The sequence below is a fragment of the Microbacterium sp. NPDC055599 genome (assembly GCF_053618975.1).
On sequence record NZ_JBSHIM010000014.1, the window covers coordinates 1 to 57,671 of the forward strand.

44 protein-coding genes and 1 tRNA gene are annotated in these 57,671 nt (G+C 71.5%); 27 read left to right on the forward strand and 18 right to left on the reverse strand.

Annotation, left to right across the window (positions count from 1 at the left end; genetic code table 11):
* Window positions 1–66: 66 nt before the first annotated feature.
* Genes ACWGQ1_RS14035 through ACWGQ1_RS14045 form a run of 3 tightly spaced genes read right to left on the reverse strand, consistent with a single transcriptional unit; the run spans window position 67 to window position 3,457 of the window.
* Entirely contained in the window at window positions 67–969 is a 903-nt protein-coding gene (locus ACWGQ1_RS14035) for a phosphotransferase (RefSeq protein ID WP_452313156.1), read from the reverse strand.
* A 7-nt stretch (window positions 970–976) separates the two neighbouring features.
* Window positions 977–2,398: an aminopeptidase P family protein gene (locus ACWGQ1_RS14040; protein ID WP_136029985.1), complete on the reverse strand. Its 1,422-nt coding sequence runs from the start codon at window positions 2,396–2,398 to the stop codon at window positions 977–979.
* 36 nt (window positions 2,399–2,434) lie between these two features.
* Window positions 2,435–3,457 (reverse strand): endonuclease/exonuclease/phosphatase family protein, encoded by a 1,023-nt coding sequence (locus ACWGQ1_RS14045; protein ID WP_136029982.1) that lies wholly within the window; start codon window positions 3,455–3,457, stop codon window positions 2,435–2,437.
* Between the two features lie 98 nt (window positions 3,458–3,555).
* Here ACWGQ1_RS14045 and ACWGQ1_RS14050 point away from each other — a divergent pair, with 98 nt between their 5' ends.
* Window positions 3,556–4,428 (forward strand): PHP domain-containing protein, encoded by an 873-nt coding sequence (locus ACWGQ1_RS14050; protein ID WP_452313157.1) that lies wholly within the window; start codon window positions 3,556–3,558, stop codon window positions 4,426–4,428.
* Window positions 4,429–4,533: 105 nt separating this feature from the next.
* Here the strand turns inward: ACWGQ1_RS14050 and ACWGQ1_RS14055 are convergent, their stop codons facing one another.
* The gene (locus ACWGQ1_RS14055) at window positions 4,534–6,057 is read right to left on the reverse strand and encodes a DEAD/DEAH box helicase (RefSeq protein ID WP_452313158.1); all 1,524 of its coding nucleotides are present in this window, start codon (window positions 6,055–6,057) and stop codon (window positions 4,534–4,536) included.
* Window positions 6,058–6,252: 195 nt separating this feature from the next.
* On the opposite strand from ACWGQ1_RS14055, the gene ACWGQ1_RS14060 reads away from it, so the two are divergent.
* Entirely contained in the window at window positions 6,253–6,966 is a 714-nt protein-coding gene (locus ACWGQ1_RS14060; RefSeq protein ID WP_136029975.1) for a ferritin-like fold-containing protein, read from the forward strand.
* An 18-nt stretch (window positions 6,967–6,984) separates the two neighbouring features.
* On the opposite strand, the gene ACWGQ1_RS14065 is transcribed toward ACWGQ1_RS14060, so the two are convergent.
* Entirely contained in the window at window positions 6,985–7,272 is a 288-nt protein-coding gene (locus ACWGQ1_RS14065) for a hypothetical protein (RefSeq protein ID WP_136029973.1), read from the reverse strand.
* 6 nt (window positions 7,273–7,278) lie between these two features.
* Window positions 7,279–7,503 (reverse strand): DUF3107 domain-containing protein, encoded by a 225-nt coding sequence (locus ACWGQ1_RS14070; protein WP_136029971.1) that lies wholly within the window; start codon window positions 7,501–7,503, stop codon window positions 7,279–7,281.
* A gap of 151 nt (window positions 7,504–7,654) precedes the next feature.
* Between ACWGQ1_RS14070 and ACWGQ1_RS14075 the strand changes: the two genes are divergently transcribed.
* Window positions 7,655–10,867: a PD-(D/E)XK nuclease family protein gene (locus ACWGQ1_RS14075; protein ID WP_452313159.1), complete on the forward strand. Its 3,213-nt coding sequence runs from the start codon at window positions 7,655–7,657 to the stop codon at window positions 10,865–10,867.
* Window positions 10,831–14,355 carry a UvrD-helicase domain-containing protein gene (locus ACWGQ1_RS14080; RefSeq protein ID WP_452313160.1) on the forward strand — a complete coding sequence of 1,175 codons (3,525 nt, stop codon included), beginning with the start codon at window positions 10,831–10,833 and terminating at the stop codon, window positions 14,353–14,355. Before ACWGQ1_RS14075 ends, ACWGQ1_RS14080 begins: the two co-directional genes overlap by 37 nt.
* On the opposite strand, the gene ACWGQ1_RS14085 is transcribed toward ACWGQ1_RS14080, so the two are convergent.
* Window positions 14,301–15,680: a hypothetical protein gene (locus tag ACWGQ1_RS14085; RefSeq protein WP_452313161.1), complete on the reverse strand. Its 1,380-nt coding sequence runs from the start codon at window positions 15,678–15,680 to the stop codon at window positions 14,301–14,303. The genes ACWGQ1_RS14080 and ACWGQ1_RS14085 overlap by 55 nt on opposite strands.
* A gap of 64 nt (window positions 15,681–15,744) precedes the next feature.
* Between ACWGQ1_RS14085 and nudC the strand changes: the two genes are divergently transcribed.
* Entirely contained in the window at window positions 15,745–16,626 is an 882-nt protein-coding gene (gene nudC / locus ACWGQ1_RS14090) for an NAD(+) diphosphatase (protein ID WP_452313162.1), read from the forward strand.
* On the forward strand, window positions 16,623–18,344 hold the full coding sequence (locus ACWGQ1_RS14095) for an ATP-dependent helicase (RefSeq protein WP_247981475.1): 1,722 nt from the start codon (window positions 16,623–16,625) through the stop codon (window positions 18,342–18,344). The genes nudC and ACWGQ1_RS14095 overlap by 4 nt, the downstream gene beginning before the upstream one ends.
* A gap of 822 nt (window positions 18,345–19,166) precedes the next feature.
* On the opposite strand, the gene ACWGQ1_RS14100 is transcribed toward ACWGQ1_RS14095, so the two are convergent.
* The gene (locus ACWGQ1_RS14100) at window positions 19,167–20,600 is read right to left on the reverse strand and encodes a zinc-dependent metalloprotease (RefSeq protein ID WP_136029963.1); all 1,434 of its coding nucleotides are present in this window, start codon (window positions 20,598–20,600) and stop codon (window positions 19,167–19,169) included.
* Window positions 20,601–20,718: 118 nt separating this feature from the next.
* On the opposite strand from ACWGQ1_RS14100, the gene ACWGQ1_RS14105 reads away from it, so the two are divergent.
* Complete coding sequence (locus ACWGQ1_RS14105; protein WP_136035596.1) at window positions 20,719–21,810, forward strand: YlbL family protein; 1,092 nt, start codon at window positions 20,719–20,721, stop codon at window positions 21,808–21,810.
* An 81-nt stretch (window positions 21,811–21,891) separates the two neighbouring features.
* Window positions 21,892–24,813: a UPF0182 family membrane protein gene (locus ACWGQ1_RS14110; RefSeq protein WP_136029959.1), complete on the forward strand. Its 2,922-nt coding sequence runs from the start codon at window positions 21,892–21,894 to the stop codon at window positions 24,811–24,813.
* 146 nt (window positions 24,814–24,959) lie between these two features.
* On the opposite strand, the gene ACWGQ1_RS14115 is transcribed toward ACWGQ1_RS14110, so the two are convergent.
* Window positions 24,960–25,033, reverse strand: a tRNA-Met gene (locus ACWGQ1_RS14115).
* 79 nt (window positions 25,034–25,112) lie between these two features.
* On the opposite strand from ACWGQ1_RS14115, the gene ACWGQ1_RS14120 reads away from it, so the two are divergent.
* Window positions 25,113–25,919, forward strand: a complete 807-nt coding sequence (locus ACWGQ1_RS14120; protein ID WP_136044825.1) for a carbon-nitrogen hydrolase family protein — start codon at window positions 25,113–25,115, stop codon at window positions 25,917–25,919.
* Between the two features lie 9 nt (window positions 25,920–25,928).
* On the opposite strand, the gene ACWGQ1_RS14125 is transcribed toward ACWGQ1_RS14120, so the two are convergent.
* Complete coding sequence (locus ACWGQ1_RS14125; protein WP_452313163.1) at window positions 25,929–27,125, reverse strand: aminotransferase class I/II-fold pyridoxal phosphate-dependent enzyme; 1,197 nt, start codon at window positions 27,123–27,125, stop codon at window positions 25,929–25,931.
* 97 nt (window positions 27,126–27,222) lie between these two features.
* On the opposite strand from ACWGQ1_RS14125, the gene ACWGQ1_RS14130 reads away from it, so the two are divergent.
* Genes ACWGQ1_RS14130 through ACWGQ1_RS14140 form a run of 3 tightly spaced genes read left to right on the forward strand, consistent with a single transcriptional unit; the run spans window position 27,223 to window position 31,502 of the window.
* Window positions 27,223–28,764, forward strand: a complete 1,542-nt coding sequence (locus ACWGQ1_RS14130) for a trypsin-like peptidase domain-containing protein (RefSeq protein ID WP_452313164.1) — start codon at window positions 27,223–27,225, stop codon at window positions 28,762–28,764.
* Between the two features lie 51 nt (window positions 28,765–28,815).
* A complete protein-coding gene (locus ACWGQ1_RS14135) occupies window positions 28,816–30,069 on the forward strand; it encodes a CDP-glycerol glycerophosphotransferase family protein (RefSeq protein ID WP_136035937.1) in 1,254 nt (417 codons plus the stop codon).
* Window positions 30,066–31,502, forward strand: coding sequence for a CDP-glycerol glycerophosphotransferase family protein (locus ACWGQ1_RS14140; protein ID WP_452313165.1), 1,437 nt, complete (start codon window positions 30,066–30,068; stop codon window positions 31,500–31,502). Before ACWGQ1_RS14135 ends, ACWGQ1_RS14140 begins: the two co-directional genes overlap by 4 nt.
* Before the next feature lie 12 nt (window positions 31,503–31,514).
* Here ACWGQ1_RS14140 and ACWGQ1_RS14145 read toward each other — a convergent pair whose 3' ends face one another.
* Entirely contained in the window at window positions 31,515–32,540 is a 1,026-nt protein-coding gene (locus tag ACWGQ1_RS14145) for a glycosyltransferase (protein WP_452313193.1), read from the reverse strand.
* A gap of 148 nt (window positions 32,541–32,688) precedes the next feature.
* On the opposite strand from ACWGQ1_RS14145, the gene ACWGQ1_RS14150 reads away from it, so the two are divergent.
* The 6 genes from ACWGQ1_RS14150 (at window position 32,689) to ACWGQ1_RS14175 (ending at window position 38,581) form a co-directional block, all read left to right on the forward strand.
* Entirely contained in the window at window positions 32,689–33,972 is a 1,284-nt protein-coding gene (locus ACWGQ1_RS14150; RefSeq protein WP_136035935.1) for a CDP-glycerol glycerophosphotransferase family protein, read from the forward strand.
* Window positions 33,969–34,739 (forward strand): biotin--[acetyl-CoA-carboxylase] ligase, encoded by a 771-nt coding sequence (locus ACWGQ1_RS14155; protein WP_241115289.1) that lies wholly within the window; start codon window positions 33,969–33,971, stop codon window positions 34,737–34,739. Before ACWGQ1_RS14150 ends, ACWGQ1_RS14155 begins: the two co-directional genes overlap by 4 nt.
* Window positions 34,740–34,797: 58 nt before the next feature.
* Window positions 34,798–35,352, forward strand: coding sequence for a PH domain-containing protein (locus ACWGQ1_RS14160; protein WP_168387224.1), 555 nt, complete (start codon window positions 34,798–34,800; stop codon window positions 35,350–35,352).
* 61 nt (window positions 35,353–35,413) lie between these two features.
* The gene (locus tag ACWGQ1_RS14165; RefSeq protein ID WP_136035339.1) at window positions 35,414–36,538 is read left to right on the forward strand and encodes a 5-(carboxyamino)imidazole ribonucleotide synthase; all 1,125 of its coding nucleotides are present in this window, start codon (window positions 35,414–35,416) and stop codon (window positions 36,536–36,538) included.
* 124 nt (window positions 36,539–36,662) lie between these two features.
* Window positions 36,663–37,130 (forward strand): 5-(carboxyamino)imidazole ribonucleotide mutase, encoded by a 468-nt coding sequence (gene purE / locus ACWGQ1_RS14170; protein WP_136029996.1) that lies wholly within the window; start codon window positions 36,663–36,665, stop codon window positions 37,128–37,130.
* Window positions 37,127–38,581: an LCP family glycopolymer transferase gene (locus tag ACWGQ1_RS14175; protein ID WP_452313166.1), complete on the forward strand. Its 1,455-nt coding sequence runs from the start codon at window positions 37,127–37,129 to the stop codon at window positions 38,579–38,581. The genes purE and ACWGQ1_RS14175 overlap by 4 nt, the downstream gene beginning before the upstream one ends.
* 166 nt (window positions 38,582–38,747) lie before the next feature.
* Here the strand turns inward: ACWGQ1_RS14175 and ACWGQ1_RS14180 are convergent, their stop codons facing one another.
* Window positions 38,748–39,332, reverse strand: a complete 585-nt coding sequence (locus tag ACWGQ1_RS14180) for a hypothetical protein (protein ID WP_136029937.1) — start codon at window positions 39,330–39,332, stop codon at window positions 38,748–38,750.
* Window positions 39,333–39,475: 143 nt separating this feature from the next.
* Window positions 39,476–41,239 (reverse strand): DUF4012 domain-containing protein, encoded by a 1,764-nt coding sequence (locus tag ACWGQ1_RS14185; RefSeq protein ID WP_452313167.1) that lies wholly within the window; start codon window positions 41,237–41,239, stop codon window positions 39,476–39,478.
* A 142-nt stretch (window positions 41,240–41,381) separates the two neighbouring features.
* Here ACWGQ1_RS14185 and ACWGQ1_RS14190 point away from each other — a divergent pair, with 142 nt between their 5' ends.
* The 5 genes from ACWGQ1_RS14190 (at window position 41,382) to ACWGQ1_RS14210 (ending at window position 48,674) form a co-directional block, all read left to right on the forward strand.
* On the forward strand, window positions 41,382–42,455 hold the full coding sequence (locus tag ACWGQ1_RS14190) for a glycosyltransferase (protein ID WP_136029933.1): 1,074 nt from the start codon (window positions 41,382–41,384) through the stop codon (window positions 42,453–42,455).
* Between the two features lie 101 nt (window positions 42,456–42,556).
* On the forward strand, window positions 42,557–44,998 hold the full coding sequence (locus tag ACWGQ1_RS14195; protein WP_136029931.1) for an FG-GAP repeat domain-containing protein: 2,442 nt from the start codon (window positions 42,557–42,559) through the stop codon (window positions 44,996–44,998).
* A gap of 87 nt (window positions 44,999–45,085) precedes the next feature.
* Window positions 45,086–45,988 (forward strand): ABC transporter permease, encoded by a 903-nt coding sequence (locus ACWGQ1_RS14200; protein ID WP_247981486.1) that lies wholly within the window; start codon window positions 45,086–45,088, stop codon window positions 45,986–45,988.
* The gene (locus tag ACWGQ1_RS14205; protein WP_136029927.1) at window positions 45,985–46,722 is read left to right on the forward strand and encodes an ABC transporter ATP-binding protein; all 738 of its coding nucleotides are present in this window, start codon (window positions 45,985–45,987) and stop codon (window positions 46,720–46,722) included. The genes ACWGQ1_RS14200 and ACWGQ1_RS14205 overlap by 4 nt, the downstream gene beginning before the upstream one ends.
* Entirely contained in the window at window positions 46,719–48,674 is a 1,956-nt protein-coding gene (locus ACWGQ1_RS14210) for a DUF6541 family protein (RefSeq protein ID WP_452313168.1), read from the forward strand. The genes ACWGQ1_RS14205 and ACWGQ1_RS14210 overlap by 4 nt, the downstream gene beginning before the upstream one ends.
* Here the strand turns inward: ACWGQ1_RS14210 and ACWGQ1_RS14215 are convergent.
* Both ACWGQ1_RS14215 and ACWGQ1_RS14220 read right to left on the reverse strand, forming a co-directional pair.
* Window positions 48,671–49,051: a DUF2304 domain-containing protein gene (locus tag ACWGQ1_RS14215; RefSeq protein WP_247981488.1), complete on the reverse strand. Its 381-nt coding sequence runs from the start codon at window positions 49,049–49,051 to the stop codon at window positions 48,671–48,673. The genes ACWGQ1_RS14210 and ACWGQ1_RS14215 overlap by 4 nt on opposite strands.
* 5 nt (window positions 49,052–49,056) lie before the next feature.
* Entirely contained in the window at window positions 49,057–49,743 is a 687-nt protein-coding gene (locus ACWGQ1_RS14220; protein WP_136029921.1) for a glycosyltransferase family 2 protein, read from the reverse strand.
* Between the two features lie 80 nt (window positions 49,744–49,823).
* On the opposite strand from ACWGQ1_RS14220, the gene ACWGQ1_RS14225 reads away from it, so the two are divergent.
* Genes ACWGQ1_RS14225 through ACWGQ1_RS14240 form a run of 4 tightly spaced genes read left to right on the forward strand, consistent with a single transcriptional unit; the run spans window position 49,824 to window position 54,331 of the window.
* Window positions 49,824–50,435: an acyltransferase gene (locus ACWGQ1_RS14225; RefSeq protein WP_136029919.1), complete on the forward strand. Its 612-nt coding sequence runs from the start codon at window positions 49,824–49,826 to the stop codon at window positions 50,433–50,435.
* The gene (locus ACWGQ1_RS14230; protein ID WP_136029917.1) at window positions 50,432–51,529 is read left to right on the forward strand and encodes a DegT/DnrJ/EryC1/StrS family aminotransferase; all 1,098 of its coding nucleotides are present in this window, start codon (window positions 50,432–50,434) and stop codon (window positions 51,527–51,529) included. The genes ACWGQ1_RS14225 and ACWGQ1_RS14230 overlap by 4 nt, the downstream gene beginning before the upstream one ends.
* Window positions 51,529–52,518 carry a Gfo/Idh/MocA family protein gene (locus tag ACWGQ1_RS14235; RefSeq protein WP_136029915.1) on the forward strand — a complete coding sequence of 330 codons (990 nt, stop codon included), beginning with the start codon at window positions 51,529–51,531 and terminating at the stop codon, window positions 52,516–52,518. The genes ACWGQ1_RS14230 and ACWGQ1_RS14235 overlap by 1 nt, the downstream gene beginning before the upstream one ends.
* 10 nt (window positions 52,519–52,528) lie before the next feature.
* On the forward strand, window positions 52,529–54,331 hold the full coding sequence (locus ACWGQ1_RS14240; RefSeq protein ID WP_136029914.1) for an ABC transporter ATP-binding protein: 1,803 nt from the start codon (window positions 52,529–52,531) through the stop codon (window positions 54,329–54,331).
* A gap of 22 nt (window positions 54,332–54,353) precedes the next feature.
* On the opposite strand, the gene ACWGQ1_RS14245 is transcribed toward ACWGQ1_RS14240, so the two are convergent.
* From ACWGQ1_RS14245 to ACWGQ1_RS14255, 3 genes are read right to left on the reverse strand one after another with little or no spacing between them, the layout of a single operon-like run.
* Complete coding sequence (locus tag ACWGQ1_RS14245) at window positions 54,354–55,439, reverse strand: glycosyltransferase (RefSeq protein WP_452313169.1); 1,086 nt, start codon at window positions 55,437–55,439, stop codon at window positions 54,354–54,356.
* Window positions 55,436–56,521: a glycosyltransferase gene (locus ACWGQ1_RS14250; RefSeq protein ID WP_452313170.1), complete on the reverse strand. Its 1,086-nt coding sequence runs from the start codon at window positions 56,519–56,521 to the stop codon at window positions 55,436–55,438. The genes ACWGQ1_RS14245 and ACWGQ1_RS14250 overlap by 4 nt, the downstream gene beginning before the upstream one ends.
* Window positions 56,522–56,546: 25 nt before the next feature.
* A complete protein-coding gene (locus ACWGQ1_RS14255) occupies window positions 56,547–57,602 on the reverse strand; it encodes a glycosyltransferase family 2 protein (RefSeq protein WP_136046079.1) in 1,056 nt (351 codons plus the stop codon).
* Window positions 57,603–57,671: the final 69 nt, after the last annotated feature.

Here is a 57,671-nt window from a genome sequence, read left to right on the forward strand (position 1 = left end):
ACGGGCCGCCGATCTGGGGAGAACGGCGGCCCACCACCCCTCACTCCGCCAGACCGGAGGCAGCGGCTAGATCAGGCGGCGCAGGTCCGCGTCGGCGAGCAGCCGGCGCATCGTGGTGCGGCCGAGCGCGCTCATCGCCGGATTCGAGCGCTCGTAGTACCAGCCGAGGCCCGCGGCCTGCTGGAAGGCCCAGGCCGCGCCGCGCAACCAGGTCGTCGTGCCCACGTCGACCGCGTCCCGCAGCACCTCGCGCACCGGCGCGTCGAACAGGTGCCACGCGCACACCAGGTCGAGGGCGGGGTCGGCCGGACCGAAGTCGCCCCCGTCGAGCACACCGACCAGGCGGGTGCCGCCGTCCTCGGCGATCAGCAGGTTGAACGGGGTGAGGTCGCGGTGGCTCATGACCACGTCCTCGGCGGACGGCAGCGACCGCAGCTCCGACCACAGGGCGGTGGCCGCGGCGACATCGAAGAGCGACCCGCTGCGCGCGAGGCACTCCGCGACCCACTCGTCGTGGTCGGCCAGCACTCCGCCGCGGCCCCGACCGTCGAACCCGCGCCCTGCGACGTCGACCGCGCGCAGCGCACGGATCAGCGCCCCGAGGTCACGCGCGAGGTCCGCGGCATCGGCGTGGGCCAGCGGGTCGGCCGGTCGTCCGGGCACCCACGTCTGCACCGACCACGCCGACGGGTAGTCGGTCGACGGCGGCACGACGCGCACGGGGACCGGGGCGGCGAACGGCGTCGCCTCGGCGAACTCGTGCAGGGCGGCCGCCTCCCTCCGCAGCTGCTGCTCGGTGGTGGGCAACAGCGGGAAGCGCGCCACGAGGTCGTCGCCGAGCCGCACGATGGTGTTGACCGTGCCCGCCGCGGGGACCCTGCGCAGCGGTCGACCGTGCAGGTCGGGTGCATCCCGGGCGAGCAGACGGTCGGTGAGGGTGTCGTCGACCGTCAGCTCACCGTCGTGCATCGCCGGGTCAGCCGCGGAGCCGGGCCATCCACGCCTCGACCTCGTCGGCCGTGCGCGGGATGTCGGCCGACAGGTTCACGGGGCCGTCCTCCGTCATCAGGATGTCATCCTCGATCCGGACCCCGATGCCGCGCAGCTCGGCGGGCACCGTGAGGTCGTCGATCTGGAAATACAGACCGGGCTCGATCGTGAAGACCATGCCGGGGGCGAGGATGCCGTCGTAGTACATCTCGCGGCGGGCCTGAGCGCAGTCGTGCACGTCGATACCCAGGTGGTGCGAGGTGCCGTGCACCATGTAGCGGCGGTGCTGACCGCCGGCGTCGGCGTCCAGCGCCTCCTCCGCCGTGACCGGCAGCAGGCCCCACTCGGCGGTGCGCTCGGCGATCACGGCCATCGCGGCGGCGTGCACGTCGCGGAACCGCACGCCCACCCGGGCTGCCGCGAACGCGGCGTCGGCCGCCTCACGGACCGTCTCGTACACGCGCCGCTGCACGTCGGTGAAGGTGCCCGAGACCGGCAGGGTGCGCGTGATGTCCGCCGTGTACAGGCTGTCCGCCTCCACCCCCGCATCCACCAGGATCAGGTCTCCGGGAGCGACCACACCGTCGTTGCGCGTCCAGTGCAGGTAGCAGGCGTGCGGGCCGGACGCGGCGATCGTGTCGTAGCCCTCGCCGTTGCCGTCCTCGCGCGCGCGGCGGTGGAACACGCCCTCGACCACCCGTTCGCCGCGGGCGTGCGCGATCGCGGCGGGAAGCTCGCGGATGATGTCGTCGAAGCCGTTCGCGGTGATCTCCACCGCACGCCGCATCTCGGCGATCTCGAACTCGTCCTTGATGAGGCGCAGCTCGGAGACGACGCGGCTGAGGGTCTCGTCCTCGTCGAGGACGAGCTCTCCCTCGCTCGGGCGGAACTCGTGCAGGTGTGCCGTGGCGATCTGCAGGTCGGCGGCGACGCCGTCCAGCGAGGGGCGCGGGCCGATCCAGAACTCGCCGATCGTCGCGTCGGCGTAGAACTCGGTGGTGGTGCGGTCCGCGCGCTCGCGGAAGTAGAGGGTGACGTCGTGGCCGCCGTCGGTCGGCTCGAACACCAGGACGGAGTCGGGTTCGGCGTCCGACGCCCACCCCGTGAGGTGCGCGAACGCCGAGTGGGCGCGGAACACGTAGTCGGTGTCGTTGCTGCGCTGCTTGAGAGAGCCCGCCGGGATCACGAGGCGCTGCCCGGGGAAGGCGGCCGAGACGGCGGCGCGGCGCTTCGCCGCGAACGGTGCCTGCGCGCGCGGAGCCGGAACCGTCTCCGGACGCTCGGCCCATCCGGTCGAGATGGTGTCGAGGAAGCCCTGCGGGAAGGGCTGCTTGCGATTGGTCGAGCTGTTCTCGACGGGGGCTTCGACGGTCTCGTCAGCGATCGTGTCGCGTTCTCCGGTGCTCATCGCTCCAGTCTCTCACCCCGGGGCGCACGCGCAGGGTCAGCCGGCCGGTTCCAGCTGCACCACGAGCGCGCGGTGATCGCTGCCACCGGCGTCGTCCAGGACGACGGACCCCGTCGGGCGCCAGTTCGGAGAGGCCATCACGTGGTCGATGGGGGCCCCGGCCAGCGCGGGCAGGGAGCTGGGCCACGTGCCGGACAGACCGTTGCCCGTGCGAGAGGCGACGTCGCGGCAATAGCCCATGTCGCCCCCCTCCACGCCGAGCGACGCCATGTGGTCGACCGTGGCGTTGAAGTCACCCGCGAGGATGAAGTCGCCCGCCGGGCACTGGTCGGCGATCCACTGCAGGTCGCTCTGCCACTGCTGCATCTCCTCCATGCGCGGAGCGACCGCGTGCACGGCCACGATCGTCGGCCCGTCGCCGTCCACCGGCATCAGCACGACGCTCGGCACGGACCCGGTGTTGCTGCTGCCGTCCCTGGCGGACTCGATCACGGAGTACTCGCCCAGCTCGGGAGCGACCAGCACGGTCGTCTGCCACGACTGCGGGCCGTTCGGCACGTCGGGCCGGAACTGCACGTGGTGCACCCACATCGGGTGCCCCTGCTCCCGCAGCATCAACGCGATGCGCTCGCCGACCGCCTCGGTGGTCTCCGGCAGAGCGACGACGTCGGCACCCTGCTCCAGGATCCGCCGTGCGATCTCCTCCGCGGGAACGGCCTCGCCCGCCGTGTTCCAGGTCAGCACCCGCAGGCTGCTGTCGGTCGCGGCGGGGAGGGTGGCGCCGGTGAAGCCGCGCGTCGCGCCGATCACGCCGGTGGCCCCGGCACCCAGCAGCGCCACGATCAGGATCGACGCCGCGAACCCTCGGAGCGGCCGGGCCAGCAGCAGCAGGAGCGCCAGCACCGCGACGACGAGGAGCGCGCCGAGCACCAGGCCGCGGGCGGCGACCAGCTGCGCGAACGGGTAGGTCTGCTCGAGGCGGAAGAACTGCGGCCACACCACGATGGCCGTCGCGATCGCGAACAGCACGGTGAACAGGATCCCCAGGAGACGAAACATCCCCTCCAGCCTAGAAGCGACGCCTGTGAAAGCCCTGCCGCGACGCCGATCAGCGCGGCTGCGGATCCGCGGGTCCCGGCGCTCGCTACGCTCGGAGGATGCCCGCCGCGTCACACAGGTTTGCCGGTCCCGCCGACCTGCACCTGCACTCCAACCACTCCGACGGCACGGAGTCGCCCGCCGAGGTGATGCGGCAGGTGTACGCGCACGGTGTCCGCACGGCCGCACTGACCGATCACGACCGCACCACCGGCTGGACCGAGGCGGGCGACGCGGCGGTCGTCCTCGGCATGACGTTCCTGCCCGGAATGGAGCTCTCCGCCAAGCACGAGTGGCGCAGCGTGCACGTGCTGGGCTACCTCTTCGACCCGGACGACGCCGCGCTGCGCGCCGAGACCAACCGCATCCGCGACGACCGGATCGGACGGGCCGAGCGCATCGTGCGCAACATCGGTCGCGACTACGACCTGCAGTGGGACGACGTCGTCGCCCAGACCACGCTCGACGCCACGGTCGGCCGACCGCATATCGCCGACGCCCTCGTCGCGCGCGGCATCGTGCGGGATCGCACCGAAGCGTTCGACGGCATCCTGCACCCGCGCGAGGGCTACTACGAACCCCACTACGCCCCCGATCCGCTCACCGCCGTGCGGCTCATCACCGCCGCGGGCGGGGTGGCCGTCATCGCCCATCCCGTCACGACCGGCCGCGATCGCATGATGCCCGTGGCGTACATCGAACGGCTGATCGACGCGGGGCTCGGCGGCTTCGAGGTGGACCACCGCGAGAACACCGCGCAGGGCAAGACGATGCTGCGCGAGCTCGCGGCACGGCACGACCTCATCGTCACGGGGTCGAGCGACTACCACGGCAGCGGCAAGCCGAACCGCCCGGGGGAGAACACGACGGCCGAGGACATGGTGCAGCGCCTCATCGAGCGGGCGTCGGGCTCCACACCGCGCTACCCCTGACGACGCGCTGCCGTCGAGTGGCCGTGGCGGCGGGACCCGTGAGGAACGACGAGGGGCGCCGCACGGATGACCGTGCGGCGCCCCTCGGACGATGATGCGGCCGGCTCAGGCGCCGGCGACGGGCGCGGCGCCGGCGGCACCGGAGCCCCCGCGACGACGGCGGCGGCGGCGGGCGGGAGCCGGCTTGCCGTCGTGGTGCTCCTTGCCCGCACCGTCGTGCGTGCCGGCGCCCTCGGCGCTGCGGTCAGCGGACGCAGCGGAGGAGCCTTCGGACGCGGTGCCGTCGGCGGCACCCTCGGCGAACGTCGAACCGACCTGGCTCGAGCCCGTGCGGCGGCGGCGACGACGACGCGTGCCCGCCTCGCCCGTGCCCTCGGCCGCGGCGTCGGCGGCGCGCTCCGGACGACGGGTGCGCTCGGTCTTGACCGGCTCCTTCTTCGGCGCGGAGACCAGACGGCCCTTGGTGCCCTCGGGGATGTCGAGGTCGGTGTACAGGTGCGGGCTCGACGAGTACGTCTCGATCGGCTCCGGCTGGCCGAACTCCAGCGCCCGGTTGATGAGGGCCCACTTGTGCAGGTCCTCCCAGTCGACGAACGTGACCGCGATACCCGTCTTGCCCGCCCGGCCCGTGCGACCCGCGCGGTGGAGGTATGTCTTCTCCTCATCGGGGATCGTGTGGTTGATCACGTGCGTAACGTCGTCCACGTCGATGCCGCGGGCGGCGACGTCGGTCGCGACCAGCACGTCCTTCTTGCCCGCCTTGAACGCCGCCATCGACCGCTCGCGCTGGTCCTGACCCATGTCGCCGTGCACGCCGCCCACGTTGAACCCGCGGTCGCTGAGTTCGTCGACGAGACGCTGCGCGGCCCGCTTGGTGCGGGTGAAGATGACGGTCTTGCCGCGGCCCTCGGCCTGCAGGATGCGGGCAATGACCTCGTCCTTGTCGAGCGAGTGCGCGCGGTAGACGAGGTGCTTGATGTTGGCCTGCGTGAGACCCTCGTCGGGGTCGTTCGCGCGGATGTGGATCGGGTTGGTCATGAACCGGCGGGCCAGTGCCACGATCGGTCCGGGCATGGTCGCCGAGAACAGCTGGGTGTGGCGCACGGCCGGGACCTTCTGGAAGATCTTCTCGATGTCGGCGAGGAAGCCCAGGTCGAGCATCTTGTCGGCCTCGTCGAGCACGACCTCGGTCGCGTTCGACAGGTCGAGCAGGCGCTGACCGGCCAGGTCGATCAGACGGCCGGGGGTGCCGACGACGATCTGCGCGCCCGCCTTGAGCTGGTCGATCTGACCCTCGTAGGCCTTGCCGCCGTAGATGGCGACGACGCTGGTCGAGCGGTTGCTGGTGAGCAGGTCGATGTCTTCGTACACCTGCACCGCGAGCTCGCGGGTGGGGACGACGATCAGCGCCTTGACGCCGTGCTCCGGGTCCTTCCCGAGCCGCTGCACGACGGGGATGCCGAAGCCGAAGGTCTTCCCGGTACCGGTCTTGGCCTGGCCGATGATGTCCTGGCCAGGCAGGCCGAGGGGGATGGTCTGCTCCTGGATCGGGAAGGCATCCACGATGCCCTTCGCGGCCAGTGCGTCGACGATGTCCTGATCGATGCCGAGATCGGCGAAAGTTGTCACTGTTTTCAGATTGCCTGTCCGGCGACCCGCGGGGATCGCCACGTAAACGGAGCCACGCCGTCTCTTGTGCCACAGGCGCGGGGCCCCGCTCCGACGGCGGGGACAGGGACAGCCTACCGGAGCCCCTCTCTCCGCCAGGAAGAAGCGCGGGCCCGAGTATTGTGAACGACGTGGTGGACTCGGGAGGACGGCCTCGTGGTTAAGTGGTTCTGGCAGCGCGACCGTGCGCCGCGGCGCGCCCTCGCACTGCGCAGTCGCGGCGAGCAGGGCGATGCGACCCGGGTCGATTTCGCCGAGCTGGCGCCCGAGCTTCCGCGCTTCCTCGGTCAGGCCGCCTACCTGCAGCTCGGCTACTTCGAGACGCTGACGCGACTCATCCGCGCGACACCCGAGCTGTCCGAGAAAGAGGCCCTGTCGCGCGCGGCGGGTGCCGCCCTCACCAAGCACCGCGGCATCGTCGACCTGATCGCCGAGCGCGGAGACGACCCCACGCAGCTGATGCTCCCCTTCCGCGAGCACCTCGACGCGTTCCGCCGCAAGACCATCGGCGCGCGCCCCCGGGAGACGCTCCTCGCCGTGTACATCACCGCGGGCATGCTCGACGACTTCTATCTCGCCCTCGCGTCCAGCTACGGAGAGCCGGGGCGGCGCGTCGCCGAGATCCTGCGCGAGGACGACGCCAGGCACGAGATCGTCGCGATCATCCAGGAGACGATCGAGAGCGACGAGGAGTGGCGGTCGCTGCTGTCGATGTGGGCGCGGCGCCTCGTGGGCGACACGATCCTCGTGTGCCGTGCCGCGCTGCGACCCGAACTGCTCGCCGTCGAGGAGGAGCGCATCGAGCCGGTCTACACCGAGCTCATGGGCGCGCATGCTCGACGCATGGACGCGATGGGCCTCGCCTCCTGAGCGGGCGGGCCCGCCGGGTCAGATCCCGAGCGCGGCCTTCGTCTCGGCGTCCGAGCGCCGGCGCAGGGCGGTGACCCCGACCGCGACCGCGGCCGAGACCACCACGGAGCCGAGGATGCTCGCGAGCCAGAGCCACGGGCTGTCCTCGCCGACGCCCGCCCACTGGAGCACGGTGTAGAGGAGCGCCGCCGTCGCGGTGGCGACGGCCGGAGCCAGGGCCACGCCCCGGAGCTCACGGCCGCCGACGACGTAGTGCACGGCGATGCCGAGCGCGCATGCCGCGATCAGGGCGAGGAGGATGTACATCGGCGGTCAGGCGACGAAGCCGACGCGGCGCGACTCCTCGGTGCCCAGCTCGATGAAGGCGAGGTTCGCGGTCGGCACGATGTAGGAGTTGCCCTTCACATCGGCGAAGCTCAGGTGGCTCGCGCTCTGCTCCAGCGCCGCGGAGACCTGGGTGCGGACCTCGTCCGCCGAGGCGGCGGTGTCGAAGCTCAGCTCGCGGCCGGTGTTGATGATGCCGATGCGGATTTCCACGCGTGCTCCTTGAAGTTCGTCGGACTCGGCAACTCTATCGCGCGGCACCGGGGCCGGATCGGCTGTCGCCGCCGGTTTCGCCAGCAGCGCACAGCGCGCCCGCGCGGGGCGGGCGACGCCCATGTCGGCCGCTCCCGTTAGCGTGGAGGACATGACTTCGGATGCCGCTCAACGTGCCGTGATCATGGCGCCGCCGACCGCGTCCGGCGTCATCATCGGTGCCCCGGGCACCGGCAAGACGACGGTGCTGGTCGACCGCATCGTGCGGCTCATCGACGAGGAGGGGCTGCGGCCGGAAGAGGTGCTCGCGCTCACCCCGAGTCGACAGGCCGCGACGGCGCTGCGCGATCACATCGGCGTGCGCGTGGGACAGGCGACCCCCGGCCCGCTCGCCCGCTCGCTCGGTTCGTTCGCCTTCCAGCTCGTCCGCGGGGCGATGGTGCGCGAGGGCGCCGAGCCGCCCGCGCTGCTGACGGGCGCCGACCAGGACCGCATCATCGCGGAGCTGCTCGCGGGAGACACGGAGGACGGCCGCATCGCCTGGCCCGAGTCGCTCAGCGCCTCCGTGCGGGCGTCGAGAGGATTCCGGTCGGAGCTGCGCGCGTTCCTGGCCGAGTGCACCGAGCTGGGCGTGCACCCCGAGGAGCTGCGGTCGTCGGGCAACGAGGTGTGGGCGGCCGCTGCGGAGTTCCTGGTGGAGTACCGCACGGTGCTCGACGCCCTGCGGTCGGCCCACCGCGACGCGGCCGACCTGCTCAGCGAGGCGAGCGCGATCCTGCGCACGGCCGATGCCGCCACCCTCGGCCCGCTCGCGCCCGTGCGCGCGGTGCTGATCGACGATGCGCAGGAGCTCACGCGCGGGGGCATCGCGGTCGTCCGGGCCCTGCTCGACCGCGGGGTCGCGGTGCTGGCCTTCGGCGACCCCGACATCTCGTCCGGGGCGTTCCGTGGCGCGAGCCCCGAGCTCTTCTCGCAGCTGGCGGGGGCGCTCGGCGACGTGCACGTGCTCGACGGGGCGCACCGACAGCACGCCGCGCTCACCGCGCTCACCCGCACCGTGACGCAGGCGATCGGGGTGTCGGGGCGCGTGGAGCATCGGCGGGCGCCCGCGCCGCTCGCGGGGGAGGACGAGGCCGCCGTCGTGTCCACCTTCCTCGCGCCGTCGCCCTACGAGGAGTTCGACCGCATCGCGGGGGTGATGCGCGACTGGCATCTGAGCGACGGAGTGCCGTGGGATCGGATGGCGGTGATCGCCCACGACACCCGTCAGGTCACCGCCCTGGAGACCGAGCTGGCGGCGCGGGAGATCCCCACGCGAGCCGCCGGGGTGCAGCGACCGCTCGGCAGCGAGGGGATCGTGCGCGACATCGTCGGGATCGTCCGTCTTGCGCTGACCCCCGACGAGGAGCGGACGGTACAGGCGTGGGAGGACGCACTGCGGACGCCGTTCGGGGGCATGGATGCGATCGCCCTCCGACGACTCAGGGCGCGGCTGCGGCATCTCGAACTCGCCGACGGGGGATCGACGCCCGCGCGCGAACTGCTGCGTCAGGCTCTGTCGCAGCCCGCGACCCTCACCCTCATCGACGCCCCCGAGTCGCGCACGGCGGAGCGCTTCGCGGAGACGGTCGAGGCGGTCACCAGGGCCGCCGCGGATGGCGAGACCATCCACGATCTGCTGTGGCGCGTGTGGGAGCAGGCCAGGGCGGTGGACGGTCGCTGGCTGTCGGTGGCGTGGCGGGAGATCTCGCTGCTGCCGACCGGGGCGGAGACCGCGCGCTCGCTCGACGCGCTGGTGGCCCTGTTCGACGCGGCCAAGCGGTTCGTGGAGCGCACGCCGAACGAGAAGCCCGAAGTGTTCGTGCGCGACATCCTCGACAGCGAGGTCCCGGAGGACACACTGTCGACGCCGGAGCGTCCCGGCACGGTCACCCTCCTCACCCCCGCGACCGCATTGGGCACGGAATTCGACGCGGTCGTCGTCGCCGGGGTGCAGGACGGCGTCTGGCCCAACGTACGGCTGCGCGGCGGGCTCCTGCAGACGTGGCGGCTGCCCGGGGCGCTCGCCGCCGCCCGCACCGGTGTGCCCGACGAGCCGCCCGGTGTGCTCGACCGCCGACGGGCGGCCCTGCACGACGAGCTCCGTCTGTTCGTGCGGGCGATCTCGCGCGCCCGCGGCCGACTGCTGATCACGGCGGTCGACGACGACGACCTCACCCCCAGCCCGTTCTTCGGCTTCCTTCCGCCCCCGGAGCCCCAGGAAAGGCATGCGTCCGCGGAGCACCCGCTCACCCTGCGGGGCCTGGTCGCGCGCCACCGGCGCACGCTCACCACGGTGACGGCCGAGCCGCTGCGGCGCGAAGCCGCAGCGCAATTGGCGGTGCTGGCGCGGGAGGGCGTGCCGGGAGCCGACCCCGCCGAGTGGTACGGCGTGCGGCCGGCATCCACGCGGGCTCCGCTGCGCGACCTCGCGACCTCGGGTGCCCGCGTGTCGCCGTCGGCGGTCGAGTCGTTCGAGGAGTGCGGCCTGAACTGGGTGGTCTCGGCCCTCGGCGGCGACACCGTCATGCCCCCGACGGCGGGAATCGGCACGATCGTGCACGAGGCCATGGAGCGCGTGCCCGACGGCGACCTCGAGCGCATGCGGGCGATCGTCGCCGAGCACTGGCCGGAACTCGACTTCGAGACCGAGTGGATCGGACGCAAGGAGCGTCGTCGTGCCGACCTCTTCGTCGACCGGCTGCACACGTATCTCGGCGATGTCGCGCGCGACGGAGGCCGGGTGCTCGGCAGCGAGGTCGAGTTCCGGTTCGCGGTCGATGCCCGGGAGGGCGCGGAAGAGCCGACCGTGCATCCGGTCGACGAGGAGCGGGCACACCGGGCGATCGTGCACGGGTACATCGATCGGGTGGAGTCGTATCCCACCGGTGCGGGTGACCACCCGCACGCGCGAGGACGGGGATGGGAGCGCATGACCGGCGACGCCGAGGGCACGACCGTGGTCGTCGACCTCAAGACGGGCAAGACCGACCCGGAGACCGACGGTGCGGTGCGGGAGCATGTGCAGCTCGCGGCGTACCAGATCGCCGTGCAACAGGGGCTGGTGCCGGGCGCGACCCCGAGGTCGCTCGGCGGCGCGCGACTCGTGATCGTCTCCAAGACCCTGGCGAAGAGCGACTACCGCATCGCCCATCAGCACGCGCTCGACGGCGACGCGCGGCGGCAGTTCCTGCAGCGCGTGGCGGAGGTGGCGCGGGGCATGTCGGCCGCGGGGTTCACGGCCCAGGTCGAGTCGCACTGCGCCGACACGCAGCGCCGCGTGCACCCGTGCCGCATCCACACGGTCCCGGCGGTGAGCTCGTGACCGTGGCGGCGCCCGAGGTGGTGCTCTCGGCGACCGACATCGCCGCGGCGCTCGGCCTGCCCACGCCGACTCCCGCCCAGCAGGAGGTGATCGAGGCCCCGCTCGAGCCGGCGCTCGTGGTGGCCGGGGCGGGCAGCGGCAAGACCGAGACGATGTCGGCGCGCGTGGTGTGGCTCGTGGCGACGGGTCGCGTGCGGCGCGACGAGATCCTCGGGCTGACCTTCACCCGCAAGGCCGCCGGCGAGCTGGCGGAGCGGATCGGTGCGCGTCTCGCGGTCGTCGACGAGTACGGCCGACGGGGACTGCTGCCGCACCTGCCCGCGATCGTCCGCAGCGACGCCCTCGACCGGGTGGCGGAGGCGGCGTCGGGACGGCAGCGCGACCTGGTGCGCGCCACGGTCCTCGACGACCTCGCCCGTCGGTTCGACACGGGTTGGGACCCGGCAGCGCCGCGGACGGCGGAAGACCTGATGATCCGACCGCGCGTGTCGACGTACAACGCGTTCGCGGACGGGATCGTGCGCGAGCATGCGGCCCGGATCGGCCGTGATCCCGATGTCGCCATGCTCAGTCAGGCGGCGTCCTGGATGCTGGCGCGGGAGGTGGTGCTCCGCAGCGACCTGCCGCAGCTGGAGGAGATCGACTACGCGCTCGGCACGGTCATCGACGCGGTGCAGCGCTTGGCCGGTGACGCGCTGGACCACCGGGTCGACCTCGCGCTGGCCGAGCGCATCGCGGTGGAGCAGGCGCGCGCGTTCGAGCCGTACCGGAGCAACGCGGACGTCGAGAAGGCGGCGATCAACCTGCTGAGCCTGCCCACGCTCACCGCCCTGGTGCGCGAGTACATCGCGGAGAAGCAGCGCCGGGGGGTGCTGGACTTCGCGGATCAGGTCGGCGGCGCCTACGACATCGTGGAGTCGGCCCCTGATGTGCGGGCCGAACTGCGCGAGCAGCACCGCGTCGTGCTCCTCGACGAGTACCAGGACACCTCGGTCATCCAGACCCGCTTCCTCGCCGAGCTGTTCCGCGATACGGCCGTCATGGCGGTGGGCGACCCGCATCAGTCGATCTACGGCTGGCGTGGAGCCAGCGCCGACAACCTCTACGCGTTCTCCCGGTCGTTCGCGAGCGCGGGGGCGGTGCGCACGTACAGCCTGATGACGAGCTGGCGCAACGACCGGGGCATCCTCGACATCGCGAACCGGGTGCTGGAGCCGCTGCAGCGCCCCGGACTGGACGTGCCGCCGCTGGAGGCGCGTCCCGGGGCGGGCGACGGCGGCGTGGAGGTGCGCTTCCCGCTCACGGTCGATGAGGAGGCGGCGGCGGTGGCGGACTGGTTCGTGCAGCGCCGCGCCGCACACGACGCGGGGGAGGGGGCGCGGGCCGGATCCCCGCACACGGGCGCGATCCTGTTCCGCTCGAAGCGTCACATGCAGACGTTCGCAGCGGCGCTGGCGGCCCGAGGGGTGCCGCACCGCATCCTCGGGCTGGGCGGCCTGCTCGCCACGCCGGAGGTGGTCGACGTGGTTTCCACGCTGCGGGTCGTGCACGACCCCACCGCCGGTTCGGCCCTCATCCGGCTGCTGACCGGACCGCGTTTCGGGGTGGGAGTCGCCGACATGGCGGCGCTGTACGACCTCGGCCGCACGCTGGCCGAGCGCGACACGACGATGCTCCCGCTCCCGGACGAGGTGCGGGTGCGGCTGCGTTCGTCGCGCGGAGCGGACGAGGCCGTGTCGATCGTGGACGCGGTCGACGTGGTGCGCGCGGTGCGAGACGACTACCGCCTGCTCGAGGCCATCACCCCGGAGGGCCGGGCGCGGATCCGCGCCGCGGGGGAGATGCTGGAGCGGTTGCGCCGCGCGTCGTCGCAACCGATCCCCGAGCTGATCCGTCTGATCGAGTTGGAGCTCCGCCTCGACATCGAGCTCGCCGCCAACGAGACCCGCGGACCGGCGCGGATCGCGGCGACGCAGTTGCGGGCGTTCGCCGACGAGGTCCGTGCGTTCCTCGCCGCCGACGACCGCGGCACGATCGGCAGCCTCCTCGCGTGGCTCGACAAGGCGGAGAGCACGGACGAACTGATGCCGCGCCCCGAGCCGCCGGAGCCGGGCGTGGTGCAGCTGCTCACGATCCACGGGTCCAAGGGGCTCGAATGGGATGCGGTGGCGGTGGTGCGACTCGTGGTGGACGAACTGCCCGGTCGCATCGCCGACACGTCGGGCTGGTTCGGGTTCGGCGTGGTGCCGTTCGAGCTGCGCGGCGATCGTGACGCGCTGCCGAGGTTCACGTGGGACCCGGAGGATGCGGTGGGGGTCGAGACCGATCCGGTCAAGCGGCAGAAGCTCGCGCAGGCCTCGCTGTCGGGCGGCGCCACCCAGGCGAACCCTCAGGGCGGCGCACTCAAGCGCTTCAAGGACGCCTACCGCGAGTACCAGCGCCAGGAGGAGCGGCGCCTGGCGTATGTCGCGATCACCCGCGCCCGGAGCGACCTGCTGCTGACCGGGGCGCACTGGGCGGGGCAGAAGGCGCCGCGCACTCCGAGCCCGTATCTGCTGGAGGCGATCGAGGTGCGGGGCCTCGCGCCGATCGATGGCGTGGACCCCGACGAGAACCCGTACGACGGTCCGGGTGCGACCCTGCACTGGCCGCTCGACCCGCTCGGCGCACGGCGACCCGTGGTGATGCCTGCCGCGGCGGCGGTCGAGGAGGAGCTGCGATCGGGCACCGCGACCCCCACGCCCGAGCTGCAGCGACTGCTGGCGGAACGCGAGGCCCGCCAGCGGGGCACTGCGGCGGACGCTCCGACCCGTGTCCCTGCGTCGCGCTTCAAGGACTACGTCACCGACTACGCGGGAACGCTCGCGTCGATCGTGCGCCCCATGCCGGAGCGTCCCTATCGGCAGACGCGCCTGGGCACGCTGTTCCACGCCTGGGTCGAGCAGCGCTCCGAACTGGTGGGGGTCGGCTCCCGCGTCGATGAGGCGCTGTGGGAGCAGGACGAGGACGAGCCGTTCGCCGACGCCGTGTTCGACGGCGCCGGCCCCGGCGCGGTGGCCGACGCCGCCGAGCTCGCGGTGCTGCAGCGCACGTTCGAGCAGAGCGAGTGGGGGTCGTTGCAGCCCCTGGCGGTCGAGATCGAGATCGACTTCGCGCTCGGTGCGGGCGGGGAAGGGTACGAGGACGAGCGCGGACACATCGTGATCTGCAAACTCGATGCCGTGTACCGCCGCGCGGACCGTGGCGGCCGCCTCGAGATCGTCGACTGGAAGACCGGTCGCGCGCCCCGGACGGCCGAGGAGCGGGAGGAGCGGATGCTGCAGCTCGCGCTGTACCGCCTCGCGTACCACCGGCGCTTCGGGGTGCCGCTCGACGAGATCGACGTGGCGCTGTACTACGTCGCAGACGACCTCGTCATCCGCGGGGACCGGGTCTATTCGGAGGAGGAGCTTTTCCAGCGCTGGAGTGCCGCGCGCGCCGCCCGCTGAGCCTCTTCGGAGTCGTCCCCGTCGTCCGCGCCTCCGTCGTGGCCGCCCGCGGTGGGCGCCGCGTCGACGTCACGCGAGCCGTGCGTTCCCGCGAACCCGGAGCGCACGCCGGAGAGGTCCTCGGTGTCGAGCTCGACCGCGCTGAAGCGCGGGGCGTCGCCCGCCGGAGCCTCGGCGTCGCTCCGCGTCGCACGACTCCACGGCCTGGGCGCGTCCGCTTCTGCCGGAGTGGAGCCGGGCTCCGCGTCGTCCCGCGCCTCGGCGTCCGCGACCCACAGGTCGTCGGGGTTGTAGGCGTCGGTCTGCATGGACGTGTCGACCTCGGGCGCGCGGGCGACCGGGACCCGGTCGAGTGCCTCCATCGCGGAGTCCACGCCGCTGCGGCGCTCGGCGGTCGCGATCCCGCGGTCGTTCAGGCCCTCCGCGAGAGCGGTGAGAAGTGCGGCGGCGTCGTCGACGATGTCGGGGCGGTGCAGCGCGTCGCCGTGAACGAGCCAGCGCGCGAACTCGAGCTCGGCGAGCAGCCGGGCACGGGCGTCGAGCCCGGCGTCGGGGCCACGGTCGACGGTGCGGGCATAGGCGGCCTGCACATCGGTGGCGGCATCCGGCGCGGCCGACAGCCAGGAGAGGTCGACCGCGGGGTCGCCCACCGCGAGCCCGTGCCAGCCCACGAGCCCGGTGACCCGGGGGCCCTCGTGCGGGTCGTCGTCGAACAGGAAGGAGGTCGCCTGCACCCCGCCGAGGACGACGGTGGACTCGAAGCGCCACAGCTCGTCGTCCGCGATCGCGTCGCGCCAGCGCACGGTGAGCCGCGCGGGGACGCGGCCGGTGGCGGCGGCGGTGTCGACGAGTCGTTCGAGCTCGGCGCGGCTCTCGTCGGCGCTGCGCGTGGGGAGCCCCGCGCCGCGGACGACGGAGGTGGGCATGCCGTGCACGGCGGCGATCGCGGCGCCCATCGACTCGGCGGCACCGCGGCCGGCGGGCACCATCGGCGCCTCGATCTGGAAGCCGGGCAACAGCTCGGTCACCAGTGCGCGTCCGTCACCCAGGCGTGTCTCGCCCACGTACGCCGGGGCGCGGAAGGGCAGCATGGCGCGGGCGCCGTCGGTGAGCGCGCGCAACGCGATGGCTTCGGCCGCGAGCTCGCGCGCCGCATCGTCGTCGTCGGCCACGCGGATCGCCAGTTCCCTGCCGTCGGCGAGAGAGGCGACGGCGGAGTCGAAGCGGCCGTCGCCGTCGGCGGTGAGCGCTCGGGTGCCCGTGACCTCAGCGCCGGGAAGTGCGGCCGTCACCGCCGCGGCTAGAGTGAATGGAGAGCGTCCCATGCCCCCAGGGTAGGTCGGCTCAGGGGCGGTCCCGCCTCCGCCACGCCCGTGAAAGGGGGAGTCGATGAGCATTCCGCGTCCGTTCTTCGACCGCGCAGCGGAGCTCCGTGAGGAGCCCGGCGTGATCGACCGTCTGTGCGACGATCCCCGGTCACGGGTGATCGTGGTGCGCGAGGGCCGCGTGCGCGTGCTCGACTCCGCCCTCGTCCGCGTCGCTCCCGACGCCGTGGGGGAGGCGACCTGGGCGCTGCTCGGCCGCGACGCCGACGGCGCGGTGCTGCTCCTGGCCGCCGCGCCGCCGGAGACCGACGCCCTCGACGCCGCTCCGGACGAGATCTGGCTCGGGCTGCGCGACCTGGGGGGCCGCATCGACGCCGGGGAGTCGGAGGTGCTGGTGGGAGCCGTCGCGCTCGCCGGCTGGTTGCGCGACGCGCCGTTCTGCCCGACCTGCGGCGGCGGTACCGAGCTGCGTCAGGCCGGCTGGTCGCGCCGCTGCCTGGTGTGCGGGCGCGAGCACTTCCCCCGGACGGATCCCGCGGTGATCGTCGCGGTCGAGAGCGCCGACGGTGAACGGCTGCTGCTCGGGGCAAACGCCAACTGGGGCGGCCGCATGTACTCGTGCTTCGCGGGCTTCACGGAGGCGGGCGAGTCGCTCGAGTCCACGGTGCACCGGGAGATCGAGGAGGAGTCGGGGGTGCGTCTCTCCGACGTGCGGTACGTCTCCTCGCAGGCGTGGCCGTTCCCCCGCTCGCTCATGGTCGGATTCCGGGCCGTCGTCGAGGACGAGGCGGCCGCCCGCGCGGACGGCGAGGAGATCATCGACGTGCGCTGGTTCACGCGCGACGAGATCGGTTCCGCGCTCGCGGGGGAGGGGCCGGTCGGTCTCCCCGGCCCCGCGTCGATCGCGCGCGCCCTGATCGTGCAGTGGTACGAGGAGCGCGCGTGAGCGCACTCGACGCCCTGGACGAGCGGCAGCGGGCAGCGGCCTCCGTCCTGCGGGGCCCCGTCGCCGTGCTCGCGGGGGCCGGGACGGGCAAGACCCGTGTGATCACGCACCGCATCGCCCACGGCGTCGACACCGGCGCGTACTCGCCGTCGCGCGTGATGGCGGTGACGTTCACGGCGAAGGCGGCCGGCGAGCTGCGCGGACGCCTTCGTGCCCTGGGCGTGGAGGGCGTCGCTGCTCGCACGTTCCATGCGGCGGCGCTCGCGCAGTTGAACTTCTTCTGGCCCACGCTGGCTGGCTCGCCCGCGCCGTCGATCATCGACAACAAGGTGCGCATGCTCGGGCAGGCGGCCGACGCGCTGCGCCTGCGACCGAGCACGGCGACCCTGCGCGACATCGCCTCCGAGATCGAGTGGCGCAAGGTGTCGATGCTGTCGATCGACCGGTACGCGGAGCTCGGCCGACCCGTCAGCGGGATCGACGCGGGACAGCTCGTCGAGCTGATGCGCGGCTACGAGGCGCTGAAGGACGAGCGGCATCAGCTCGACTTCGAGGATGTGCTGCTCGCGTGCGCCGGGATGCTCGAGGCGGAGCCGCGGGTCGCGGCCTCGGTGCACGAGCAGTACCGCCACTTCACGGTCGACGAGTTCCAGGACGTCTCCCCGTTGCAGAACCGACTGCTCGAGCTGTGGCTGGGCGACCGCCGCGATATCTGCGTGGTGGGCGACGCAAGCCAGACGATCTACTCCTTCGCGGGCGCCGAGCAGCGGTTCCTGCTCGAGTTCGAGCGCCGCCACCCGGATGCCACGGTTGTGCGACTGGAGACCAACTACCGGTCGCAGGAGCCCATCCTGACGGCGGCCAATGCGTTGATGCGGGGTCGACCCGGCGCACTCGAGCTCGTCCCGGCCCGCGAGCAGTTCACTGCGGATGCCCCGACCGTCACGGCGTACGACTCGGAGTCCGACGAGGCGGCGGGCATCGCGGCCGGTGTCGCTGCCCGGATCGCGGCCGGAGCCTCGCCCGCCGAGATCGCGGTGCTGTACCGCGCCCACGCCCAGTCGGCCGTGCTGCAGCAGGCGCTCGCCGCGGAGGGTATCGCCACCTCGGTGCTCGGCGGCACCCGGTTCTTCGCGATGCCGGAGGTGCGGCAGGCGATCCTCGCACTGCGGGCCGCGGCCGTGGCCCCGACCGAGCATGGCTTCCTGCCCGGTGTCCGCCGCGTGCTGAAGGAGCTGGGTCTGACGCAGGAGCCGCCCGCCGCGGGTGGTGCGCAGCGCGACGGCTGGGAGGCGCGCCGGGCGATCCTGCGCCTGGCGGAGGAGGCGGGACCGGACGAAACGCTGCGGTCGTTCAGTGACGCGCTGATGGCGCGGGCGAAGGACCAGCACGAGCCGACGCTGCGCACCGTGACCCTGTCCACGCTGCATGCGGCGAAGGGCCTCGAGTGGCCGCACGTGTACCTCGCGGGCTGGGCGGAGGGCGCGCTGCCGATCTCCTACGCCACGACGTTCGAGGCGATCGACGAGGAGAGGCGGCTGGCGTATGTGGGCGTCACGCGGGCCGCGCGAACGCTGGAGATCTCCTGGTCGCGATCGGCAGGTCGAGGGGAGCGGGCACCGTCGCGGTTCCTGGCCGAGATGGGGACGACGGCTCGCGGCACAGGCATTCTGCGCGAAACGACACCGAACGCCACACGCGCCGCCCGTCGGCGCTGACCCGCACGAGCCGGGCGGGGTCGGACGAGGCGAGCAGGACGGCCGTGAGTCGAGCGGCTTCGCCGACTCGCGACGCGGGGATGCGCCCGGGGTCGCGCCCGATCAGCTGACTGTGCACGAGGGGCCACGCGGGGTCGCGCTCGGTGTCCTCGATGTCGCGGCAGCTGAGACAGGGCGTCTCGCCAGGAATCACCAGCGGTCCCACGGTCACGCGTCCGGGCTCGAAGGCCAGGGGCAGGTGCGGGCGGTCCTCGCGCAGGTGCACGGCGAACTGCACGGCCGCTGCCGCTCCCGGTACCAGCACGACCGCGACGGCATCCGCCTGATCCGGAGCGCCCGCCGGAACGCCTTCGTCGGCCAGGGCCTCCCGCAGTCGTCCTTCGGCCCGCGGATCCGTGAGACCGAGGCTGCTCGTCCAGACGGCCCGGAGGGGGGACGGGTCGTCGGTGAGTGCGGGGTCGACGAGGGCGAGCAGCCGTCGGGCGTCGTCCCAGGGGGCGCCCGCCGCATGGGCGATCACGTCGAACGCGCTGCGCCGGAATCCGCGGCGCATACGGCTGAGGAGCGGCTCCACCCAGGACTGCTCCGCGGGAAGGCGGAGGGTCCCGTCGTCGCCGAGTTGCAGCGTGGTGGCGTCGCGCCACAGCAGCGGTCGCGCCGGGTCGAGGCGGGTGAGGGTGGGCGGGGTGAGTGGCATCCGTCCGATTCTCGTGCGGACCGTCCGTGCGCGGAGAGCACGCGTGCGCATCGGTGGACAACTCGGGCGGGTGCCCGCGCTCGGGGAGGAGGAGTGCCGCGACGGTCGCGCCACGGCGGGCGGGCTCAGACCGGGCGGTCGCCCTCCGGTGCCGCATCGCCGTCCTGATCGCGGTCGTCGCGCTCCTCCGTGCCGTCGGCGGAGGTCGAGTCGCGCCCCTCCTCCTCGCCGGAGAAGTCGTCGCCGTCGAGCAGACGGGCGAGCGCCTCATCGAACTCGTCGGCCACGGGCTGCTCGCCGCGCTCGGCGGCCTGGAGCCGCGCGATGAGAGCCGTGGGGTCGTCGATGTCCTCGGCGCTCGGCATGAGGTCGGGGTAGTCCCACAGGGAGTCGCGCGCGGCCACGCCGACCGCGTCGGTCACGGCCTGCCACATCGCCGAGGCCTCCCTCATCCGCCGGGGGCGGAGCTTCAGCCCGACCAGGGCGCCGAGGGCGTCCTCCGCCGGGCCGCCGACCGCGCGGCGACGTCGCGCGGCCTCCGCGATCCGCGCGCCGTCCGGCAGCCGGGAGGTCGCCTGCGCGGTGACCACGTCGACCCATCCGTCGATCGTCGCGATGAGGTTCTCCAGCCGCGCGAGCGCCTCGCGCTGGGCCTCGGTCTGGGTGGGCAGCAGCGCGCCGCCCTCGATCGCGGCGCGCAGCTCCTCCGGGTCGGAGGGGTCGAGCCGGCTCGCCACGTCCTCCAGGGCGTCGACGTCCACCGTCACGCCGCGGGCGAAGTCGGTGATCTGCGCCATCACGTGCAGGTGCAGCCACTTGGCGTGCCGGTACAGCCGGGCGTACGCCAGCTCCCTCGTCGCGAGGTACAGCGCGATCTGGTCCTCCGGGATCTCCAGGCCCTCGCCGAACGCGGTCAGGTTCTGCGGGATCACGGCCGCGGTGCCGGCGGGGAGCACCGGGATCCCCACGTCACCGCCCGAGACGACCTCGAGCGACAGGTTGCCCAGCACCTGACCGAACTGCGCGGCGAACACCGAGCCGCCGAGTCCGCGCATCAGCCGCCCCGCGCCCTGCACCACGCCGCGCATCTCCTCCGGCACCTGCGTGTCCAGGGCCGAGGTCAGCGCGTCGGCGATGCTGGTCGACACGGGGCCGGCGATTTCCTTCCACACCGGCAACGTCTTCTCGACCCACTCGCCGCGGGTCATGGCGGTGGGCGCCTCGGCGAGCTCGGAGATCGTGGTCGCCTCGCCGAGCCAGAGGGTGGCGAGCGCGAAGGAGTCCGCGATCGAGGTGCGCGAGCCGTCGGAGATGCCCTGGCCCTCGCGGTTGGCGATGTGCAGCGCCTGCCGCAGGGCGTTCTCCCACGGGTCGCCGCCGAACGCACCCTGGAGCTGCGCCATGATCGTCTGCATCATCGCGGGGTCGAGCGTGAACCCGTCCATGCCCTGGAAGGCGTCCCGCAGCGCTTCCGGGTCGATGTCGCCGCCGCCCTGATTCGAGAGCATCCGGCGCAGGAACTCCTGGAAGTCCTCCGGGTTCGGGTCGTTGTCTGCCATGTCGCTCGCCCTCTCAGCACGTCTGTAGCCGTGGCATCTACGCTAGTCACAGGTTTCAGTGCGTGACCCCGGTGCGGGCAGATCGCTGTACGCCGCTCGCGAACGACGGAGGAATGCTGTGGAACGACCGCGCGCAGGAAAGCTCGGACTCGGTGTCTGGGCGCTGATCGTCGCGCTCGCCGCCCTGGCGGTGCTCACCTTCCTGCCGTCGCCGTACGTGATCCAGCGTCCCGGTCCCGTGTACGACACCCTCGGCACCGCCAAGAACGCCGACGGCGAGCAGGTGCCGCTGATCAGCGTGGAGGGTGCGGAGACGTACGAGACGGGTGGCACGCTCGACCTCACGACGGTGCAGGTGGTCGGCAACCGCGAGCGCACGCCCAGCTGGTTCGAGCTCGCGCTGGCCTGGCTCGACTCCTCGCGGGCGGTCGTCCCGCTCGACTCCGTGTTCCCGGAGGGGGTGACCACGGAGCAGCGCGACGAGCGCAACGCGACGCTCATGGTCGACTCGCAGCATGAGGCCACGGCTGCAGCGCTCAACGAGCTCGGCTACGACACCGGCGCGCAGGTGGTCGTCGTGGACGCGGTCGAGGACTCGCCGGCCGACGGACTGCTGGAACCCGACGATGTGATCACCGCGGTCGACGGCACGCCCGTCACCTCGGCGACCCGGTTGCGCGAGGCGATCCAGGATGCGGGTGGCGACCCCGTCGCCCTCACCGTGCAGCGCGATGGCGCGGAGCAGGTGGTGGAGGTGACGCCCGAGAAGCACGAGGAGGGCGGGACCACGACCTGGCTGGTCGGCATCACCCTGCGCACCGACTACGACTTCGAGATCGACGTGACCATCCAGCTCGACAACGTGGGCGGCCCGAGTGCCGGCATGATGTTTGCGCTGGGCATCATCGACACGCTCACGCCCGGCGAGCTCAACGGCGGCAAGGACGTCGCGGGAACGGGCACGATCGACGCGGAGGGCGACGTCGGCCCCATCGGCGGCATCCGGCAGAAGCTCTACGGTGCGCGCGACGCGGGTGCCGACTACTTCCTGGCGCCGGCGTCGAACTGCGACGAGGTGGTCGGGCACGTGCCCGATGGCCTGCAGGTGATCCGGACGGCGACGCTGGAGGAGTCGCTGGCGGCGTTGGACGTCATCGCGGACGGCGGGGACACGAGCGGACTCCCGACGTGCGAGATCCCGGCCACCTGAGCCGGGTGGCCTTCCGCGCCGTGACGTCGCCGTGACCGGCGTGACAGCCTGCGCACAGCCGCCCGTGCCTAGGATGGAGGGGTGACCTCGACCTCAGCCCCGAACCCGGCCACGCCACGAACCTCTCGACGAATCCTCGGCATCTCGCTGGTGATCATCGCCGCGCTGATCGCGGCGTTCTTCGTCTTCGCTTCGCTCTACACCGAATTCCTCTGGTTCGACCAGGTCGGGTTCACCGGCGTGCTGACCACGCAGTGGATCGCGACGGCGGTGATGTTCGTCGTCGGCTTCCTCGGCATGGCGGTCCCGCTGTTCGTCGTCATCCAGCTGGCCTACCGTCTGCGCCCGGTCTACGTGCGTCTGAGCTCGCAGCTCGACCGCTATCAGGAGGTCATCGAGCCGCTGCGCCGCCTGGCCATGTGGGGCATGCCCATCTTCTTCGGACTGTTCGCGGGCTTCGCGGCGGCGGGCAACTGGAAGACGGTGTGGCTCTGGGCGAACGGTGTCGCCACCGACACGGTCGACCCGCAGTTCGGCGTCGACACGGGCTTCTACATGTTCGCGATGCCGTTCTACTCGATCCTGCTCGCGTTCGTGTCGGCCGTGCTGCTGCTGTGCTTGCTGGTCACCGCGCTCGTGTCGTACCTGTACGGCTCCGTGCGCATCGGCCAGGGCGAGCTGCGCATCTCCAAGCCGGCGCGCATCCAGCTCGCCGTGATCGCCGGTCTCTATCTCCTGGTGCAGGCCGCGAGCCTCTGGCTCGACCGCTTCAAGACCCTCGTCACGCCGGACGACCGCATCACGGGTGCCGCGTACACCGGTGTGAACGCGACGATCCCCGGCCTGGCGATCCTCGCGATCATCGCCGCCGTGGTCGCGATCCTCTTCTTCGTCACGGCCGTCATCGGGCGCTGGCGGTTCCCGCTCGCCGCGACGGCGCTGCTCATCGTGGCCTCGCTGGTCGTGGGCGTCGGCTACCCCTGGGTGGTCACCACCTTCCAGGTGAAGCCGAACCAGAACGCGTACCAGGCGGAGTACTACCAGCGGAACATCGACGGCACGAAGGAGGCCTACGGGGTCGCGAACCTCGAGACCACCGCCTTCGAGGCCGAGACCGACGCGGCGGCCGGCCAGCTGCGGGCCGACGCCGAGACCACGGCGTCGATCCGCATCATGGACCCGAAGGTCATCCCGCCGACCGTGCGTCAGCTCGAGCAGTACCGCGGCTACTACCAGTTCCAGACCACGATGGACGTCGACCGCTATGAGATCGACGGCGTCATGCAGGACACGGTGGTCTCGGTGCGCGACCTCGATATGTCGGGCCTCGGTGACGGCGACAACTGGAACAACCGCGTCGCGGTCTACACCCACGGCTACGGCCTCGTGGCCGCGGCGGGCAACCAGCGCACGAGCGACGGTGAGCCGGTGTTCCTCGAGCGCGGCATCCCGAGCTCGGGCTTCCTGACCGACCGCGAGAACTTCGAGCCGCGCGTCTACTTCGGCGAGAACTCCCCGGAGTACTCCATCGTCGGCGCCCCGGAGGGCTCCGAGCCGGCGGAGATCGACTACCCGCGCGGCAAGGACGGCTCGAGCGAGACGAAGACGACCTTCGACGGCGACGGCGGTCCGAAGATCGGCGACACGTTCACGAAGCTGCTCTACGCGCTGAAGTTCCAGTCGGAGCAGATCCTGTTCTCGAACCTGGTGAACGACGAGTCGCAGATCCTGTACGACCGCGACCCGAAGACGCGCGTGCAGAAGGTCGCCCCGTACCTCGAGCTCGACAGCGACCCGTACCCGAGCGTCGTGGACGGTCGCATCGTCTGGATCGTGGATGGCTACACCACCAGCTCCACGTACCCCTACTCGACGAGCGTGAGCCTGTCCGACGCGATCGCCGACTCGAACGTCACCTCGCCCTCGCTCGCGATCGACGACATCAACTACATCCGCAACTCGGTCAAGGCCACCGTCGACGCCTACGACGGCTCGGTCACGCTCTACGCGTGGGACGAGGAGGACCCGGTGCTGCAGACGTGGCAGAAGGTGTACCCGTCGACGCTCAAGCCGATCAGCGACATGTCGGGCGAGCTCATGAGCCACGTGCGCTACCCGACCGACCTGTTCAAGGTGCAGCGCGACATCCTCGGCATTTACCACGTCGACAAGGCCGGCTCGTTCGCGCAGCAGGACAACCGCTGGCAGACGCCGAACGACCCGCGCAGCGAGGCGATGCTGCAGCCGCCGTACTACCTGACGATGCAGATGCCCGGTCAGGACCAGCCCCGGTTCTCGATGTTCTCGACCTTCATCCCGGCGTCGCAGGGCGCGGGAGGCAGCCGAGACGTGCTGATGGGCTACCTCGCGGTGGACTCGGACGCCGGGTCGGAGAAGGGCGTGAAGGCCGACGGGTACGGGCAGTTGCGCATGCTCGAGATCGACACCGACACCACGGTGCCCGGCCCCGGTCAGGTGCAGAACACCTACAACTCGGACACCGCCGTGGTGCCCCAGCTGAACCTCCTCCAGCAGGGGGAGTCCGAGGTGATCTACGGCAACCTGCTCACGCTGCCCGTCGGCGGCGGTCTGCTCTACGTGCAGCCGGTGTACGTGCAGTCGTCGGAGGGCACGCAGCTGCCGCGTCTGCAGAAGGTGCTGGTCGCGTTCGGCGACCGGGTCGCGTTCGAGAACACGCTCACCGAGGCGCTCGACACGCTGTTCGGCGGTGACTCCGGTGCGACCGGCGGTGATGACGAGGTCGAGCCGACGGATCCGGGCACCGATCCGGGCACGACGGATCCGGACACGGGGGAGACCCCGACCGAGCCGACCGCGCCGACGGACGCCCAGGCCGACGCGCTGGCTGCCGCGCAGCAGGCCCTGCTCGACCGGCAGGCCGCGCTGGCCGAGGGTGACCTCGAGAAGTTCGGTGAGGCCGACAAGCGCCTCACGGCGGCCGTCGAGAAGCTCCTGGAGCTGGAGGGCGCCGCGGGGCAGTGATCCTGCGAGGCTGAGACGAATGGGCGTCCCTGCGGGGGCGCCCATTCGCGTATCCGCCGGACGGACAGAGGGCGGGCGGGGCCAGCGCGCGCAGGGAAAGGCGAAGGCCCCTGATCGGATTTCTCCTGATCAGGGGCCTTCTCTTGTTGCGGGGACAGGATTTGAACCTGCGACCTCCGGGTTATGAGCCCGGCGAGCTACCGAACTGCTCCACCCCGCGGCACAAGAAGTAACTTATCACGGATTCCGAGGGTCGTCGAATCGAGCGCGGGAGTCCCGGGGTGCGAGAGGATGGGGCCATGTCCGAGACCGCCGTCGCCGTCGCCGTGTGCCAGTTCGCCCCGACCGCCTCCCGCGAGGACAACCGCGACACGATTGCGGCGCTCACCGCCGAGGCGGCGGCGCGTGGCGCGAAGCTCGTCGTGTTCCCGGAGTACGCGAGCTACTTCGTCGACCCGCTCGACGAGAGTCTCGCCACGCACGCGGAGACACTCGACGGCGACTTCGTGTCCACGCTCACCGCTCTCGCGGGGGAGTACGCGGTCGTGATCGTCGCCGGGCTCGTGGAGCGGGCGTCCACCGAGGGGCACGTGCGCAACGCCGTCGTGGCCGTGGACGGGAGCGGCGTGCTCGCGGTCTACCGGAAGCAGCACCTGTACGACGCCTTCGGTCAGACCGAGTCCGACTGGATCGAGGCCGGCGAACTGACGGAGCCCGCGGTGTTCGAGGTCGCGGGGCTGCGCTTCGGGCTGCTCACGTGTTACGACCTCCGGTTCCCCGAGGTCGCCCGGCTCCTGGCGGTCGCGGGCGTCGACGCACTGGTCGTCCCGGCGGAGTGGGTGCGCGGTCCGCTCAAGGAGCATCACTGGACGACGCTGCTCGCGGCGCGGGCGATCGAGAACACGGTCTATGCGGTGGCGGCCGATCACCCGGCACCGATCGGGGTCGGGCATTCGCAGATCGTGGATCCGCAGGGGGTCGTCCTGGCCGGAGTGGGCAGCGCGCCCGGCATGGCGGTCGGCGTGGTGGAGCGCTCGGCCGTCGAGCGGGTGCGGCAGGTGAACCCGGCGCTGCGCCTGCGCCGCTACGACGTCGTGCCGCGCTGAGGACGCGCGTCAGGCGGAGGCGAGGCGGCGGGCGGCCTCCTCGAGCACCTCGGTGCGTTTGCAGGCGGCGAAACGCACGAGTCCGGCGTAGTCGGCCCGATGCTCGGCCGACACGAAGGCCGTGAGAGGAATCGCGACGACGCCCGCCCGCTCCGGGAGGGTGCGGCAGAACGCCGCGGCATCCGACCCGCCGAGTGTGCTGGCGTCGGCCACCGTGAAGTACCCGCCCCGGGGCGCGTGCACCACGAAGCCCGCGGCGCGCAGGCCGTCCCCGAGGATCTCGTGCTTGTGGGCCAGCGTGGTGGTGGCGTCGCGGAAGAACGCGTCGTCGAGGCGGAGTCCCCGTGCCACAGCCGGCTGGAACGGTGAGCCGTTCACATACGTGAGGTATTGCTTCACGGTCAGGACGGCGGTGATGAGCGCCGCAGGTCCGTGCACCCAGCCGATCTTCCATCCCGTGGCCGAGAAGGTCTTGCCCGCGGACGAGATGGTCAGCGTGCGCTCGGCCGCGCCGGGCAGGGTCGCGATCGGCGTGTGCGGGCCGTCGAAGGTCAGATGCTCGTACACCTCGTCGGTGACGATGACGGCGTCGTGGAGCTCAGCCAGCCGGACGATCTCGGCCAGCACCTCGGGGCCGAACACCGCTCCGGTCGGATTGTGAGGGTCGTTGACGAGGATGAGGCGCGTGCGGTCGGTGACGGTCGCGGCGAGCTGTGCGAGATCGGGCTGGAAGTCCGGCGCGCGCAGGGGGACGGTCCGCAGCCGGGCCCCGGCCAGGGCGACCGCTGCGGCGTAGGAGTCGTAGTACGGCTCGAACACCACGACCTCGTCGTCGGGGCCGTCGATCAGTGCCAAGAGCGTCGCGGTGAGCGCCTCGGTCGCGCCTGCTGTGACGATGACCTCGGTGTCCGGGTCGACCTCGAGACCGTAGAACCGCCGCTGGTGCTCGGAGATCGCGGTGAGCAGGTCGGGGAGGCCTCGTCCCGGCGGGTACTGATTGGCGCCGGAGGCGATCGCTGCCCTCGCTGCCTCGAGCACCTCCGCGGGCCCGTCCTCGTCGGGGAAGCCCTGGCCGAGGTTGATCGCGCCGGTTCTGGCCGCCGCGGCGGACATCTCTGCGAAGATGGTGGGCGCGACGGTCCCGTCTGCGGACAGCAGGCCCGCACCGGCCGCCGTGCGCTGCCATGCGCCAGGTATGACACTCATGAAGAACAGGCTAAGGCCATAGCCGAAACTCACGCTCGACATACGAAACGCACAGGCACACGCGCCATCCTGAAGGGGCGTCGAAGGAGCAGACACCATGAACGAAGACAACCCCCAGGACCACACCGCACCCGCGTCGAACGATGCCGTGCCCACCCCGCCCGTCCCGCCGATCCCGTCCGGCGACGGGCACTCGACCGCCGCCGGCCCGACCGCACCGAACGCGAACCACACGTCGGGGCCCGCGCCCGCGCAGGGACACGAGGTGCCGTCGACGTTCGCGTCGCACGCCCCGGTCGCCCCGATCGTCGCGCCGGTTCCGCACGGTCTCGCTGCGCCGGGCTCGACCCCGAACGCTCCGGGCGCCGCATTCGGCGTCCCGGCCACCGCACCCTCCGGCGCCCACGCGCCGTCCGACGGCAACGCCGCCGCGGCGGCGAAGGAGAAGTCCCGCGGAGGAACGCGCATCGCCGCGTTCGTCGTGGCGGCCGCCCTCGTGGGAGGTGTCGCCGGGTTCGGCGGCGGTGCGCTTCTCACGGGCCTGCAGGATCGCCCGTCGTCCGGCACCGCGCAGGGCCCGCAGACCGTCACCGTGAACAACCCCGGATCGGTCAACGAGACCACGGCCGTCGCCACCGCCGCCCTCCCCTCCGTCGTCACGATCGAGGTCGCGGGATCGCAGGAGGCCGGCAGCGGCTCCGGTGTGATCATCAGCAAGGACGGCTACGTGCTCACCAACACGCACGTCGTGACGCTCGGCGGTGCCGTGGCCGACCCGACCATCCGGGTGACCGCATCGGACGGCCGCATCTACGACGCCACCGTCGTGGGCACCGACCCGATCTACGACCTCGCGGTCATCAAGCTCACCGACGCGGAGGACCTCACCCCGATCGAGTTCGCCGACTCGTCGAAGCTCAACGTCGGAGACACCGCGGTCGCGCTCGGCGCCCCGCTCGGCCTGGCGAACTCGGTCACGACCGGTATCGTGAGCGCGCTGAACCGCAGCATCCAGATCGCCTCGTCGGCGCTGCCGGACTCCTCGTCCGAGGATGCGCCGGAGCAGCAGTCGCCGCAGGAGGGCCAGGGCCCGTTCCAGTTCGACATCCCGGGCAGCGGCGGCCAGCAGACGACGGACTCCATCTCGGTGGCCGTGATCCAGACGGACGCCGCGATCAACCACGGCAACTCCGGCGGTGCGCTCGTCAACAGCAAGGGCGAGCTGATCGGGATCAACGTCGCGATCGCCAGCTCGGGCAACTCCGAGGACTCGGGATCGATCGGCATCGGCTTCGCGATCCCCTCGAACATCGCCAAGCGCGTGTCCGAGGAGATCATCGCCGACGGTGCCGCCACGCACGGGCTGCTCGGCGCCTCGGTCCGCGACGCCTCGGGTGTTGAGGGAGCCACGGTGTCCGGGGCGTACATCGCCGACGTCACGCCCGGGGGCGCCGCGGCGGACGCCGGTCTGAAGGCCGATGACGTGGTCACCGAGTTCAACGGCGTCCCCATCACGGGCGCCACCGACCTCACCGCGCAGGTGCGCGCGGCGGCTGCGGGCAGCAAGGCCACCGTCACGTACGTGCGCGGCGGCAAGGACTACGACGTCGACCTGACGCTCGGGACGCTCGCCGGCTGAGGCACCCTGCTCCGGACGGAGGGACGCCACCTCGCGCGATAGGCTCGCGGGGTGGCGTCCTTCTCTTTCGGCACCGGCAATGCGGCCAAGTTGCTCCGCATCCCGCTGTACGCCCTCGGACGCCTCGGCACACTGCTCGTCCCCCGGGGCCGGCGCTGGGTCTTCGGCTGCGGCGCCGGGATCGGCGACGGAGCTCTTGCGCTCCAACGTCACGCCGCCGCTCTCGGTCACGACACGCTCTGGCTCACGGCCGACGACCGCGAGGCGCGCGACGCCGCTGCGCTGGGCATCCGCACCGTTCCCCGCTCGGGGCTGCGCGGCTGGTGGGCGACCGCGCGGGCCGGAGTCGTTGTGGTCACGCACGGACTCGGTGATGTGAACCGGTACGCGAACGGCGGTGCGTTCGTGGTGCAGCTGTGGCACGGCATCCCGCTCAAGCGCATCGGGCTCGACTCGCCCGCGACGACACAGGTTCCGCCGGTTCCGGGTGCCCCGCTGCTGCGGCGCCTCATCGGGGTGCTCTACCGCGCAACGGCGCAGCGCATCCGTGTGCTGCCCGCGGCGTCCGACCGGGCCCGCGGGCGCCTGGAGTCGGCATTCGGACTGGGCGACGACCGGGTCGTGGTGACCGGCGAGCCGCGCGTGGACGTGCTGTCCGCCGGCACCGAGGCGGAACGCCGCGCGGCGGCGCGCGCCGTGCTGGTCGGTGCCGCGGGGGAGTTGCCGCCCGCCGCGCGGGTGCTGCTGTATGCGCCGACGTGGCGTGACGGCGCTCCCGATCCGTCCGTCCCGACCGCTCAAGAGTGGATCGAGGTCGTGCGGCTGCTGGAGCGCCACGATGCTGTGCTCCTGGTGCGTTCGCACCCCCTGGGCGCCGGCTCCTACGCGCCGCCCCTGCCGACCGCCAGGGTCCGGATGCTGCCGAGCGCGGTGCTCCCCGATGTGACACCGGCTCTCGCCGCGGTCGACGTGCTGGTCACGGATTACTCGTCGCTGGCGTACGACGTCGGACTGCTGCGCATGCCGGTCGCGTTCCTGGCGCCCGACGCGGAGGAGTACGCCCGCACCCGGGGCTTCTATGGACGCTACGCGGATGTCGCCACGACCGGTGCGGCCGAGGGATGGCAGGCGCTGCTGTCGGAGCTCGACGCGCTCCTGGGGGATCCCGCCGCCTTCGCCGATGCCGCGACGCGGTCCGCTACGCTCAGCGCGGAGATGCACGCGTTCCGCGACGGGGAGAACACCCGTCGCGTCTACCGGGCGATCCGCTCGCGGGGTGTGCCCGCGCCGAAGGGAGCAGCATGACGACGGCCCGCATCGATGTCGAGGCGGAGGCGCTGATCATCGCCGGGCCCGGCCAGCGACCCGGTATCGCCGAGCTCGCAGGACCGCGGGCGGGGGTGTCCGCCCGCCTGACCGGGGGCGGCAAGACGTGGAAGGCGACGTTCCCGCTGCAGGCGTCGCGGTGGGGCGGGCCCGAGCTGCCGCTGCCGTCGGGCGAGTACGCGCTGTCGATCGAGGGCGTGGATGTGACGGAACTCCGCATCGCTCCCGTCGTCCTGCGCGGCGTGCGGATCGCGGTCGACGGCGCCACGGTGCGCATCGCGGCGCCGATCGATCCGGTGTACGACACCCCGGAGGGGCGATCGACGCTCGAGGAGCGCTACGTGTCGCAGGCCGGCGGCACCGAGAACGCGGTGTTCTTCGAGAGCTTCTACGGCCGCAGCGTCGGCTGCAACCCGCGGGCCATCGACCGCGAGCTCGCGCAGCGGGCACCGGAGGTGCGGCGCTACTGGAGCGTGGTCGATCTGTCGGTCGCCGTGCCCGATGGTGCGATCGCGGTGGTGGAGGGCAGCCCGGAGTGGTGGCGTGCCCGCGGTGCCGCACGTCTGCTGATCGTGAACGACTGGCTGCGCCGACGGTTCGCGCGCAAGCCGGGACAGAAGGTGCTGCAGACGTGGCACGGCACCCCGCTCAAGCGGCTCGCCCTGCACCGCCCCGGCTTCGACCCGCGCCGTATGGCGGCCGTGGTGAAGGAATCGCGGCGGTGGGACGTGCTGCTGGCGCAGAACACCTACGCCGAGCGCATCCTCCGCAAGGCCTACGCGTTCTTCGGTCGTCCGATCTGGGTCGACGGCTACCCCCGCAACGACGCGCTGATCACGGGCAACCCTGCGGCGGTGCGTGCGGCGCTCGGCATCGGCGACGAGGAGCGCGTGCTGCTGTACGCGCCCACCTGGCGTGACGACCGCGCGGAGATGGTCGACTTCGTCGACCCCGAGCTCCTCGCCCGTCAGGCGAACGCGGTGGTGCTCGTCCGCGGGCACTCCCGCACGCTCGAGCAGGGGAGGGACAGGGCAGGGGCCCGTGTGATCGATGTCACGGGCTACCCGGAGACATCCCAGTTGCTGCTTGCCGCCGACGCCCTCGTCACCGACTACTCGTCCGTGATGTTCGACTTCAGCGTGACCGGCAAGCCGCTCTACTTCCTGGTCCCCGACCTCGACCACTACCGCGGGCAGCTGCGCGGGTTCTACTTCGACCTCGCCGAGCGGGCTCCCGGTCCGCTGGTGCGCACGCAGGACGAGCTGGTGGCTGCGCTCGACGATCCCGAGCACGAGCAGAGGTACGCGGAGCGCTATGCGGCGTGGCGTCGGCAGTTCAACACGCGCGACGACGGGCACGCGGCGCGACGGGTCGTCGACCGCATCCTCGACCTGGGGTTCGTGACCCGCTGATCACCCCGCAGGTCAGGGCAGCGGCGTGTTGCGGCTGCCCAGGCGCGAGGCGTCCACCGTGTCTCTGGCACCGCGCAGCACGCCGGTCAGGAACCCGAGCCCCCAGGACAGGTGCATGGTGGGCAGCACCGCGAGAGTCCACAGCCGTTGCCGCAGGTCTCCGCCGCCGCGCGCACAGGCGACGGCCACCACGAGCAGGACGTACAGGACGATCGGCCCGTAGATGAGCACGGACGCCAGGATCGACGCCATCCCGCCGAGCACGCCCGTGAGCTGCAGCACGCCGACGACCACCGCCAGCACCACGAGCAGCACGAGGGCGGGCGGCGCGAAGTAGCGGAGGCCGTTGCTGCGGCCGAACCGCCGGACGAGCTCCCCACGCCACGCCCCGGTCGCCCGGAACTGTCGCGCCAGGCGCAGCCAGTTCTCGCGCGGCCAGTAGGTGACGGACAGCTCCGGGTCGAACCAGACCGCGTGGCCCGCCTGCCGGATGCGCAGGTTGAGCTCCCAGTCCTCGCCGCGGCGGATGGTCTCGTCGAACAGGCCGACCTCGTCGAGCACCGCGCGGCGCATCACCCCGAGGTAGGCCGACTCGGCCTCGCCCTCGGTGCGGCCTCCGTGGTACGCGCCTCCGCCGAGTCCGACGGGGGAGTTGTAGAGCCGGGCGACGGCCTTCTGGAACGGCGCGCGGCCCTCCGCGTGCATGACGCCGCCCACGTTCGCCGCTCCCGTGCGCGCGAGCGTCTGCAGGGCGTGGGCCGCGTAGCCGGGGGCGAGTTCGGAGTGCGCGTCGACCCGGACGATCGTGGGGTAGCGGCTTGCGCGGATGGCGGCGTTGAGCCCGACCGGGATGTGGGCGGCGGGGTTCTCGACGAGCCGGATGCGGTCGTCGGCGGCGGCCAGACCGCGTGCCAGCTCGGTCGTGCCGTCTGAGGAGGGCCCGAGAGCGAGGACCAGCTCGGTCGGACCCCCGACCTCCTGCGCGAGGACGGACTCGACCGCGTGCCGAAGGTAGGCGCGCTCGTTGAGCACCGGCATCACGAACGACACTCCGGTCGCGGGGTCGGTCGTCTTCTCTGGGGGCACACGTCGATCATGTCACGGCGGCTCCCTCGCTGGCTGAGGGCTGTCCACCGCTCGCGTCCCTCCGCCGGGAGGGGCGCGAGCGACGAACTATCCTGGAGGGATGGGTGCACTGTCTGATGCGAAGAAGGCCTACCGTCTGCTGCGACGGGCACTCGAGTCCCGCTCTGCCGTGCAGCGCGTGCGCCGTCGGCTCGCCGAACGGGAACCCTATCCGCCCGAGCACTTCCAGATCGCGGTGTACTTCGCCGACGGTGCGGTCAACATGTACCAGATGCGCCAGTGGTACCGCCCCCTCGCGGAGCTCTCGAAGCGCTGGCCCGTCGTGGTGCTCTCGCGCCAGGCAACGGGAGCCGAGAAGCTGCTCGACGAAGATGCGCCTCCCGTCGCGTTCGTGCCGAAGGTGCGCGATCTGGAGCGTTTCATCGCGACGCAAGACATCCGCATCGTGCTGTACGTCAACCAGAACACCCGGAACTTCCAGATGTTCCGCTACGGTCGCCGCTGGCACGTGTTCATCAACCACGGCGAGTCCGACAAGATGTACATGACCACGAACCAGTACAAGGCGTACGACTGGGCGTTCGTGGCAGGGCAGGCCGCCCGCGACCGGCTGTCGCGCACGCTGTGGGACTACGACGTGGACCGTCGCACGATCGAGATCGGCCGCCCGCAGGCCGACCACTACTCGGGCGTGCTGCCCTACGCACCCGACGACAGGATCGTGGTGCTCTACGCGCCGACGTGGGAGGGCGACCGGCCGAGCGCCCACTACGGGTCGATCGCCTCGCACGGCGAGGCGCTCGTGTCGGCGCTGCTCGCGAGCGGCCGTCATCGTGTGATCTACCGGCCCCATCCGCGCAGCGGTGTGGTGGACGAGGCCTACGGTGCCGCGCACCGCCGGATCCTCGCGGCGATCGCCGCCGCCAACGCGGCCGATCCCGCCGCGCAGCACGTGTACGACGACGGTCCCGAGCTGGGGTGGCAGCTCGCGGCGGCCGATGTCGCGGTGGTCGACATCTCCGCGATGGTCTACGACCGGCTCGCAGCAGGCAAGCCGCTGATGATCACCCGCCCCGTCGACCCGGAGGCCGCCGTCGACACCACCGGCTACCTCTCCGATTGCGAGTGGCTGACGGTCGAGGGTGCGACTGACATCGTCTCCGAGGTCGACCGGGTGCGGGCCGACGAGGCGGCCGTCGCGCGGCTGCGCATGTGGGTGCAGCACTACTTCGGCGACACCACCCCCGGAGTCGCGACCGCCAAGTTCCACGGGGCGATCGAACAGCTCATGCAGGAGTGGGATCGCTGGCGCGCCCACGAGGTGGGAACCGTGCGCGACGATCAGAACGACGACGACGAGGAAGCCGAGGACGAGGACGCATGAGCCTCGATCTGCCGCGCACCGCCGCAGTCGCCTCCCGGCTCGTGGTCGTCGAGGCCACCGGCTCGACGAATGCCGACCTGCGCGCTTCCGCGGCAGATCAGCGGGCCTGGCCGCACCTGTCCGTGCTCGTCACGGAGGATCAGACGGCGGGGCGCGGACGCCTGGATCGCACCTGGGTCGCGCCCGCCGGTACCGCGCTCGCGGTCTCGGTGCTCCTCCGTGACCTTCCCCGTGATCCGGCTGTTCGCGGCTGGATCCCGCTCGCCGCCGGGCTCGCACTGGCCGATGCGGTCGCCGCACAGCTGCCCGCCTGCGAGGTCGCCGTGAAGTGGCCCAACGACGTGCTGGTCGACGGTGCGAAGATCTCCGGGATCCTGGCGGAGGCGACGGCCGACGCCGTGGTGGTCGGCGCAGGGGTGAACACGCGCATGTCGCGGGAGCAGCTGCCGGTGCCGACAGCCACCTCGTTCGCAGCGCAGGACGCCGCCGTCGACGAGGACCTGCTGCTCGTCACCTACCTCACGGGGCTCGACCAGTGGCTGACGGCGCTCGCCGCGGGGGAGGACGCCCTCACCAGTGGCCTGCACGCCGCGGTGACGGCGCGCTGTGCGACCGTCGGCCAGGCGGTGCGCGTCTCGTTGCCCGACGGCAGCTCGCTCGAAGGAACCGCCGGCGCCCTCGACCCGGACGGGCGGCTGCTCGTGGTCGCCGACGGCGCGACGCGCGCGGTCTCCGCGGGCGACGTGGTACACGTGCGGCCCGCGTGACGCGGGGACACGCCGCCCGGCGACCGGCGTTGTCGGTCTCCCGGGGCACAATGGTGGGGTGACCCAGCCCGTGACGCTCGGCGGGCGGCCGCTGATGCCGCCGCCCGGGGCCCCCGCCGAAGAGCTGCTGATCGCGCGCTTCCGTAGCCACGCGCGACGCCTGTTCTGGTCCGCAGTGGTGCTCATCGCGACGTTCGGGCTCACTGCCTACCTGTACGACAACCTGCCGGCCGGGTTCGAGAACTGGATGCTGCTCGCCGCAGCCGGCGCCGTGGTCCTGCTCGCGGTCGTGGTCCCCTTCGTCGTCTGGTACTCGCGCACCACCACCATCACGACGCGACGGGTGATCGCGCATCAGGGCATCGGTTCCCGGCAGCGCAGGGAGATGTCGCACGCGCGTGGGTACACGATCGGGGTGCGCCGCGGACCGCTCCAGCGCCTGTGGGGGTGCGGCACCGTGACGCTGTCCAACGGCGTCGACGCTCCGCTGCGGCTGCCGAACGTCCCGAACGTGACCCTGGTGCACGAGACGCTGGCGGACCAGATCGAGGTCGGGCAGATCCTCGCGCACCGCGACGCACAGGCCACCGCCGACGACACCGACGCCCTCTGACCCGCGGTCCCTCGCGCGCCCTCGAGTGCGGAAGAATGGGACCAACGAATGGAGGCGGCACATGGCGTTGCGCGTTGGCGTGATCGGCGGAGGACAGCTGGCACGGATGATGATCGCTCCGGCGGTCGAGCTCGGGATCGACCTGCGGGTGCTCGCGGAGGACGAGGGCATGTCCGCCGGGCTCGCGGCCACGGCCGTCGGCGACTACCGCGACCTCGCGACGGTCCGCGCGTTCGCCGAGGGCGTCGACGTCATCACCTTCGATCACGAGCACGTGCCGCAGGACGTGCTGCGGGCCCTCGTCGCCGACGGCGTCGCGGTGCACCCGGGGCCCGATGCGCTCCAGTTCGCCCAGGACAAGCTCGCGATGCGTGCCCGTCTCGCCGACCTCGGGGTGCCGCAACCCGAGTGGGCGGCGGTGCGGAACGTCGCCGAGCTGCAGTCCTTCCTCGACGCCCAGGGTGGCGCGGCCGTGGTCAAGACCCCGCGGGGCGGCTACGACGGCAAGGGCGTGCGCGTCGTCCGCTCCGCCGACGACGCACGGGACTGGCTGGACGCCCTCGGTGAGGGGGAGGCACTGCTCGCTGAAGAGCTCGTGCCGTTCGTCCGCGAGCTCGCCCAGCAGGTCGCCCGGCGCAGCGGGGGAGAGATGATCGCGTACCCCGTGGTCGAGACCGTCCAGCGCGATGGGGTGTGCGCCGAGGTCATCGCGCCCGCCCCGGCCGCCGGCGATCGGCTGGTCGAGGTGGCGGAGGGGATCGGACGCACCATCGCGGAGGGTCTCGGCGTCACCGGCATGCTCGCGGTCGAGCTGTTCGAGACCGACGACGAGCGCATCCTCGTCAACGAACTGGCCATGCGTCCGCACAACAGCGGGCACTGGAGCCAGGACGGCGCCGTGACCGGACAGTTCGAGCAGCACCTGCGCGCGGTCGCCGACCTGCCGCTGGGCAGCACCGCTCCTCGCGCGTCGTGGTCGGTGATGGTGAACATCCTCGGCGGCCCGATCGGCGCCACGCTCGACGAGCGCTTCGCGTCGGCGATGGCGGAGCACCCCGGCGCCAAGATCCACACGTACGGCAAGGCGCCGCGTCCGGGTCGCAAGGTCGGACACGTCAACGTCGCCGGGGAGGACCTGGACGACGCGGTGTACGTCGCTCGGGCGGCCGCCGCGCACTTCGCGTGACGCGAGGCGGACGGGACCTGGACGCAGCCGCGTGCCGCTGGGGTGTTCTCCCAGCGCGAGCCCGTAGCCTGTTCTGGTGACAGAGCCACTTCACTCCTCCGCTGCGCCCGTGGTCGGCGTCGTCATGGGGTCCGACTCCGACTGGCGCGTCATGAGTGACGCCTCACAGGCCCTGACGGACTTCGGGATCCCGCACGAGGTCGAGGTGGTCTCGGCGCACCGCACGCCCGACAAGCTCATGTCGTATGCGCGGGAGGCCCGCGCGCGAGGGCTCCGCGTGATCATCGCGGGGGCCGGCGGAGCGGCCCATCTGCCCGGGATGCTCGCGTCGATGACGCCGCTGCCCGTGGTCGGTGTTCCCGTGCCGCTCGCGTACCTCGACGGCATGGACTCGTTGCTGTCGATCGTGCAGATGCCGGCGGGGATCCCCGTGGCGACCGTCTCGATCGGCGGGGCCCGCAACGCCGGCCTCCTGGCCGCCCGCATCCTCGGCGCCGCCGACGCGGAGCTCGCCGACCGGGTCGAGGCCTACGCGGCCGATCTCGAGTCGCAGGTCGCGGCGAAGAACGAACGGCTGAAGGACTCGCTGTGACCCTTGCGCCTCCGCGCGCACGACAGCGCCCGATCATCGAGACCCGGCCGCTGCGGCACCCGGACTCCACCGACCCCGGGATGATGTCGAAACGCGGGTGGTGGCTCATCGCGATGAACCTTCTTCTTCCGGGGTCCGCTCAGGTGCTGGCGGGCAACCGCCGTCTCGGTCGGTTCGGTCTCGGCGCCACGCTCACGGCCTGGCTGCTGGTGATCGTGACCGTCGGTCTCGCCCTGTTCGCCCGACCGGTCCTCCTGTGGCTCACGGTCGCCGGCGGGTTCTTCTCCGCCGTGGTGCTGACGATCGTCCAGGTGCTGCTGGTGGCGTACGTGGTGCTGTGGATCGTGCTGACCCTCGACACCCTGCGCCTCGTGCGGCTGGTAAAGGTCCCCAACCCCTCGCGGCTGGCGATCCCCGTGGTGGCGCTCGTGCTCCTCGGCCTGGTCGGCGGCGCCGCCGGTTACGCCGCGACATCGGTGGGATCCGTGCGGGGAACCGTCGGGGCGATCTTCGGGCAGAGCGGACCGAGCCTCCCGCCGAGCGACGGCTACTACAACATCCTCCTGCTCGGTGCGGACAGCGGGGACGGCCGCGACTCCATGCGTTTCGACAGCATCTCGGTCGTGTCGGTGAACGCCGAGACCGGTGCGGTCACGATCACGGGCATTCCGCGTGAGCTCCCGAATGCGCCGTTCAGCGACGGCAGTCCCATGCAGGCGCAGTACCCGAACGGATTCGAGGGGCACAGCTCGTCGACCTGCGGGTGGAACGGCTGGATGAACCACGTGCGTTACGCCGCAGAGGTGTGCCGGGACGACGGAGGAGCGGAGCTGTACCCGAAGGCGGTCGCCCAGGGCTCCGAGCCGGGCATCGAAGCGACGAAGGATGCCGCCGAGGGCGTCCTCGGGATCGAGATCCCGTACTACGTGTTCGTCGACATGCACGGCTTCGCCGACCTGGTCGACGCGCTGGGCGGGGTCGATATCAACGTCACCGAGCGTCTCCCGAAGGGCGGTCCGCCCGAGGGATGGACCGGGACGGACGTGAACGAGTGGGCGATCGGCTGGATCGAGCCGGGCCAGCAGCACATGGACGGCGACACGGCGCAGTGGTACGCCCGCTCGCGCTACACGACCAGCGACTGGGACCGCATGAAGCGGCAGCGGGAACTTCAGGAGGCGATCCTGGCTCAGTTCACGCCGCAGACCGTGCTGACGCGGTTCAACGAGGTCGCCGCGGCCGGCACGGCGTTGATCAGCACCGATCTGCCCCAGGACAAGCTTCCGGAGTTCTTCGATCTGATGCTCAAGGCGAAGGAGCAGCAGGTCACGACGATCGAGCTGACCCCGGATTCGGGCGTGGACGAGCACAACCCCGACTACGGGTACATCCACCAGATGATCCAGCAGGCGCTGCACCCGCCGACGTCGACCCCCACGCCCGGCCCCTGACGGAGGGGGCTCGCTCCGCGTGGGCATGGCGCAGCCCACGGGCGACGCTCCCGAGGGTCGTCGCCCGTGGGCGTCCGGTGCAGCACCGGATTCGCCAGACGACGGTGATCGGAGGGGGAGGGATCACCGTCGTCCAGCCGACCACCGCGCGAGGCGGCAGCCAGGCTCAGGCGCGCTTGCGGCGAACGATCCCGGTGGCGACGAGCGCCCCACCGGCGACCAGGGCGGCAGCTCCACCGCCGAGCACCCACGGCGAGACCGAGCCGCCGGTGAGCGCGAGCTCCATGCCGCCGCCGGTCAGGGGCAGCTCGGTACCCGCGGGTGCGACGGCAGGGTCGTGATCGCAGCTGGACGCGGCGTCGTGGCCGTGCGACACGGTGATCGTGGCGGTGTACGGACGCGAGCCCCCGAAGGCGACGGCGTAGGAGCCCTCACCGTCGGCCGGCGGGCGGAACGTCAGCGTCATGCTGCCGTCGGCGCCGGCGGTGTTGCCGGAGGTCGCGGCCTTGCCCGCGTTCTTGCCGGAAACGGAGACCGCCACGTTCTCGGACGGCAGGAAGTACCCGGGGCCGAAGACGATGGTGGAGACCTCGCACACGTCGATGATCGGGTCGCCGACCTTCACACCGGGAGGCGAGGGGTACGAATCGCTGGATGCGTCCGGAATCGTCGGCGCAGCGGTTGCGATGGTCGGCGCGACGAGTACCAGCGCGCCAGCGGTAAGGCTGATGGCAGCCAGTTTCTTCAGCATGATCTCTCCCCAGAAATGTCACGCGGAATCGCCTCCGGACACACCCCTGCGTCCGACTGCGTGAGGTCTCCTGCCCCCACGGCAGGTTCACAGACCCCAGTTATTCCCCAGTGAGATGACAGTACCCCATTCGAGGGAGATTGTCACGAACCGCAGTGGAGTGTGTCCTTGGTCAGCTCCGGCCCCGTGATCAGGGGGGTGTGCAGCACCTCGGTGAGCCGCTGACCGGCACCCGTGCCCTGGAACTCGACGGTGATGGTGGTCGACTCGCCGGGCGCCAGCTGCACCTCGTGCTGCACGACGGACCGGTCGCCGAGCATCGCCGTCTGCACGCCGTCGTCGTCCCCGTCCCTGTCCACATGGGACGGGGTGGCGCCCTCAGGGCCGTACACCGCGATGAGCGTGCGCACGGTGCCGGGCGGCACGCCGTAGAAGCCGTCGCCCGTCACGTACGGCGGCAGGGAGGTCGCCGCGTCGGCGGGTGCGGTGTTCGTCCAGGTGACGGTGATCTGCGTGGTCGGCTCTCCGTCGCAGCGCCCGACGGCGGTCGCGATCGTGGCGCGCGTGTAGTAGTCCATCTTCGCGCCGGTGCCGTCGTTGAAAAGCACGCCCACGTGACTCGTGTCGGCCGAGTCCGGGGGGATCGTGCCGCCGAGGGCGCTCGCGGCGAGCAGGGTCTCCTCGTCCTCGTGCGCGCTCCAGATGCGGATCCGACCCTCGCCCGCGGCATCGGCCAGCGCGCCGATCAGAGCCTGGGGATCGCCGCCCGACAGGGCTGCTCCGAACAGGCCGCCGGCTGCAAGAGCGAAGATGTCATCCTGTGCCACGGGGTCGGGGACGGCCGCGTAGATCTCCGACAGCAGAATGCTCGTGATCGTGTCGGACGTCGCCGTGAAGGGCCCGAACGTCAGGTCGCCCGTGACCTCCATCAGATGCTCGGCGACCAGGGCGTCCACGGCGATCACCCCGTCGACCTGGCCGCCGAAACGCCCGACCCACCGTGCCGCGATCGTCTCGCCGGCCTCGCGGAAGTCGGGGATGCTGGTGATGTTCTGCAGGAACCGTCCTGGGCGATCCTCGAACAGCGCCGTGGTGGACTCGCTCACCGGGAGGGGGACATCGAGGGCGGGGAAGTCGCGCGTGGATGCCTGGCTCTGCAGGGTCACCCGCCCGTTCTCGGCGTGCAGCAGGGCGATCGAGCCGATGATGCCGCCCGAGGAGCGCAGCTCGGCGTTGTTCTGCATCGCGAGCACGTACGTGCGCGGCCCGTCGCCGCCCAGCATCGTGGGCAGGAGCACGGCAGCGCCGTGCAGCGAGCCCACGACCGTCGCCGCCTGCGTGACGGATCCTCGCATCTGACGGATGGCATCGGCGAGAGGGGGCAGCGTCGCATCGGCGTCGATGCGCTTGGCTCGGTCGTCGGCGGAGGTGAGCGACGCCGCGGCGGCGGCCAGGGGCTCCTCGACCTGGGCGAACGGCGCGAGGTTGATCGCGCCGTCGGTGAAGCCCAGGCTCGACAGGTCGAGATCGGCGCCGACCTGCAGCAGGGGTCGCAGCGCCTCGGTCGATACGTCATCCGCGATCTCGGCGATCTCGCTGACCGCCTGGAAGTTCGGACCGACCCACGGCAGGACGCCGAACGCGTGCCAGATCGGATCGGAGGTGAGGTCATGGGCGGAGGCCGCGTTGCGGGCGATGGCATCGGAGATGGGCTCCGCGCCGTCGAGATCGCCCTCCGCGATCGCCTGCTTCAGCTGGGTCGCGCCCTTCGCGACCTGACGCAGATCGTCCACCGCGCCGATGCCGCGGACCGTGACCCAGCCGATGGCGATCACGAGCAGCGTCAGGAGGATGCCGATGGTCCATCCGATCCATCGGCGTCGGGCAGGAAGTCGGCCATCGCTCACTCGAGCATTCAAGCACGGTGGGTACGCGCGAGGCCATGGAGCGCGCACGTGAGGTCATGCGTTGCTGTGGGAACGCTGAAATTGCGGACCGGCGGGCGGTGCGCTCCACGGCTCCGCAGCATGCCGCGGTTAGCCTGAACCCATGGGTGCTCGGCTGCGTGTGGTTCTGGATCAACTGGTGCACGTCGTGGACCAGGACCAGGCCACGGCGGCACGTGAGCTGACGGCGGGGCTCGTCGCGACGGCCCCGTCCGGCTGCGCGGTCGACGCGATCGTACCGGCGGGCGCGCAGGTGGACGTCGCCGGGGTCGACGAGGTGCGCACTCTCGGTCTCGGTCGCCGGGAACTGGCGGCCTCGTGGCAGCTGGGCATCGCTCCGGGTGTGGGCGGCGGGATGATCCACGCGCCCACGCTGATGGCGCCGCTCGTGCGCCACGACAGGGTGCACGACCACGATCAGACCACCGTGACGGTGTGGGACCTGTGCGCCTGGGACGACCCGGGCGCCCTGTCGAAGTCGGCCGTGGCCTGGCAGCGCGGCATGCTCCGCCGTGCCGCGCGGCACGCGGACGCCGTGGTCGTGCCGACCCACGCCGTGGGGGAGCGTCTGGCCGAGATCGCCCGACTCGGCGACCGGATCCGCGTCATCGCCGGCGCACCGCCGCACGATTTCGCCGTGCCTGCCGACGCCGAGTCCCGGCGGGGCGCGCTGTCCCTGCCGTCGGAGTACATCGTCCTGACCGGATCGGCGGACACCCTCGCGGCGGGGTTCCGTGGAGCCGTCGCCGCCGGCGTCGATGCCGTGGTGCTCGACGCCCCGGAGGGCTCGGAGCCGCGGCTGGCCGAGGTCGCCTCCGCCGCAGGCCTGCCCGAACGGCGCGCGCACGTGCGCGGTGCGCTGTCGGCAGCGGACCGCGCTGCCGTGCTCTCGGGGGCGTCCGCCTATGCGGCGACGAGGACGGTCGCGGGGTGGCCGTGGCGCGCCGTCGAGGCGCTCACCGTCGGGGTGCCCGTCGTGGCGAGCGATACCGGGTGCCACCGTGACGTGATCGCGGACGGCGGGATGTTCGCCGCGCCGGACGACCTGCCCGACGCGCTCGCCGATGCGGCGGGCAACGGTTCTGCGCGCTTGCGGGTGCTCGCATCGGACCGCTCGCGCGCGTTCTCCTGGGCGGGCGCGGCGGAGAGGGTGTGGAGCCTGCACGCCGACCTGTGAACGGCTGAGAAGACGCTGCACAATCGGGCGACACGCCGAATTCCCCTGGTGGAAACGTCGCAACAGTGGCATCATCCCGCAACTTCCGTCACACTGGTCACATGTCTCGACGTGCCCCACGCTCGCGAAACACCCTGAGGACCTCCCGACTCCTCACCTGTTTCCTCGCCGTCTCCGCCCTCCTCGTCGGCACCGTCGTGCCGGCCACCGCCGCGACGGCCGCCGCTTCCGCTTCCGCGCCCGTCGCCCGCGCGGTCGGCGCCCCCGCGGCGTCGGGGATCGCGAAGAGCACGCTCGCCGGCTTCACGCCCGGCAACATCATCAGCGACGCCGTCTTCACCAACAAGGACACGATGACGGAGGCGCAGATCCAGGCTTTCTTCAACGCGCGCGTCTCGCGGTGCCTCGGCGGCACCGACGAAGACGGTCGTCCCATCGTGTGCATCAAGGACTTCAAGATGACCACGGTCACTCGGGCCGCCGACCAGTACTGCGATGGATACACCGGTGCCGCGAACGAGAGTGCCGCGCGCATCATCTACCGTGCAGCGCAGTCGTGCGGGATCAACCCGCAGGTGCTCATCGTGATGCTCCAGAAGGAGCAGAGCCTGGTCAACCACACGTGGCCCAGCGCCTGGCGCTACGACATCGCGCTCGGACAGGGCTGCCCGGACGACGCGCCCTGCGACCCGCAGTACGTCGGCTTCTTCCACCAGATCTACGGCGCCGCCCGCCAGATGCAGATCTACATGGAGGGCAAGTGGTTCCAGTACTACGCGCCCGGCCGCACCTGGAACATCCTCTTCAACCCGAACCGCGCGTGCGGCTCCTCGCCGGTGTACATCGCCAACAAGGCGACCTCGGCCCTCTACTACTACACGCCGTACCAGCCGAACGCCGCGGCGCTGCGCGCCGGATACGGTGACGGCGACACCTGCTCGGCCTACGGCAACCGCAACTTCTACAACTACTTCACCGACTGGTTCGGCTCCACCCAGGCGCCCCAGGTGCCCTCGCTCGCCTCGGTCAGCTCCTCGTCGTACATGGTCGGCGTCGACAGTGCCGGCGTGCTGTGGGGATACCCGTTCGCGAAGAACGTGTGGGGCAACCGCAAGCAGCTCGCGAGCGGCCTGACCGGGGTCAGCGCGGCCATGGTGGTCGGCGATCTCGACGGCAGCGGCACGCGCGACCTCATCATCCGCCAGGGCAACGGCGTCTCGGTGATGCGCGGCAGCGGCGCCAGCTTCTCGGCACCGCAGTCGCTGAACCTGGACTGGAGCGGCGTGGTGCTCTCCACCGCCGCGGGCGACCTCGACGGCGACGGCATCCCCGACGTGCTCACCACCGCCAAGAACGGCGACCTCATGCTGTGGCGCGGCAACGACAAGGGCGGCCTCCTGCCTGCGATCCGCGTCGGCTGGGGGTGGGCAGGCATGAACATGCTCGTCGGCAACATCGACCTCAACGGCGACGGCAACCCCGACCTCATCGGCAGGGACGCCGCCGGTCGACTGTTCGCCTACTACGGAGACGGCGGCGGCGGCTGGACCGGCTCCCGTCAGCTCGGGCAGGGCTGGGGCGGCATGACCGCGATCTTCGTGCCGGGCGACTTCACGGGCGACGGCGTCAACGACGTGGCGGCGCGCACCGCGAACGGCGACCTCTACATGTACCCCGGCGACGGACGGGGAGCGATCACGTCGAGCGGCAAGATCGGCAACGGCTGGCAGATCCTGTCGGCGCTGACCGGTTCGGGCGACCTCGTCACGAAGCCGCGGGCCATGCCATCGGGCGTGGGCGACGTCGACCGTGACGGCGGACCCGACGTGCTCGGGCTCACGGCGCAGGGGAACCTCAACCTCTACCGCGGAAACGGCGCCGGTGCCTGGCGCGGCTCCCAGCAGATCGGCTCGGGGTGGACGGCGGGCGACCGACTGATCCCCATGGGCGACTTCAACGGCGACGGGTACCGCGACCTCGGTCGGGTGACCCCCGACGGACGGCTCTGGCTGATCCCCGGTGTCGCGGGCGGCTACGGGCAGCCCGTCGTGATCGGCAACGGCTGGCAGAACCACACGCTCCTCGTGGGCGGCATCGACTTCGACGGCGACCGCAACACCGACATGATCGCGCGCAACTCCGCCGGCCACCTCGTGTACTACCGCGGTGACGGCAGGGGCGGCTGGGCGAGCCAGGCCATCCAGATCGGCTACGGCTGGGGCGGCTTCGACATGGCCGTCAACGGCGGCGACTTCGACGGCGACGGTCGGGCGGACCTCATCATGCGCACGACCGACGCGCGCCTGTGGGTGTACCCGACCAACGGCACGGGCGGCTGGGGCACCCCGCGTCAGATCGGTGTCGGGTGGGGCGGCTTCAACGCCCTGTTCAGCCCCGGCGACTTCGACGGCGACGGCACCTCCGACCTCCTCGGGCGGCACACGAACGGCAACCTCTACCTGTTCCGCGGTGACGGCCGTGGCGGCTGGGGCGCGAGCGGCGTGATCGGGAACGGCTGGAACACGCTCACCGCCCTCGGCTGAGCGCGTGCCGTGAAGGCGTCCGGACGGGTGCCATAGGATACTGGAGTGCGCCGCGGCGACCGCCGCCGCAGCTGAATGAGTGGGGCCGTGACAGATACCCGAGATCTTTTCGCCGTCGTCCCGCGTTCCTCCTTCGACACCCCCGGCACGAGTCGCGGTCTGATCGATGTGGTGCGCTGGCGGTATCTGCTGTACCTGCTCGTGCGGACCGGCGTCACCACCCGCTACCGCAACTCGGTGCTCGGCTGGACCTGGTCGTACGTGCGACCCGGGGCGCAGTTCCTGGTGTTCTGGGTGGTCCTCGGACTGTTCCTCAGCCTGAACAGGAACATCGAGAGCTACCCCGTCTACCTGTTCTCGGGCATCGTCGTCATCAACCTCTTCTCCGAGGCGTTCAAGAACGCGACGACGTCGATCGTGAACAACGCCCCGCTCGTGCGGAAGGTGTTCCTGCCGCGGCAGCTCTTCGCCGTCTCCGCCGTGCTGGTGGCGTTCATCCACTTCCTCCCGCAGCTGGCTCTGCTGCTGATCGTGTGCCTCTTCCTCGGCTGGATCCCCGGGATCACCGTGATCTCGGTGCTCGCCGTGCTGGCGGGCATCGTCATCGTCACGCTGTTCGCGCTGGGGCTCGGCCTGTTCTTCGGCGCGATCAACGTGCGGTTCCGTGACGCGGAGAACATCGTCGAGCTGCTGCTCCTGCTCGCGACCTGGGCCTCGCCCGTGCTCTACGCGTGGACGATGGTGCAGGAGGCCGTCCGCACGCTCGGCTGGCCGGACTGGATCCTCGAGCTCTACATGCTCAACCCGATCACGCAGGGCGTCGAGCTGTTCCACTACGCCTTCTGGCGTCCGGTCACCGAGACGACCATGCCCCTGCCGCCCGGCCTCGGCTGGAACACGCTGTGGACGTTCCTGATCGCCCTGGGCACGCTGCTGATCGGGCAGCTCGTCTTCCGCCGACTTGAGGGAAGGTTCGCGCAGGACCTATGAGTACCGCCATCGCCCCCCGCCCGAGCATCGTCGTCGACGGTGTGCGGAAGAACTTCACGCTGAACCACGCGCTGTCGCTCAAGGACACCGTGGTCGCGTGGATCCGACGTCGCAAGACCTCCAGCACCTTCGAGGCGCTCAAGGGGCTCGACCTCGTCATCAACGAGGGGGAGTCGGTCGCGATCCTCGGGCTCAACGGCTCGGGCAAGTCCACTCTCCTCAAGCTCATCTCGGGGGTCATGGAACCCGACGCGGGCGAGGTGCTCACGCGCGGCAGGGTCGCGGGTCTCATCGAGGTCGGTGCCGGCTTCCACCCCGAGCTGTCCGGGCGCGAGAACGTGTTCCTCAACGCGGCGATCCTGGGCATGCAGCGCAAGGAGATCGAGGAGCGCTACGACGAGATCGTCGCGTTCAGCGAGATCGAGCAGTTCATCGACCAGGAGGTCAAGCACTACTCCTCCGGCATGTTCATGCGGCTCGCGTTCTCCGTGGCGATCCACGTCGAGCTGGACGTGCTGCTCGTCGACGAGATCCTGTCGGTCGGCGACGCGCCCTTCCGGGAGAAGTGCCGGCAGAAGTTCGGCGAGCTGATCGCGCAGAAGAAGACCCTTGTCGTCGTGAGCCACGACATGGAGATGGTGCGTGAGCTCTGCACCCGAGGCGTGGTGATCAACAAGGGCGAGGTCGTGTACGACGGCGAGATCGAGGGCGCGATCGCGTTGGTCGACGAATGATCGGCGACTGGGTCGCGCAGTCGGGGCTGATCGCCCTGACGCTCCTCGTCTTCTTCGTCCCCGGTCTTCTGCTGGGCGCCGCTCTCCGTCTGCGCGGGTTGACGCTCTGGGCGTCGGCGCCGAGCCTCTCGGTCGGCACGCTCGCGGTGCTGGCCATCGTCTTCCCGTTCCTCGGGGTGCACTGGGGTCTCGCTTCTGTCGGCATCGCGGTCGCGGTCGTCGTGGCGGTGGTGTTCGCGGTGTCGCTGCTGCTTCGTCGCGGTCGCAGCGTGGCCGACGTGCCACGACGGCAGCCGCGGCACCTCGCGCTCCTGGCCGTCGGCCTCATCGTCGGCGGCGGCCTCAACGCGGCGCGATTGATGGCGTACGTCGGCACCCCGACCGCGATCTCCCAGACGAACGACGCCGTCTTCCACCTGAACGCGCTGCGCTGGGCCGCCGAGTCCGGCACGGTCTCGTCGCTCGACCTCTCCGGGCTGCTGGGCGGATCCACCTTCTATCCCGCGGCCTGGCACGCCATGACCTCGCTGGTGGCTCTGGACATCGGCTCGATCCCGGTCGCGGCCAACATCGTCGCGCTGGTGATCGCCGCGGTGGTGTGGCCGCTGAGCGTGTCGCTGCTCGCCCACGTCGTCAGCCGCGGGGATGCACTGGTCACGGCGCTGGCGGCCGGGTTGTCGGCGGGCCTGATGGCGTTCCCGCAGCTCATGTTCGAGTGGGGTGTCCTGTACCCGTACGCCCTCTCGCTCGCCGTCGTCCCCGCCGCGGTCGCCCTCACGATCGTCGCGGTGCGGTCGTGGCGGGGCGCACGGCGCGGTGAACGCCTTATGGCCGCTGCGGGTCCGGGCGTCGCCGCGCTCCTGGCGGTGACGGCGGCCACGCTGTCGCAGCCGTCGTCCGTGCTCACGTGGGGTGCGCTGGTCATGCTGTGGTTCTCCGGGAGCCTGCTGCTCGGCATCCGCCGCCCCGGCGCGCGCCCTGTGCTGCGGTGGAGCGTGATCGTGATCGGCTGGGCCGCGGTGGGCGTCGTGTGGCTCGTCCTGGCCTACCTCGCCGGACCGGTGCTGTGGCGGTCGTACCGCGGCGTGTTCGGCGCGATCGCCGACGTGCTGGTGAACAGCCACTCGCTGCTGCCCGCGGCGTGGGGGATGAGCGTGCTGCTGCTGGCCGGATTGATCGCCGCCGTGCGCGACCGGCGACTGCGGTGGCTGGCGGCGGGATGGGCCGGGTTCTCGCTGCTCTACATCGTGAGCGTCGGCACCGACCTTCCCTTCATCAAGAGGGCCCTCACTGGTCCCTGGTACGGCGACTCCTTCCGGCTCGCGGCGATGGTGCCGATCGTCGTCGTCCCCCTCGCCGCCTTCGGCCTCGCCATGATCGTGCGGATGGTGTCCGCCGCGGTCCCGAGGCTCACGGGAGCGCGTCGCGACGCGGTCGCGCTGGTCTCGCTGGTGGTCGTCGCCGTGGTCGGGATCGTCAACGTCGCGCTCTCCCCGGTGGTGCTGCTGCGCGTCGCGGACGAGACGGACGAGCAGTCCCGCTACGCGATGAACGCCGACAGCTACCTCTCCGACGACGAGTACCGCCTGCTCACCGAGCTTCCCGACCTCGTGTCGCGGGATTCGCTGATCATCGCGAACCCCTCCACGGGAGCCGGCTTCGCCTACGTGCTCGGGGAGCGCGACATCGTCCCCCGCACGTGGGCGCCGCCGCAGTCCGCCGCGTGGGACGTGATCGCCGCGCACCTGCGTGACGCCGCGGAGGACCCCGCGGTGTGCGAGGCCCTCGCCGCCTACGGCGACCCGGACTACGTGCTCGACTTCGGCATCGGCGGCACCGGTCCCGGCGAGTACCTCATGCCCGGCATGACCGACTTCGAGGACCGGCCGGGATTCGAGGAGGTCGCCTCGGAGGGTGACGCGAGCCTCTGGCGGATCACCGCCTGCGGCTAATCCTCGGGCTGGCCGTCGTCCGGGGCGGCACGACGCGCGCGATCCTGCGGGTCCTGCGACGCCTGCAGCAGCGCGAGCTTGCGCGCGAGCAGGGTGAGGCTGCGCTGCTGCGCGGCGTTCTTCCTCGACTGCGTGTAGACGAAGACCATGAAGATGACCACCAGCGCGTACAGCAGCAGGTCGGTGCCGCGCCCGACGCCCACGAGGTTCGCGACCCAGGTGAGCCACTGGGGGAACAGGATCGACACGATCGCCACGAGCACGAAGCCGCCGTACAGGAGACGGCGGATCGCCAGGTGGCTGTCCGCACCGGTCCGGCGCATGAACACGGCGCCGATGGCGATGACGGCCGCGATGAGAAGGATCTGGATCCACATGGCGTTCACCGCACGATCAGGTCGACGAGGATGTTGACGGAGTTGAGCACCGATTGGCCCTTCGATTTGGAGTAGTCGGTGTAGAGGAGCTCGACCGGGTGCTCGATCCACGGCAGCCCCGTGTCGCCGAGCTGCAGCACGATCTCGGTGGCGTGCGCCATCCGGTCCTGCTTGAGCTGCAGGCGCGCGGCGGCGTCGGCGCGGATGACGCGAAGGCCGTTGTGCGCGTCGGTGAGCTTGACGCTCGTGGTCATGTTGGTCACCCACACCGCGGTCTTCAGGATCACGCGCTTCATCCAGCCCGGGTTCGTCCGGTCGTCGAGGAAGCGCGAGCCGAACACGATCGCCGCGCCGCTGGCACGCGCCGCGGCGACCATCGCCACCGCGTCGTCGATGCGGTGCTGGCCGTCGGCATCGAAGGTCACGATGTACTCGCAGCCCGGCTGGGACAGGGCGTACTCGATGCCCGTCTGCAGGGCCGCACCCTGACCGAGGTTGATCGGGTGCTCGACGATGTGGGCTCCGGCGCGTCGAGCCACCTCCAGGGAGCCGTCGGTGGAGCCGTCGTCGATGCACACGATGTTCGGGAAGTGGGGGAGGACCCCCGCGATGACGCCGGCGATGACGCTTGCTTCGTTGTACAGCGGTACGACAACCCAGGTATGCGGGTCGGGAGTGGCTGGGTTGGTCACACCCCTATCCTCTCAGGAAACGCCTGTGCGAGCAGATAGGATGACCGAGTCCCCTTCCCGAGCCGCGAGGAGAATCCCGCATGCCCTCACCGACCGACGTCCGGATCGTCGATTCGGCCGATGTGTCCCCCGAGGCGAAGATCGGAGCAGGGAGCTCGATCTGGCATCTGGCCCAGGTGAGGGAAGACGCGCAGCTCGGCGAGAACTGCATCGTCGGCCGCGGCGCCTACATCGGCACCGGTGTCGTCATGGGCGACAACTGCAAGGTGCAGAACTACGCGCTCGTGTACGAGCCCGCTCGACTCGGCGACGGCGTGTTCATCGGACCGGCCGTCGTGCTCACGAACGACACGTACCCGCGGGCGATCAACGCCGACGGCACGCAGAAGAGCGCGCACGACTGGGAGCCCGTCGGCGTCACGATCGAGCGTGGCGCCTCGATCGGTGCCAGGGCGACCTGCGTCGCGCCCGTGACCATCGGCGCCTGGGCGACGGTGGCAGCCGGGGCCGTCGTGGTGAAGGACGTCCCCTCCTATGCGCTCGTGGCCGGGGTGCCGGCGCGCCGCATCGGCTGGGTGGGCGAAGCGGGCGTTCCCCTCACGCGCGCCGACGACGACAAGACCTGGGTGTGCCCCGCGACCGGCGGACGGTACACCGAGACAGACGGAACACTGACCAAGGAGACCGTGTGAGCGAGTTCATTCCCCCCGCCAAGCCGATCATCGGCGACGAAGAGCGCGAGGCCGTCGATCGGGTGCTGCGCAGCGGCATGGTCGCGCAGGGCCCCGAGGTCGCCGCGTTCGAGCAGGAGTTCTCGGCGCACTTCGTGCCGGGGCGGCCGTCCGTGGCCGTGAACTCCGGCACCGCCGGTCTGCACCTGGGTCTGCTCGCCGCGGGCGTCGGCCCCGGCGACGAGGTCATCGTGCCGTCGTTCACGTTCGCGGCGACGGGCAACTCCGTGGCCCTCACCGGCGGCACCCCGGTGTTCGTCGACATCGAGCCGGAGACCTTCACGCTCGACCCCGAGGCCGTCGCGGCCGCGATCACGCCCAAGACCAAGGGCATCCTCCCGGTGCACCTGTACGGTCACCCCGCCCGCATGCGCGAGCTGGAGGCCCTGGCCGCCGAGCGCGGCGTGGCCCTGTACGAGGACGCCGCGCAGGCGCACGGCGCCTCGCTCGACGGCCGCCCGGTCGGCTCGTTCGGCGACTTCGCGATGTTCAGCCTCTACCCGACCAAGAACATGACCAGCGGCGAAGGCGGCATGGTCACCACGGCCACGGACGAGATCGCCCGTCAGGTCAAGCTCCTGCGCAACCAGGGCATGGAGCGGCAGTACGAGAACGAGATCATCGGCTTCAACGCCCGCATGACCGACATCCACGCCGCGATCGGCCGGGTGCAGCTGCACAAGGTCGACGCCTGGACGAAGACCCGTCAGCAGAACGCGGCCTTCCTGGACGCGAACCTGCGCGGCGTGGTCGTGCCCCCGGTCGCAGACGGTGCCGTGCACGTGTACCACCAGTACACGGTCCGGGTGCCGGAGGACCGCGACGGCTTCGTGGCGGCGCTCAAGAACGAGCACAACGTCGGCGCCGGCGTGTACTACCCGATCCCGAACCACCGGCTGCCCTCGCTCACGCGCTTCGCCCCGGGCCTCGACCTCCCCGAGACCGAGCGTGCCGCCCGCGAGGTCGCCTCGCTGCCGGTGCACCCGTCGCTCAGCCAGGACGACCTCGAGCGCATCGTCACCGCGGTGAACGCCGTCGCGGGGGCAGGCGCCTGATGGCGGCGAATCTGCGCGCCGGACTGCTCGGCGTCGGGATGATGGGCCGCAACCACGCCCGCGTGCTGCGTGACGTGGAGGGCATCGACCTGGTCGCGATCGCCGACCCGGGCGGTGACCCGCACAAGGTCGCGGGCGAGCTCGAGATCCTCCCCGACATCGAGGCGCTCATCGCCGCCGGTATCGACATCGCCGTGGTCGCCGTGCCGACCGCGTTCCACGAGGACGCGGCGCTCAAGCTGGCCGACGCCGGGGTGCACACCCTCGTCGAGAAGCCGATCGCGCACTCGCTCGAGGCGGGGCGCCGGATGACGGACGCCTTCGCCGCCCGGGGCCTGGTCGGAGCCGTCGGCCACGTCGAGCGCTTCAACCCCGCGCTGCAGGAGATGCGACGCCGCCTGGAGGCGGGGGAGCTCGGTGACGTGTACCAGATCGCGACCCGCCGCCAGAGCACGTTCCCCGCCCGCATCGCCGACGTGGGCGTGGCGAAGGACCTCGCGTCCCACGACATCGACCTCACGAGCTGGGTCGCGCAGAGCGAGTACACCACGGTGTTCGCGCAGACCGCGCACAAGAGCGGACGCGACTACGAGGACATGATCACGGTCACCGGCCGGCTGGCCAACGGCGTGATCGTCAACCACCTCGTCAACTGGCTCTCGCCCATGAAGGAGCGCATCACGGTCGTCACCGGCGACCGCGGCACCTTCATCGCCGACACCGCGACCGGCGACCTGACGTTCTACGCCAACGGCACCATCCCGCTCGAGTGGGAGTCGATGCTCGCGTTCCGCGGCGTGTCCGAGGGCGACATCACCCGGTTCTCCTTCGCCAAGCGCGAGCCGCTGCGGGTCGAGCACGAAGCCTTCCGCGACGCCGTCCTCGGCAAGCCGAACGACGTCGTCACGATGGAGCAGGGCCTGCGCACGCTCGAGGTCGTCGAGGGCGCTCTCTCCTCCGCCGCCAACGGCGCATCCGTCGCCCTCTGAACGCGAGAACATGAAACGCATCTGGCCGGTCCTCAAGGATCTCCTCCCGCTGCTGCCGACCGGCGCGCAGCGGTACTTCGTCGGGTACATGATCGCCACGACGCTCATCACCGCACTCGACGTGGTGGCGATGTCGCTGCTGGCCGTGATCATCGGCCCGGCACTGACCGGCGGGGCGCTGCGGCTCCCGCTGATCGGGGAGGTCTCGCCCGACATGACGCCGCTTCTGGTGCTCGGCGCCTGCGCGCTCATCATCCTGAAGTCGGTGCTCTCGGTCACGCTGCACTGGTTCGCCACGCGCCGGTTCGCGCGCTACGAGCTCGAGATCGGCGACCGGATGTTCAAGGCGTACATCAACTCCAGCTGGGAGGAGCGCTCGAAGCGCACGGTCGCCGAGATCACGCGCATCGCGGACGGCGGCATCGCGAACACGATGTCGGGCTTCCTGCTGCCGCTCATGCGCGTCCCGAGCTCGATCTTCACGTTCGTGCTGATCATCGTCGTGCTGCTGGTGGTCGACCCGATCACCGCGCTCATCGCCATGGTGTACCTGATCCTCGTGGCGCTCATCGTGCACCAGGTGGTGACGAAGCGCTCGCTGGAGGCCGCCACCGTCAACCGCAACTACAGCTACCGCGTCGCGATCCTGATGACCGAGATGATGGAAGCGCTGAAGGAGCTCAGCCTCCGCAACCGGCTCGCCGACGTCGCACAGCTGGTGACGGACAGCCGCCACCACTCGGTCCGCGCCAGGGCGAACGCGTCGTTCCTCGGTGTCGTCCCGTCGTTCGCGTTCGAGTCCGCCCTCATCGGCGGCGTCGTGATCATCGGCGGCGTCTCGTACTGGCAGGGCGGTCTGGCGGCCGCGTTGTCGTCCGTCGCACTGTTCACCGCGACCGGCTTCCGCCTGATCCCGGCGATCAGCGGCATCCAGGGCGGCATCGTGCAGGGTGTCGCGAGCATCCCCTCGGCACAGGACGTCATCGGTGACCTCACCGCCGCGGAGAAGGACATGGAGGTGTCGCAGACGCCCGCCGACACCGCGGAGCTGGCGGAGAACCCTCGGCTGCTCAGCCTGTCGGACGTGCACTTCCGGTACCCGGGAGCCGACGAGGACGTCATCCGCGGGCTCTCGCTCGACATCCCGCTCGGCAGCTCGCTGGGCATCGTCGGGCCGTCCGGAGCCGGCAAGTCGACGCTGATCGACCTGCTCCTCGGCCTCAGCCAGGCCACGACCGGCGACATCGAGATCGACGGGCACCCGCTCTCGAGCGTGCTCCGTCAGTGGCGCGGGCGCGTCGGCTACGTGCCGCAGCGGGTGGCGCTGTTCGACGCCTCGATCGCGCAGAACGTCGCCCTGACCTGGACGGATGAGATCGACCGGGACCGCGTGGAGTACGCCCTGGAGCGCGCGCAGCTCAGCTCGCTCGTCGCGTCGCGGGCGAATGGCATCGACGAGCGCATCGGCGAGCGGGGCGTGTCCCTGTCCGGCGGTCAGCAGCAGCGTCTGGGCATTGCCCGCGCGCTGTACACCGATCCGCTGGTGCTGGTGCTCGACGAGGCCACGAGCTCTCTCGACACGAAGACCGAGGACGAGGTCACCAAGGCGATCCGGTCGCTGCAGGGCGAGGTCACGCTGATCTCGGTGGCGCACCGCCTGTCGACCATCAAGGACTACGACCGGATCTGCTACATGGACGAGGGCGTGATCGCCGCTCAGGGCACCTTCGTGGAGGTCGCCTCCTCGCTGCCCGCGTTCGCCGAGCAGGTGCTGCTGGCCGGACTCTCCGGAGAGCTCGAGCGCCGGGCGTGACTCCGCCGCCCGACCGGGTCGGTCACACGATCCGGTCGGTGCGGTTCGCGGCGTAGAACAGCCGTGCCATCGCCTGCGGGTGCAGGGAGAACAGCGGGTTGGGCGTGAGCAGCGCCCCCAGTGACCGCTGGTTCCAGCGGTCGTTCGCGAGGATGCGGATCCGCTCCACGTCGGGCGCTGCCGAGAAGGTCTCGTCGATGATGCGGTGGTCGACCCGCGACAGCAGCCGCAGGGCCCCGGGGGCCAGGGCCACGAGTCGGTCCAGGGTCTCCCGCAGCTCGGCCTGGTGCGTGACCAGCTCCGGCGTCGTCGTCGCCCGGACGCCGATCGCGCTGAGGAACTGGATGCGCAGCAGCTTGACGACCGCTGCGGTGCGGGCGCGGCGGCCGAGGGCGCGGAACCAGGGCGCGGCCTCGAGGCCGTCGAGGAAGGCGAAGTCCTCGCGCACCGGGCGCGCCGTGAACGTGACGCGGTCGCCCTCGTCCTCGTGCCCGACGTACGCGGGGCCGTCGATGTCGACGGCGAGGTCGCGCCCGCGGAACCACAGCTCTCCGGTCAGGGCGATGTCCTCTCCGGACGACAGGCCCTCGGTGAAGCGCAGGTGCCCGAAACGCTCGCGGTCGATGAGGCCGAGCGGCGCGCTGCGGTAGAAGAGGCGGTCCTTCGCCGCGTCGAGCCGCCGCGAGCGGCGTCCGTTCCGCACGGGAGGAAGCGGGTTGTTGTGGCGCCCGACGAGCGTGATCTTCGGGATCACGGCGCTCGCCCCGGTCTCGCGCTGGATGCGCAGCCAGGAGTCCAGCGCGCCGGGCGCGAACTCGTCGTCGGAACCGAGCAGCGCGATGAACGGGGCGGTGGACGACGCGAAGCCGAGGTTCATCGGTCCAGCCGGCGAGCGGATGCCGTCCTGCAGCTCGAGCAGGACCACGCGCTCGTCCTCCGCGTACCCGCCGAGGTTGCCGCGGATCACGGCGGGGTCGATGTTGTGCGCGACCACCAGCACGCGCACCGGAGCGGCGGTGGCGTCGAGCACCGAGGCCACCGCACGACGGATCGGTCGGGTGGCGGAGTGGACGGCGATCGTGACGTCGACCAGGGGCGACGCGGTCACAGCTGCCCCACCCGCTGCGATCGGGCGCCCGCGGCGAGCGTGCGGAAGGGGGCGTGCCGGTGCAGCGCCAGGAACGGGTTCCGGGGGAGCTGAGCGGCGGGCGAGAGGTAGATCCACCGACGGCCGAGCAGGGCGCGGGTGCGCTCGGGATCGGGCGCCTCGCGGCGCAGCTCGTCCATGACCCGGCGGTCGGCGATCGACAGCACCGACAGCACTCCGGGGGCCCAGGCGCTGACGCGGTCGACGACGGCGAGGAGCTCGGCGGCGACCGCGGCGATGCCCGGGGTCTCCAGGCGCGCGGCCACGGCGTCGAAGAAGTGGATGCGGAGCAGCTTGACGGCCAGGGCGCGGCGGTCGGCGGTCGAGGCGGCCGCGAACCAGTCCGCCTCCTCGATCACGCGGAGGAACGCGAAGTCGGCCGCCACGTCGCGCGGAGCGGAGGTGACGCGGTCGTCCGCGTCGTCGTGGCCCACGTACGGGGGGCCGTAGAGGTCGTAGGCGATGCTCGTCGCCGTGATCCACAGCTCAGAGGTGTACGGCAGGTCCTCGCCGGACGTGAGGCCCTCGGTGAAGCGCAGGTCGCCGAAGCGCTCGCGGTCGATGAGGCCGAGGGGCGCGCTGCGGTAGTGCAGGCGGTCGCGGTCGGCGCTCAGGCCGGTCGTGCGGCGTCCGCGGCGCACGGGCGGGTACGGGTCGGGGCCTCCGGTCACCAGGCGGATGCGACCGATCACGACGTCGGCATCCGTCGCGCGCTGCAGCGCCAGCCACGAGTCGATCGCGCCAGGGGCGAACTCGTCGTCGGAGCCGAGCAGGGTGTGGAAGCGTGCCGTCGCCGCCGCCATCCCGAGGTTCATCGGGCCGGCGGGCGACGGGATGCCGTCGCGGAGGGAGAGCAACCGGACGGCCGGGTGTTCCGCCCAGGTGCCGAGGTTCGTGCGGATGATCTCCTGGTCGATGTTGTGTGCCACCACGTTCACGCGCACCGGAGCGGTCGTGCCTTCGATGACGGAGGCGACGGCGCGCGCGATGGGCCGGGTGGCGGAGTGGACGGCGATCGTGACGTCGACAAGTGGGGATTCCATACCGGATCGATGCTACCGCGGAGGCCTACGCCATCATGTCGCGCAGGGTCCGGTACGGGGCGTGCCGGTGCAGGGCGAGGAACGGGTTCGCCGTGAGCCGCGCATCGAGCCCGCCGCCCCAGCGGGCCGAGAGGAGGGCGCGGATCCGGTCGGCCGACGGCGCGCTCGTCTCGAGCTCTCGGAGCACCTTCCGGTCCGCGCGGCACAGCAGCGCGGTCGCGCCGGGGGACATCCGCTCGATCGCCGCGGCGGTGTCGAGCAGCTCGGCGCGGTAGGCGGCGATCCCGCCCGGGGCGTCCAGCCGGGAGGCGACGGCATCCATGAGGTGCACGCGGAGGTTCTTCACGCCGAACCCCCGGCGCGCCGAGCGCGAGGCAGCCCGGTACCAGGGCTTGGCGGCGACGATGTCGAGAAACGCGAAGTCGGCCGACAGGGGTCGGACGGTGCGGGTCACACGGTCGACCGCATCGTCGTGGCCGACGTACGCCGGGCCCGTACGGTCGTAGGCGATGTGCGCGCCGGTGAACCACAGCTCCGCGGTGAACTCGAGGTCCTCGCCGGACTCGAGGCCCGGAGTGAAGCGCAGGTCGGGGAAGCGCGTCCGGTCGATGAGGCCGAGCGGCATGCAGCGGTAGCTGAGGCGGTCCTTGTCGACGTCGAGCTCCCGCACCCGTCCGCGACGTCGCGGCGGTGTCGGCTCGGCCGCCTCGTCCACGCGCACGCGCGGGATGACGGTGGTCGCGCCGGTCGAGCGGGCGACCGCGAGCCAGGAGTCGAGTGCCCCCGGCTCCAGCTCGTCGTCCGAGCCCATGACCGAGAAGTACGGGGCCTCGGCCAGCGCGATGCCGTGGTTCATCGGCCCGGCGGGGGAGGGGATGCCGTCCTGCAGGGACACGACGCGCACCTCGGGCCGCGTGCCCAGGTCGCCGAGGTTGGCGGAGATCGCCTCGGGATCGGTGTTGTGCGCGACCACGGTGACCCGCACGGCGGCGGTCGTGTCGAGCACGGAGGAGACCGCGCGGCGGATGGGACGAGCGGGCGTGTGCACGGGGATGACCACGTCCACGTCGGGCGACGGCATGTCGTCGATCCTATCGCGGGCGTTGCGGACGGACGGGGCGCGGGGGTCGGCACTGTATCCTTTCCGGAG

Excerpts from the sequence above, each read along its gene's own strand:
- ACWGQ1_RS14035 (WP_452313156.1), bottom strand. The coding sequence starts at position 969 with ATGCACGACGGTGAGCTGACGGTCGACGACACCCTCACCGACCGTCTG.
- ACWGQ1_RS14040 (WP_136029985.1), bottom strand. The coding sequence starts at position 2,398 with ATGAGCACCGGAGAACGCGACACGATCGCTGACGAGACCGTCGAAGCC.
- ACWGQ1_RS14045 (WP_136029982.1), bottom strand. The coding sequence starts at position 3,457 with ATGTTTCGTCTCCTGGGGATCCTGTTCACCGTGCTGTTCGCGATCGCG.
- ACWGQ1_RS14050 (WP_452313157.1), top strand. The coding sequence starts at position 3,556 with ATGCCCGCCGCGTCACACAGGTTTGCCGGTCCCGCCGACCTGCACCTG.
- ACWGQ1_RS14065 (WP_136029973.1), bottom strand. The coding sequence starts at position 7,272 with ATGTACATCCTCCTCGCCCTGATCGCGGCATGCGCGCTCGGCATCGCC.
- ACWGQ1_RS14075 (WP_452313159.1), top strand. The coding sequence starts at position 7,655 with ATGACTTCGGATGCCGCTCAACGTGCCGTGATCATGGCGCCGCCGACC.
- ACWGQ1_RS14085 (WP_452313161.1), bottom strand. The coding sequence starts at position 15,680 with ATGGGACGCTCTCCATTCACTCTAGCCGCGGCGGTGACGGCCGCACTT.
- nudC (WP_452313162.1), top strand. The coding sequence starts at position 15,745 with ATGAGCATTCCGCGTCCGTTCTTCGACCGCGCAGCGGAGCTCCGTGAG.
- ACWGQ1_RS14100 (WP_136029963.1), bottom strand. The coding sequence starts at position 20,600 with ATGGCAGACAACGACCCGAACCCGGAGGACTTCCAGGAGTTCCTGCGC.
- ACWGQ1_RS14120 (WP_136044825.1), top strand. The coding sequence starts at position 25,113 with ATGTCCGAGACCGCCGTCGCCGTCGCCGTGTGCCAGTTCGCCCCGACC.
- ACWGQ1_RS14125 (WP_452313163.1), bottom strand. The coding sequence starts at position 27,125 with ATGAGTGTCATACCTGGCGCATGGCAGCGCACGGCGGCCGGTGCGGGC.
- ACWGQ1_RS14130 (WP_452313164.1), top strand. The coding sequence starts at position 27,223 with ATGAACGAAGACAACCCCCAGGACCACACCGCACCCGCGTCGAACGAT.
- ACWGQ1_RS14140 (WP_452313165.1), top strand. The coding sequence starts at position 30,066 with ATGACGACGGCCCGCATCGATGTCGAGGCGGAGGCGCTGATCATCGCC.
- ACWGQ1_RS14145 (WP_452313193.1), bottom strand. The coding sequence starts at position 32,540 with ATGCCGGTGCTCAACGAGCGCGCCTACCTTCGGCACGCGGTCGAGTCC.
- ACWGQ1_RS14150 (WP_136035935.1), top strand. The coding sequence starts at position 32,689 with ATGGGTGCACTGTCTGATGCGAAGAAGGCCTACCGTCTGCTGCGACGG.
- ACWGQ1_RS14155 (WP_241115289.1), top strand. The coding sequence starts at position 33,969 with ATGAGCCTCGATCTGCCGCGCACCGCCGCAGTCGCCTCCCGGCTCGTG.
- ACWGQ1_RS14165 (WP_136035339.1), top strand. The coding sequence starts at position 35,414 with ATGGCGTTGCGCGTTGGCGTGATCGGCGGAGGACAGCTGGCACGGATG.
- purE (WP_136029996.1), top strand. The coding sequence starts at position 36,663 with ATGGGGTCCGACTCCGACTGGCGCGTCATGAGTGACGCCTCACAGGCC.
- ACWGQ1_RS14180 (WP_136029937.1), bottom strand. The coding sequence starts at position 39,332 with ATGCTGAAGAAACTGGCTGCCATCAGCCTTACCGCTGGCGCGCTGGTA.
- ACWGQ1_RS14190 (WP_136029933.1), top strand. The coding sequence starts at position 41,382 with ATGGGTGCTCGGCTGCGTGTGGTTCTGGATCAACTGGTGCACGTCGTG.
- ACWGQ1_RS14195 (WP_136029931.1), top strand. The coding sequence starts at position 42,557 with ATGTCTCGACGTGCCCCACGCTCGCGAAACACCCTGAGGACCTCCCGA.
- ACWGQ1_RS14205 (WP_136029927.1), top strand. The coding sequence starts at position 45,985 with ATGAGTACCGCCATCGCCCCCCGCCCGAGCATCGTCGTCGACGGTGTG.
- ACWGQ1_RS14210 (WP_452313168.1), top strand. The coding sequence starts at position 46,719 with ATGATCGGCGACTGGGTCGCGCAGTCGGGGCTGATCGCCCTGACGCTC.
- ACWGQ1_RS14215 (WP_247981488.1), bottom strand. The coding sequence starts at position 49,051 with ATGTGGATCCAGATCCTTCTCATCGCGGCCGTCATCGCCATCGGCGCC.
- ACWGQ1_RS14225 (WP_136029919.1), top strand. The coding sequence starts at position 49,824 with ATGCCCTCACCGACCGACGTCCGGATCGTCGATTCGGCCGATGTGTCC.
- ACWGQ1_RS14235 (WP_136029915.1), top strand. The coding sequence starts at position 51,529 with ATGGCGGCGAATCTGCGCGCCGGACTGCTCGGCGTCGGGATGATGGGC.
- ACWGQ1_RS14240 (WP_136029914.1), top strand. The coding sequence starts at position 52,529 with ATGAAACGCATCTGGCCGGTCCTCAAGGATCTCCTCCCGCTGCTGCCG.
- ACWGQ1_RS14250 (WP_452313170.1), bottom strand. The coding sequence starts at position 56,521 with ATGGAATCCCCACTTGTCGACGTCACGATCGCCGTCCACTCCGCCACC.
- ACWGQ1_RS14255 (WP_136046079.1), bottom strand. The coding sequence starts at position 57,602 with ATGCCGTCGCCCGACGTGGACGTGGTCATCCCCGTGCACACGCCCGCT.